The following is a 57,671-nucleotide window of genomic DNA, read 5'->3' on the forward strand; positions in this document are numbered from 1 at the left end:
TGCGCCGCCGCGCCGCGCGCCACGTTGCGCAGCACGGCGGCAAGCACGCCATCGCAGGGGTCCCGCTCCGGCGATGCGGAACCCAGCTACGACGAAGCCGAGATGCTCAAGATCACGCCGCGCCAGTACGAAGTGCTGGTGCTGCTGGCGCGCGGACATCCCATCAAGACGGTCAGCCGCATGCTGAATATCTCGGTTGCCACCGTCAAGAGCCATGCCTGCACGCTCTACCAACGGCTCAAGGTACGCAACAAGGGCGAGGCGGTCTATGCCGCGCTCCAGCGCGGCGCCACACTGGACTGGGTGAGCGGAGACGAGCCCGCCACCCGCGCCGCTTCCGTGGTGAAGCGGCGCAGCGAAGCCAGCTACGCCGGCAGCGGCATCGCAGCCTGACCCGTGGCAGGCGCCGGGCGCGCGATCCACCGGCCAGTTGCTGGTGTGACCCGCCCGGCATCGTGCCTTCGTGGCCAGTACCGAACCTAACCGGCGCCGCTCGAGGGGGCTCCCCATGTCCACCGCATTCCTCCCGACCTTCTCCCTGTGCATCTGCACCCGCAACCGGCCTGCGGATTTGCGCCGTGCGCTGGCCTCTGCGCAGGCGTCGACCCTGGCCCTGCACCAGGTGATCGTGTCCGACGACAGCACCGACTACGCCACGCGGGAGATGATGCGCGCCGAATTCGCCTGGGTAACCTACCTGGAAGGCCCGCGCAGGGGCCTGTCGGCCAATCGCAACCGCGCACTGGCCGCCGCCACCGGCTCGCATATCCTGTTCATCGACGACGACGCCGCGCTCGCGCCGACCTTCCTGCAACAGATGTCCGAACGGATTGCCGACGACTATGTCAACCACGTAGCAGCCGGCGGCACCCCCGGCGAGCTGATCGTGACCGGCACCGAACTGTGCCACGGCGAACGCGTGCGGCCGCACAAGGGCGCCTTCCTGGGCTATCAGGAACTCAACTACGGCTACGGCGAGCCCATGTATTCGATCGTGATCAACAGCACGGTGTTTCCCCGTGAGTTGTTCCGCCGCATCGCCTTCGACGAACAGCTTGTCTACGGCTACGACGAGATCGATCTCGCCAGCCGCGCGGTATTCGCCTGCGGCTGCCGCATCGCGTGGCTGCCGAGCGCGGCCAACCATCACTTCCCGTCGCTGGCCAACCGCGACTACTACCAGCCGTTCACCGAGGCCTCGCGCATCTACACCACCTTCAAGCGCTATTGCTGGAGCCAGCGCCGCCCCGGCAAGGCAGCCCTGTTCCTGCTGCTGGCGGTGCCGCACAACCTGCTGCACAACCTCAGGGCGAACGGGCTGCGCGGCGCCGGATCGTTCTGGCGAACGACCCGGCTGGCCTGGGGCTATATCCGCGGCTATCAGGCCTCGAGCGGTTTGCGCGCGATAAAGTGAAACCACTTGATCTCGCGCGTATCGTCGCCGCGCCGCACCGCCTGCCCGGTCTCGTTGCCTAGCACGCGCTCCGTGACCAGCCCGGCTTTGGCCAGCTCCCCCAGCTGATGCGCCAGCGTGGTGAACTGGATCACCAAGCCAAAGTTGTGCGCGCCGCAGACGTGCACCGCGTAGCCATCGAAGTCCTGGTTGAACCGCGCGTTGCGCAGGTAGTTCCAGCTGGCTCCGGGCAGCGCATACATCATCTTGAGAATGCGCCACCCGTAGCGTGCCGGATTCCAGCTCCATTTGGGCAGATGCTTCCAGACGCTTTCGCGATAGCCGGGGCCGAGCATGTTGTGGGTGGAAAAGAGCAAGCGTCCGCCCGGCCGCAAGATGCGCGCGCTCTCCCGCAGGATGGCCCGGCGCCCTTCCATGTCGACGGCATCGATGCCGTTGTAGCTGAACATCACCAGGTCGAAACTGCCGTCCGCGAAGGCTGACATATCGCGCGCATCCATCTGCCGGAATGACACGCCAGGGTGGCGGGCACGGCAGACCTCCAGCAGCTCCGGCGTGTAGTCGATGCCGATATAGTTGCTGCTGATCGCCCGCATGATGGAAACCGTGCGGCCACCCCCCACCCCGATGTCCAGGATTGGCGCGCCTCTTGCCCGATCGCTTACCCAGGCGACCGCCGCGGCTTCTCCCCTGTCCGTCCAGCCATCCAGTTGCCCGAACCAGCCCAGCCATTTCTGCGCGGACCAGATCGCCCGGTTGATCTGGTCCATCTTCATATCGATGTTCATCGTGAACCCTCTCTCTGCGTAACCACCCGACGGTAAGGCGCATGCCGTCACCGTTATCCTCGGCACGGGGGAGCGGTCAGGCAGCAGGCGAATCGCGGGCGAACCGATGCGACCGGATCACGCCGGCGATCACACGATCGATGGCGGCGAGAATGGCTTGCGGAGCAAAGCGCAGGATCGCCGCGTCCAGCGCGTTGCCGGACAGCAGGTCGCGCTGTTCGTCATCGCACAAGCGGGCCAGTGCGTCGGCCAGCGCGCCGGCGTCTCCCGGCTGCACCAGCCAGCCGGTGACGCCGTGCTCGATGATCTCGGGCACGCCCCCGGCCGCCGTGGCCACCACCGGCTTGCGGGCCAGCATGCCTTCCACCACCACACGCCCGAACGGCTCGGGCGAGACCGAGGCATGCACGACCACGTCCACGCAGTGCATCAGGTCCGCCACGTCCTCGCGGAAGCCAAGGAACTGCACGCGGCCGCACAGGTCTGGCTCGGCGGCGCGCTCGCGCAGCGCCTGCTCGTAAGCGCCCTCGCCGAACAGGGCCGCGCCCACCAGCACGGCGGTCATGCCGGCCACGCGCGATACCGCCTCGAGCAGCACATGCTGCCCCTTCCACGGGGCCAGCCGGCCGAAGAGGCCAACCAGCAGCGTATCCGCCGGCAGGCCGTTAGCCGCGCGCAGCGCCTGCCGGTCGAGCGAGCGCGCGGCTTCGAAGGGCGCGGCATCGATGCCGTTGTGGATCACCTCGACGGGTATGCGGCCGCCCGTCAGCGTATCGAACGCGGCGGCGCTCGCCTGCGAGTTGGCGATCACCTGGTCCAGGCCGCGCGACAGGCAGCGAATGGCGAAGCGCTGGGCGCGGCCGAAATGCCCGGCGTCGACGATATCGCGCAGGTGCCAGATCACCGGACGCCGGTGCAGCCATCGGCCCAGCACCGCCACGGCCATCGCTTTCTGGGTGTTGGCGTAGACCACGTCCGCCTGCCTGGCACGCCTGGCCACGCGCCGCACCAGTCCCGGCAATGCCATCAGCGCGCGCAGCACCCCCGCGCCCAGGCCACGGGTGCGGATGGCGCCGATCGCGCCGCCGTCCTCCACGGCCACCTTCACGCCTTCGGCTTCCAGGCGCCGGCGGAAGGGGCCGTCCGACAGCAGCAGCACTTCGCCGTCGCCCCGCCGATGCCGCGCGATATCGAGCAGGCTCAGCTCAGCGCCGCCGAGCTCGCCGCTCTGATCGACGAATAACAGGGGGCGGCGCATCGCGCCCAGGCCGGCGGCGTCGCGGCCGAGGTCGCCACCGTCCGGCAGGGACGCCTCGCCGCTCAAGCCGGATTCGCGCAGGGCTTTCATGTGAGCTTCCTACTTTGCGCCGGCTTCCGCCCGGCGTGCCATGGCATCGTGCGTGGCGCCAGCCGACGGCTGCAGCAACTCGCGATAGACCTCCAGATAGTCCCGGTTCATGCGTGCCACTTCAAGCCAGCCGATGCCGGCACGGGCGCGCCTGCGCCAGTCGGCAAGCGCCGCCGGATTCTTCAACAGGCCTGTCATGGCCTGTGCCAGCAGTTCCGGCTGGCACACCGGCACCAACTGGCCGGCTGCGCCGAACTCGAGCACCTCGGGAATACCGCCGACGGCCGTACCGATCACCGCGCAGCCGGCTTCCCGCGCCTCGCTCAGCGCCAGGGGAAAAGCATCGCTGTGCGAGGCCAGCACAAACATATCGGCGGCGTGCAGATACGGGCGGGGATCCGCCACGAAGCCGGGAAAGTGCACCGCATCCGCTACCCCGAGCGTGGCGGCCAGCCCTGCGCATGCGAGCCGGTCCGGCCCGTCGCCCACGCAGTAGAGGTGTGCGCCGGGCACGGCGCGGCGAACGTCGGCAAATGCCACCACCAGGTCGAAGATGCCCTTGCGCCCATACATGCCCGACACCGTGACGATGCTGGGCGCGGCCAGCTCGATGGCGGGCGCCGGCGGCCGCTGCGCCTGCCGCGGCGAGCCAAGGGTGGCGTTGCGCACCACAGCAACCCGCTCGGCCGGCAAGCCGCTGCGCCGCAGATTGCCCCCCACGGCGCCGCTCACCGCCACCACGCGGTCGCCCATGCGCATCAGTTGGTTGCTGCGCTGGAATTCGCCGTGCATCGTCGTCACCAGCGGGTAGCGCGCGGCACGCGCGCGCCCGAGCCGCGCCAGGCAGGCGACCAGCGTGCCGGCGGCCATATGCGTGTGCACGATGTCGGGAGCAAACTCGCGCACCAGCGCGCGCAGCCCACGTACCGCGCGCGGCAGCGCCCAGGGGCGCCGCTGCGGCAGCACCGCGAAGCGCACGCCGTACTTGCACAGCAAGGCCTCGAAACCGCACGCTTCCGCTGCGATCGTCACCTCGTGCCCGGACGCGGCCTGCGCGCAAGCGAGATCGACCATGAGATTGACCATGCCGTTGCCGGTATCGCGCGCGTGATTCGCCAGGTGCAGGATTCTCATGGCTTCCTCCTTGCCATTCTTGTGGTCGATCTGTAGCCGCGCTAGCCGCGCCCGAGCCCGACGCGCTGCCACACTACCGCGGCCGCATCGCGAAAGCTCGCCGAACTGTGCAGCGACCAGGCCAGGTTCGCCGCAACCAGCCCCGCCCCGAGCGTCCACGCAATCAGCAACGGCGCCTGCGCGCTGGAAACCGCCAGTGCGACGATGATGAACATCAGGTGCGGCAGCATTTCCCGCAACGCGGCACGCACCGGCATGCGGGACAGGACGAGAGAAGCGGCATAATCGATCGTGCCGCGTGCCAGCACCGCCGTGCCCGCCCCGAGAATGCCGAAGCGCGACACCAGCAGCCAGAGCAGCAGCGCGAACACGGGCAACTGCAGCATCGACACATGGGCAACCGCTGCCTGCCGGTTCTGCGCCAGCATCAGCACGCGTGCGACCGTGGTCTGGCCAGCCAGCCACACGGCGACGATCATGATCCGCCCGACTTCGGCCGCGGCGGGAGACAGCTCCTGCCGGATCCACACATGAAGAAAGGGACCGAGCGTGAACATCGCGCCGATCGCCACCGGCGTAAACAGGTTGTTCAGGAACATCAGCGAGTGATACGCGGTTTCCCTGGCTTGCTCGGGGCGAGCCGCGGACAGCCGCGGAAACAGCGTGCGCGATAGCGCGCCCGCCAGCAGGTTGAGCCGGCTCACCAGGTTCTGCGGCACGGCGTAGTAGGTGACGAAGCGTGGCGTCTGCATCGCGCCCACCACCAGCCGGTCGAGCGAATCGCCGATCATATTGGCCACCACCGCGAGCTGGAGCCAGCGGCCGTAGGCAAACAGTTCGCGCATGCAGGCGCGCTCCGGCGGGGCCATGCGCGTCAGCCCCAATACGCGCCAGGTGGCCGCGCCGAGCATCAGCGACGCCACGATGCGCGCCGCCACCGACGCCATGATCGCCACCTGCAAAGTGGGGGCCAAAGTGAACGCCATCACCACCGGCAGCACCTGGAACAGCACGGTACCGATGGTCTGGTTGGTATTGAACACCGAGAAACGCTCGGCTGCGCTGATCGATCCGGCGAAGACCAGCGACAGGTTGCCAACCGGGATCGACAGCGCAACCCATGGCAGCGCGGCCGCCACTTCACCCAGCAGAGCCGGCGGAACCTGCGTGCCCCAGTTAAAATAGGCCCCGGCCGAAGCCCACAGCGCGGCGCCACCGGCACAGCCGGTGGCGAGATTGAACCAGCATGCGCTCCAGAACGTCCGGCTGACCTCGTCCGCGTCGCCCGCGGCGAGCGCGCGCGAGATGCGATTCTCGCTGGCCAGGCTGATGCCGAAGTCCATGACGGCGAAGTAGCCCACCAGCACCCACACCAGCGTGATCACGCCAAAACGGTCGAGGCCGAGCGCCTTGATGTACAGCGGCACGGTCACCAGCGACACGAAAGTCGGCAATATCAGTCCCGCGAAATTGATCAGCAGGTTGCGCCGCATGGAGGTATCGATCATCGCAAGCCCGCCACTTTCCGGCCCGCGCACGACGGATGTACCTGCGTCTGCGCCTGCTGCACCACACCCGACGGCGGCTGCAGCCGGTACATGAGATTCTTGCCGTGGGCATCTTCCTCGACGAAGACCAGGTACTCGCCGTCATCGCGCCTGAGCGCCGTGATCGGCATCGGCATATCCACCCAGCCGCTTTCGCAGCCCACCTCCGGCCCGGGCGTCATCACGCCAACCTGGCGCGAGGAACGGTTGTCGATCACCCGGACATGCGCGTTGCGCGCTTCCACCAGGAACAGATAATCGCCGGCGATGGCAAACCCTTCGGTCCCGTTCTCGCTGATGGCACCGGGCAGCCTGTCGACATCGAGCACGTAGCGCGGCACCGGTGCGCCGGTGCTCCAGTGGTCGTAGCGCGCGATCACCCGCCCGGTCGAGTCCCAGTTGGCGGCCTCGTAAGGCTTTTGCGCGGTGGCGCCGGAAAGGTACATGGTGTCGGACTCGGGAAAATACTGCAGGCGCTGGATGCGGGTGAAGGGAGGCGGCATCCGGCTCTTTTCAACGTGCTCGAAGCTGTATTTCGGGTTGCCGTTGCGATCCAGCCCCTGCAGCCTGAAGCGGCGGATGCCCTGCGCAAAGGAGCCCAGCCACACATCCCCGCGGCTATCCACCCACCAGGCCTGCATGGGCGCGCCGTCGCCGCTGGGGCTGCGCTCGAACTCATCCGGCTGGAAGCGTCCGTCGCCGTTGCCATCGCGCCAGATCCATTCCCCAGCCGGCGGCTGGTGGGGCGGCCACGCCCCATCGATATGGCGAAGCGAGAAAAAGCCGGCCGGCACCGCGACTTCGCCATGGGACCGATCGAAGCGATAGACCTTGAGGTACTTGGCATGGCGGTCGGTGAAAAAGCCGAACAGCCGGCCCTGGATGCGCCGCATCAGCGGCACGCCACGCCCGTCGGCGGCATCGGACAACGCCGCATCCTCCGGATAGCGAAACGGGTCCACGGTAATGGCGGCGTAGGACCACTCGCTGCCCGGCACCGTCTTGTCGAGATCGAGCCGGAAGCGCCGCGTACCCGCGTAGACTTCGTCCGGCCGCGCGGGGTCGGCGTGCACCGCGTCGAGGAAGAGCAGGCCCTGCAGGTTCCAGCGGCGTTGCCCGTCCGGGGCGTAGCTTTCGAGCACCACGCCAAAATTGGCGGCGCCCGCGTGCAAGGGACGAGGGCCTACGCCGTTCATGGCCACGTAGATATTGCCCTGGCCATCCACCGCGAGCGCGCTCAGGCCATGGAACCGATGCACCCCTGTGCTGCCCGGCGGGACCGCTCCCGCGCTGGCGCCGCCGGCAAAGGCGCCGCCACGCTCGCCCAGTTCGCCGGCCGGCCGCACGGTGTCGCCGCGCACCTCGAACAACATCAGGTTCTGCCGTGGCCCGTTATCGGCCACGATCAGCCGCTGGTCCGGCGTCAACGCCAGATCGACCGGCAGGCTGCCCTCCGGCAGGGGCGCCACCAGGCCGCGCTGCCCCTGCCGGTTGAAGCGCACCACGGTACGGCCCCTGGCCGCGCAGCAGTTCAGGATCGCCCACACGTTGCCGTCGCCGTCGACCGCGATCCGGCCGGGCTGCGGTGCGGGCCAGCGCGCGAGCCGCTGCATGCTCTGGCTGTCATAGAGTTCGATGGCATCGCGATAGGTGTTGGCGACATACAGCACGCCGTTGCGCACGGCCAGCCCGCGTGGACTGCCGTCGCGCCTTTGTTCCACGGCATTGAGCACCAGGAAGCTGTTCCGCGTTGGCCCGCCGACGTTGCCGACGCCGCCCGCGAACGGCGCACCCAGCTCCGGCCTGGCAAGATGCCGGCGGCTCACGCCGTACCAGGCGAGATCGCGGCCGGGGTAGCCCGGCTTGCCCGCCTGCGTATTGCCCACATTGGTGATACGCGCGGCGGCGAACAGGTATCCGTCGCCCACGGCAATGGCGTCGCCGCCATTGTTGCCCCAACCGTGCGTGCTCTCGGCCACGCCGACGACGCCCCCGTTGCGGATCATCGTGATCTCGCCGCCGCCTTCGTCCCAGAGCGCGTTGGTAAACAGGATGCCGTCCGGCGTCACCGCCAGCGCCTCCACGGAGTTCGGCGTCCAGCGCCGATCGCCGAAGCCGTACGTATTGCCCAGCCACGAGGTGCGGTAGCTCAACCCGCCGCCCAACTCGCCGCTCAACTCGCCGCACAGGACGCCGCTCGCCAGCGCCATGGCCCCGAGCAGCAACGCGCCGGCCCGCAGCAGCCGCGTGACGCTGTCAGCCATCGCGCCCCCCCGCGAGGCGGTCGAGTTCGTCGTCGATGGCATCGCCAGGCACGGCAGCCGGGCGGCGCACGGGCGTCGCCGCAACAGTGCCGGACAGGCGCGCCGCATCGCGCTCGCGCGCACTGGCAACGAAGCCGCTCAGCGCTTCGCGGAAATGCTCGACCGAATACTGCTCGGCATTGAGGCGGCAGTATGCCGCCGTGAAATTCCCGGCATTGCGCTCGAAGCGCTCCACCGCCGCCACGATCGACGGGACCGACTGCTGGTAGAAGAACAAGCCGGTGGGCATCAGGCTCGTCTCGTCGCACACGGTCTCCAGCGCGCCACCGCGGCCAAAGGCAATGACCGGCGTGCCGCAGGCCTGCGCCTCCACCAGCGAAATGCCGAAGTCTTCTTCCGCGGCGAAGACAAAGGCCCGCGCGCGCTGCATATGCGCGACCACCGAGGCAAAGGGCTGATGGCCAAGGACCTGCACATTGGCCCCGGCAACGCCACGCACCCTCTCCATCTCGGGGCCATCCCCTATAATCACCAGCCTGCGCTGCGGCATGGCCGCGAAAGCCTCGGCAATCAACGGCACGCGCTTGTACGGCACCATGCGCGATACCGTCAGGTAGAAATCCTCCTTCTGCAACATCGGCCGGAACGACTCGATATCGACGGGCGGATGAATCACGCTCGCGCTGCGGCCATAGACCTTGCGGATGCGGCGCGCCACGAACCTGGAGTTGGCGATGTAGTAGTCCACGCCGTCCGCGGTGCGCGAATCCCAGGTGCGGATATAGTGCAACAGCACGCGCGCCAGCACCGAGCGTACCCCCGACTGCAGGTTGCTCTCGCGCAGGTACTGGTGCTGGAGATCCCACGCGTAGCGGATCGGCGTATGCACATAGCTGATGTGCAGCTGGTCGGGCCCGGTCAGGATGCCCTTGGCCACCGCATGGGAGCTGGAGATGACGATGTCATAGCTCGACACGTCGAGTTGCTCGATCGCCAGCGGCATCAGGGGCAGGTAGTTCCTGTAATGCGTGCGTGCCATCGGCAGCCGCTGGATAAAGCTCGTGGTGGCGGCATGGCCATGCAGGAAGTCGCGCTCCTCGGCGAAGTCGATCAGGCTGAACAGGTCGGCCTCCGGATAGCAGAGCAGAATCTGCTCCAGCACTCGCTCGGCGCCTGCGCATGTCACCAGCCAGTCATGCACGATTGCGACTTTCATGGTTGTCATCCTTTGCTGTATTTCCGCTGGAGATGGTGGATGTCTTTCGGGTAGGGAATGCAGCGACCGCTGCGCATGGTGGGCATGATCGGTGTCATCCTCAGAACATGCCGAGGGCTTCGCGGTAAACCGCGGCCACCATGCCGGCGATCACAGGGATATCGAAGCCGGTGCGCGCATAGACCCGGCACGCCAGCTCGGTGGGTACGGCTATCACGCCGGTCAGCGCGTCTGCAATCCCTTGCGCCAGGGCTTTGGGCCCGCAAGAGGACAAGACGAGTTCGGTCGACAGCCCGCCTACGGCCTCGGGCAGTCCACCCACCGGCGTGACCAGCACCGGCGTCCCCGCCGCGAGCGATTCGAGGGTCGTCAGCCCGAATCCTTCCAGTTCCAGCGAAGGCACCACGCTCAGGTCGGCCGCGCGGTAGGCCAGCGGAAGATGCGCGTCGGGCAGCGAGCCAAGCAGCCGTACGTGATCGCCAAGCCCGAGCTCGTCGACACGCCGGCGCAACTCCGCTTCCAGCGGGCCGCGGCCAACGATCAGCAGCATCACATCCGGAATGCGCTTGCGCAGCAGGACGCAGGCATCGATCAGGTCCTCCAGGCCCATGCGCCTGACCAGGCGCCGTATCGACATCACCAGCGGACGGTCGGTCGGCAGGCCCAATGCCTGGCGCGCGGTGCGCCTGTCCATCTCGCTGCCGAAGCGGGCATAGTCGACGCAACCCGGGACAATGCGGATGCGCGAGGGATCCACGCGATAGCGCGTCTCCAGCACGCGCGCGAATGCGTTCGACAGCACGATATGCAAGTGGCACCGGCTATAGACGATTTGCTCCATCCGGTACTGGATATGGCTGGCGGCCCGCATCACGCCTTCGGCGTGGTTCTCGTCGGCCCATGGCCCATGGAAATGCATCACCGTGGGGTAGCCACGGATCAGGTCGAGGCCCGGCAGGGTGTACAGCGCAAAATGGGAGGCGATCAGGTCGGGCTTCTCGCGTGCCAGCATCTCGCGCATGGTATTGCGCGCCCGTACCAGGCGCAGCGGCATGGTGGCGCCCGGCCGCGAGAACGAGGCGATGGCGCCGCCGGTATCGCTGGCAGCGGCACCGGAGCCCGCCACCATCCCGCGTACATTGACACCGGCCCCTGGCAGCGCTCCGGTGAGCGTATGGAACACGCGATCGAGCCCGCCGGCACGCTCGGGGAACCAGTGCATGCCGATCTCGAACACCCGCAACAATGAGGCTGTCATGAAGAGTATTTCCCTGTGGGGCGATTGACTACCTGGTGGCCTCCGCGGCCCCGCCGGACGCCATCCGATGGCGGGCGTCCGGTGGCCTGTTTTCCTGCTCGGTACTCGACAGGCGCCGGTATAGCGCCAGGTATTGCTCTCCCATCGCAGCCCAGCCCCGTGGCAGCATGGCGGCCCGAGCTGCGGCGCCCATGCACCGTGTACGCTGCGGCTCGGCGGTGCACGCGCGGATCGCCCCCGCCAGGGCCGCGGCGTCGTCGGGGTCCGCCAGCACCACGCCGGCGGCGTCCGGCACCAGGCCCGACGCGCCCGTGGTACGCGCGGTGATCACTGCCAGTCCGCTGGCCATGGCTTCCAGCACCACCAGCCCCATGGGCTCGTAGCGCGACGGAAAGACCAGCACGTCGCAGCAGCGCATCAGCGCCGGCATTGCCGACACGTGCCCGAGAAAATGCACGCGCCGCGCCAGGCCGAGTTCGGCGGCCATCCGTGGATAGGGGCTGCCTTGCGCCTGGCCTGCAACCGCCAGCGCCACGTTGTCCGGCCCCAGCGCCAGCGCCGCCAGTACGGTGTCCAGGTTCTTGCGCGGCGTGCGCAGGTCGCCGGCAAAGAGCAGCAGAGGCACACCTGGCGGCAGCCCGAAGCCGGCCCGGTCGCCGTTGCCCGGGCGGAACTCCGCCGTGTCCACGCCATTGGCGATCGTCTCGATACGCCCGGCGTCGACACCGATCTGCGCCAGCTCGCCGGCAATTCTCGGCGACACCGCGACCACCGCGCGCGCGCGGCGGAAGGCATGTCCCTCCAGCCAGGCGTTGATGCGGGTGTACAACAACTGGTACCCGCTATACGGCCCCCCGCGCAGCGTGAAGGGATAGTGCGGCGAACGCAGCCATCCTCCGTGCACGAAGTGCGCGGTATTGACGTCGGCACGCGCCCACGTGATGAATCCGTTCACATGCAAGATGTCGAAGCCATGGCGCCGTCCCATCAGCCACCAGGCGCTCCTGGCTGCGAATACCTGGTAGCGCAGCAGGGCGGTCGGCCACCCGCCTGCACTCACGCGCACCCAGCGCACATGCGGATGCGCGCGCCACTGCGCGGCCACATGGCTGGCCAGCAGGGTCACCTCGCAGCCGGCGGCGAGCGCCGCCACCACGATCTCGTGATTGACGCGGCCCTGGCCATCGTTGCGGTCGACCACGTGCGTGACGATGGCGATGCGCAAGCCCGGCCCGATCGCGCCCGCTGGCATGGCGGACGTGCTCACGATGCCCCCCGCGTGGCGACCATGCGCCCATAGCGGTGCCCGATCACGGGCAGCATCACGCCGAGCTGGAACAGCAAGCCGCCGAAGCCGTTGAGCGAGTTGTCGAAGACCATCATGGCCAGCAGCGCGATCGCCACCCCGACCCCTGCCGAGATCACCCGGTTGGACTTCTGCGTCAGGCCCCGGCGCACGGCCCGCCCAAGCAGCCAGAGCAAGCCGGTGGCGTACATCAGCGTGCCCGGCCAGCCGAGCACGAAGGGCACTTCCATCAGTCCGCTGTCGAACACGCCGTAGCGGCCGAGCTGGCTGGTGGACGAGTCGAGCTTGGTGGCCAGGCCGACGGATCCAAACCCCTGTCCGGAGATATCGTTCAGGGCAACCGAGAGGAAGTTGCCGTAGAACTCGGCGCGCGTCTGGAAGCTGTGATCGTTCTGGAGATCGGCGACGCTCTGCATGGAAGTGAGCACGGTCCCGGAGAATTCCTGCAGCGCGAATACCGGGACCGCCAGCGCGGCCACCAGCAGCGCGCCCAGCAGGACCCGGATGCGCAGCTTGCGCTCGATACACGCCAGCGCATAGATAGCCCCGACCAACAGTCCGCCCCAGCAGGAACGCACCACCGTCAGCAGCAGCGCCACCAGGCCGATCAGCGCTGCCAGCCATACCAGCTTGCCGCGCCCGGCCAGCATGAACAGCAGCCCGCCCATCAGCATGACGGCAAACGGGCCCGCCGAGTTCATCGTACTGCTGACACGGATGGCATAGGGTATCGGCTCGCCGAGCGAGCCCATGCCGGCGTGCAGCATCCAGAAAACATCCCAGGGTGGCACCAGCGCGAACTGGATGAAGGCATAGACACCCGTGACGATGAGACCCCAGGTGAAGGTGACCACCAGCGAGCGGGCATAGCCCGGGTACGACCGCCAGGTGGCGAGGACATGGAAGCCGACCAGGATCGGCATCGTCCATCCGACGAAGCTGTAGAGCGCGGAGAGCGGCCCGTTGCGCATGATGCCGATCGCGAGTCCGTAGCACAGCGCCAGCAGGATCAGCACGGTAGGAAAGGCGCGGCGGGTGGCCAGCACGCGGACATGGGTGAGAAGGGTAAGTCCGCTCAGCATGGCGACGATCAGCGGTGCCGTTTGTATCGGGCTGAAGGGACTGTAGCTGCCGTTGATGAAGTCTGCGATGCGGCGCACCTCGGGTGTCAGGAAAAACAGCCACAGCAGGTAGGAGAGGTAATGCGCCGGATTGCGCCGATAGATGTGGATGCCGATCCCAACGGCGCCCAGCGGAAAGAGCACATCGATGGCGCGGCCCTGGCCCAGCAGCGCGAGCCCCAGCATCAGGGCCAGGAAGCACACCGGCAGCGCCGCCGGCTGCAACTGTCGGCCCGTGCCGGCATGCCCGGGTTCCACGGTCACGGCGGCGTTCATGCTCCGGCCCTCCCGCGACGGGAACCGCTGGCCGGGCGGAGAGGCCGCGGCACCGCGGCGCGTGCAATGCTCACAGTGCGCCTCCCGCGGCGCTTGCCAATTGCTCGTCGATGCCACGGCGGTGCGGCCTGGCCTCGCGTTCATCCACCGTGTTGAGAATGCCGCCCGCCACATTGGCGCCCGCACGCTGGAGCTTCTTGACTGCTTCCAGGATCTGCTGCTCGGTGTGGGCACCGGCTCTCAGCACCACCACCGCGGCGCCGGCCAGCCCCGCCACCGGCAACGCGTCGTTGAAATCCAGCACGGGCGGCGTGTCGATGATGATCAGATCGTAGGCACGCTCGTAGGACTCGATCGCCTGGCGCAGGCGCAGGCTCATCAGCAGCTCGGCGGGCGTGGCGTTGTAGTTGCCGGCGGGCACCAGCCACAGGTTCGGCACGCCGGTCGGCACCACCGCCTCCTTGACGTCGATACGGCCGGCCAGCAGCTCCGACAGCCCCATGCCGCTGGCGCGGTTGAAGTAGCCCGACAGGCGCTGGCGGCGCAGGTCGGCGTCGATCAGCAGTACGCGGCGATCGGACTTGGCCAGCAGCGTGCCGAGATTGGACGTGACGAAGCTCTTGCCCACGCCAGCAGTGGCCCCGACCATGGCGACCACCCGGTGCGGCATCTGCTCCACGGCGAACTGGAACTGCGTGCAGATCCCGCACAGCGCCTCGATGGCAGCGTCATGCGGCCGGTTCTCGGCGAGCACGGGCCGGGTGGCGGCGGGCAGCCATTCGTCGATCCGTACCGAAGGGCCGGGCGCCTCGCCTGCGGCCAGTTCCACCGGCGGCGGCAATTCGCCGATCTCATGCGGCACCACCCTGGAGTAATCCTCCAGCCGGCTTTGCGCCGGGCTGAACGGGATGCTCCCGAACATCGGCAGGGCGACGCGGCGCTCGATCTCCTCCAGCTCGCGCATGCGGCCGAAGATGGCGCGGCGGGCGAACACCGCCATGATGCTGATCAGGAAGCCGAGGATCGCGCCGGCCACGATGATCAGCCCGCGCTTGGGCTTGACCGGCGTCGACGGCAGCATGGCCTCGTCCAGCACATGCACGTTGCCCACCATCCCGGCGCGGTTGATCATCAGCTCCTGCGACTTGTTCTGCAGCGAGATGTAGATCTCCTGCGCGATCTTCACGTCGCGCTCCATGCGCAGGCCGGCCTTCTCCGACGCCGGCATATCGTGGAAGCGCCGCTCGAAGCTGTGCTTCTGTTCCTCCAGCAGGCCGAGCTGCTGGTCGATGTTCTGGATGCTGGCATTGCCCGGCAGGAAGTTCTGCAACAGCTGGGTCCGCCGCAACCGTAGCGCGGCAATCTGCCGCTCCAGGTCGAGGCCGCCCTGCAGGTAGGACTGCGCCTCGGTGGTGGGCCGCACCGCACCCTGGCGTTGCTGCAGGCTGGCCAGTTTATCCTCGGCCTTTTCCAGGTCGGCACGCACGCGCGGCACCTCGGTGTTGAGGAAGTCCAGCGTGCGCGCGGTTTCTTCCTGGCGGCGCTCGAGGTTCTGCCGCACATAGGACTGGACCACCGCGTTGGTGATGCTCATGGCCGTGACCGGATTGCTGCTCTCCATCGACAGTTGCACGATGCCGGTCTGCTTGCCCTGCTCGCCGACCATCAGCGCCTTGCCCAGGCCGCCGATGGCTGACAGCTGATTGCTGCGCACCACGGTGAACTCGGTACCGGGACGCGCCACCAGGCTGGCGATGCGGATCGATAGCCCGTTCTGCTCAAGCAGTTCTCCTGCCTTGCCCTCCACCAGCGGCGCGCCACCCGGGCCGAACAGCGCATAGCGCCCGTCCTCCAGCGCACGCAGCAGCAGCGGCTCGCCCTCCAGCCCGGCCGGCACGGTAAGCGACTCGACATCGACCTGCTCGCCACCCCAGGCGTAGCGCGGCAAGCCGAACCACGGCTCCGACGGCTCGCCCGGCGTAGCGAAGCGCCCCGTCAGCGCTCCCAGCAACGGCACCGCCACCGGCGTCACCGAGATATTGAGCCGGAACGCGTTGACCACGGGCTCGAGCACCGAGCGGCTGCGGATGATCTCGATCTCCGCCTCGGTCGGCACCATCGTGCCCGTGCCCGCGCCCATCATCTGGGTGGCGCGCGCCAGCGGCATGGTGTCGGGGTTCTTGGCCTGCACCTGCACCAGCGCGTCCGCGGAATAGATGGCGGGCAACGAGTAGGCGTACAGGGCCGCCACCGCGCCAACGGCAACCGTAATGCCTACCACCCAGCCCAGTTGCTCGCGCATCATGCGGACGAGATCGCGCAGGATGAACTCGTCGTCGTCCAGTGGGAGCGGCGTGCCATAGGGCCGCTGGAATTGCGTATTCATGATGACTCCGTCTGCTCAGGAGGCGGCGCCCATGCCGCGGCGCCGCCCGTGGTCACCGGTATCAACGGCCCAGTTGCCTGGTGAAGAACGCGGTCTGGATGGTTGGCGTGATCTGCTCAAGCACGCGGTTGAATCGCACGGCATCGGAGGTGCCGATATACACTACGTCAAGCGGCTCCAGCCGGAACCGGGTCGACAGCAGCAAGGCATCCACCTGCGTCATGTCCAGGCGATAGACGGAAGGCTGCGTCGGGTTATCGCGCATGCCGCGGATCACGAAGACCTGGCGCGGATCGGCCGCGTGCACGTCGATGCTGTTGACGCCGGCGAGCGCGTCGGCAAGCGAGAGGCGGCCCTTGTTCATCAGCAGGGAGGTCGGCTTGACCACTTCACCCAGCACGAAGATGCGGCTGGCGAGCCGGTCCGGCACGTTGACGACGTCGCCGCCCTGCAGGAGAAAATCGCTGGCGCCATTGCTGCGGCTGATCAGCGTGTCGAGATCCAGTTCGTATACCTGGTTGCCGCGCGTCAGCCTGACCTTCTGCACATCGGCGTCCGGCAAGGTGCCGCCCGTGCGGGCGATGGCATTGATCATGGAGAGCGGGACATCGGTGATCTGCAGCGATCCCGGATTCTTTACCAGCCCGGTCACATCGACCCTGCTGTTGCGGTATGAGACCACCCGCACATCGACCCGCGGATCCCGGATCTCTTTCGACAGCGCGGTGGCAATCATGCTGCGCACCTGCTCGGCCGTCTTGCCCGCCACCCGCAGCATGCCCACGGGCGGATAGTAGACCTCGCCATTGGGCGCCACGCGGAACCCGTTCTGCTCCAGCGGCAGTTGCTGCTGCGAGACGTCCGCGCCGGCCCCTACCGGCATCATCTGCATGTTCCCGTTGCTGGAGCTGAGTTGCGGGTTATACAGCACGGTGACCCCCAGCAGGTCCTGCGGGCCGATGCGGTACTCATACTTGGCGATGCTGGCGGCGAGGTCCGCTCCCATGGCGGGAGAATCCTGGCTGTTCGACACGGCGACCGCGTCGATCTGGTTCTTGACGACGTCGGCCGTGATCAGTTGCACCGGATAGACGTCCGTGCCGGTCTTGGCGCCGATGTCGTCGTGCAGCCGGCTGGCGTCCAGCGCAGGGCCCGGCGCCCAGGAGCAACCGCCCAGCGCGGCTACGATCCATAGCATAGGGAGCATTCTTCTGGTTACCATGGCAGCTTCTCCTGTTCGGCAACTTGTTGTGATGGTTGCTGCGTAGCGTCGTGATGCAATAAGAGCGGATTCGGTGCGCCGTGGCCGTCTGTTTCCGCACGTTCGGTATCCTCAAAGGCGTGGGCGCCGCACCGCACCATGCGAGCCGTGCGGGCGGCATGCCCCGCGCGCAGGCCAAGGCGGAGCTTCTGCCACGCGCGTGCCGGGCCGTCGGGCCCGAAGCCCAGCAGCAGCGCCCGCAGCGCGCCAGGGCAATTGCTCGATCCCGCCAGCAGCAGGTAGGCCTGCGCCAGTGCGCCGCGAACGCCGCGCAGGTGATCGCCGAGCGCCAGGTGCAGGTTGTAGCTGGCGTTATAGAAGGACTCGGGATTGAAGCTGGCGCGCTGGTCGGCGTCGGCGCGCAGGGCGGGATAGTGGTCCACGCAGAGGCCGGGGTCATACAACAGGCGAGCGCCGCGCCGGCGCGCGGCAAGGCAGAAGGCAAGATCGTTATGCACCTGGGCGCCCGCGCCGCGCAGACGGGAGTCGAAGCGCAACCCCGCGACCGCGCTGCGGCGCCATGCCATGTTGACGCCCTTGAGGATGTCCACCGTGCGCGGCTCGCCGCTGCCGATATGGTGGTTCCCGACAATGCGGCCGTACCACCTCAGCAGCCCCACGTCGCGCTCGGCGCCTGCGATCACGCCGCCGTCGTCGTCGTGCACGATGTCGCGCCCGCCTACGCCGGCCAGCCCCGAATCGATGCGGAAATGCGCCACGATGCGCTCGATCCAGTCGGCGCGCGGCGCGGCGTCGTCGTCGGTGAGGCACAGGATGTCGCCGCGCGCGCTGTCGAGGCCGCGGTTGTTGGCAGCCACCTGGCCGGGTACGGCAACGGTCGCCACCCGCAGGCCGTGCAAGGCCATCCGGTCCAGCCAGCCGGACAACAGGCGCAGCGTCGGGATGTCGTCGGCGCGTGCCACCACGATCACTTCGTCTGCGCGCCGCCGCTGGCGTGCCAGTGCCCGCAGGCAACGATCGAGATCCTCGCACCGGCGATAGCTCGGAACCACTACGGATACGTCCACCTGATGCCCCCCGTCGCAACGGCAAGCGCGGCCGGACTGCGCGGCCGCGTCATTGCCACTTACCCGATTCAAGCTGCCTGCGCCGCTCTGCTGGCGTTGCGCCGGCGCATTCCGCATGCCGGCATGCGCGGGAAAGACCTGCATATCGGCCCGGACAGGCCAGTCCCTCGCTAGCCCCGGACCGGACATCGCACTCGCATTCACTTTCTCCCGTAGTTGTCTTCAAAGCGCACGATGTCATCCTCGCCGAGATACGCGCCGGACTGCACTTCGATGATCTCCAGCGGCGTCTTGCCGGGGTTTTCCAGCCGGTGCGGCGTACCGATGGGAATGTAGGTGGACTGGTTCTCGCTCAGGATGCTGACCGTGTCGCCACAGGTCACGCGCGCAGTGCCGCGCACCACCACCCAGTGCTCGGCGCGGTGGTAGTGCATCTGCAGCGAGAGACTGGCGCCCGGATCGACAACGATGCGCTTGACCTGGAAGCGGTCGCCGTGGTCGATGGCGTCGTAGCAGCCCCACGGGCGACGCACCTTGCGGTGGTTGATCACTTCGTTGCCATGCTCGGAGCGGATGCGCTGGACTACGTTCCTGACGTCCTGCACATGCGCCTTGTCGACCACCAGCACGGCATCCGCGGTCTCGACCACCACCACATCGCGTACGCCGACGCAGGCGATCAGGCGGCCTTCCGAATGCGCCAGGCACGAATTGGCGCCGTCGAACACCACGCGTCCGCGCGAAGCATTGCCCATGGCGTCCTTGGACGCGATATCCCAGATCGCCGCCCACGATCCCACGTCGGACCAGCCGGCATCCAGCGGCACCACCACGCCGGGTATGCCCGGCAGGGTCTCGAGCCTTTCCATCACCGCATAGTCGATGGAATCCGACTGGCAGGCGCTGAAGGATTCCTTGTGCATGCGCACGGTATCGCCAACGGTGTCGCTGCCCTCATAGGCGGCGCGGCATTGCACATACATGTCCGGCTGGAGCTCGCTCACCGCCCGCAGCCAGACCGCCGCCCGTACCACGAAGATGCCGCTGTTCCACCAGTATTCGCCCGAATCCACATAGTGCTGCGCGAGCTCGAGGTGCGGCTTCTCGACAAAGCGCTCCAGCAGGAAGGCGCCATCGTCTTCGTCGCGCGAGACCCGGATATAGCCGTAGCCGGTCTCCGCCGCCAGCGGCTGTACGCCCAGGGTCACGATGGCGCCGCGATCCGCGTGGCGCACCGCGGTGGCCAGCGCCAGGCGGAACGCGGGGACATCGGCCACGCTATGGTCCGCCGGCGTTACCACGAGCAAGGCGTCGCCGCTCTCGCCGGCGTTGGCCACGGCGTGCAGGGCGGCCACGGTGAGCGCCGGCGCGGTATTGCGGCCGCACGGCTCGGCAAGGATGCGGACATTGTTGCCGCTGCGCTTCATCATGTCGCCGATCATGAAGCGATGCTCCTCGCCGCAGACCACCAGTTGCGGCGCCTCCATGCCGGCCGGCCGCCCGGCCAGCAGGCCCAGGCCATCGAAGCGGCGGGCCGTGGCTTCGAGCAGGGTATCGTCGGACACCAGGTTGATCAGTTGCTTGGGAAACTGCTCGCGGGACAGCGGCCACAGACGGGTGCCAGAGCCGCCGGCCAGGATCACCGGCTGGATCGCCGGCAGCGGCACAGCGCGCGGCGCCAGCGCTGCGGCCATGTCGATACGGGCCGGCAGGCCCGCCACGTCGATCGGGTTGCTCATGATGCCTCCTTGCAAGCGGTGCACCCCGGGCCGGGGATCTGCCGGGTCAGCCTGAACGCCATCGAAGCCGGGCGGCGCGCCGTCCGGCGTCCGCTCCAGGTGGCACCGACCCCTTTCGACCCGTACGCAGAAACGGGTACGCTTCGCGGCTGCCCGGTTTGCCGGCGTCCTTTTCCATGAAGTTCATGCCGGCATCGTGCAGGCATCCGCGCGCCATGCGCGCCGCCGGCGCGGGCAGCCACCGTATGGATTGCGATCGAGTCTAGGAGCGTGGCAGCGCCCCATCTGTGCGCTTGCGCACACGCTCGCCGGCACGCTCTCGCGAGCGCCGGCGCCGCGCAGCCGCGAGCCGGTGCGGCCGTGCCTTGTGTTGGACAGCGTACGAATCTTTGGTACGGATACGGTTGTAATGGAGGCCGCTGTGCCGCTGAACGGCGTGGCCCGCTCGGAACCGCCACCGGAGGAACGGAACATGAAGCCCCCGCCGAGACATGTCCCTGCCTTGCTGCGTTGCCATAGGCATGCCGATGTCTGACCGGGCCGGGACACAGGGCCTCGCGACCGCCGGGCAAGCCCCCCCCAACCACATGCTGCCGCTGCTGTTCGGCGGCTGCTACGGATGGCTGCACCTGCCGGGCCCCGCCGTGCAGCTGGCCCGCGAGTCCGGCGGCCGCTATGGCGTGGTGCTGTGCAACCCGTTCGGGCAGGAGGCCGTGATGACGCATCGCGGCTGGCGCTACCTGGCCGAACTGCTGGCGGCCAACGGCATGCCGGCGCTGCGCTTCGACTACCATGGCACCGGCGACTCCGACGGCGCCGAGAGCGATCCGCAGCGCGTGCCAGCCTGGATCGACAGCATCGCCGCCGCCGTGGCCACGCTGCGCGCGCGCACCGGCGTGCAGCGCGTAGCGCTATGCGGCCTGCGCCTCGGCGCGCTGCTCGCGACGCTGGCGGCGCAGGAAATCGGCAACGTCGATGCCCTGGCGCTGCTGGCGCCGGTGGTGCGGGGCCGCGACCACCTGCGCGAACTTCGCGCACTGCAGAGCACGTCCCGCGTGACCCCCGCCGACCAGCTCGATCCTGCCGAGACGGAGCGCTTCATGACGGTAGTCGGCAACCGGCTATATCGCGACGCGGTCGAGCGCATCCAGGCTTGCGATCTCGGCAAGCCGGACCAGTTGCAGCGCTGCCCGGCCGCACGGATGCTGATCCTGTCGGCGTCACCGCTCGACGGCGCCCGCCGCCTGGCCGATGCCGCCGGCGCGCTGGGCTGCGCGGTAGAGCGCGCCCCGTTCCCCGAATACGAGGCCTATGCCAGCTATCCCGAACTCAATGACCTGCCCTGGTCCGCCTTCCGGCATGTGACCGGCTGGCTCGCCGGCGCCAGCCCGGACGCGCTCGCCTTGCCCGGCATCGCCGTCGCCGCGCGCGTGGTGCCGGCGGCATCCCCGCTGCTGCATGGCGATGGCTTTATCGAGCGGCGCATGCATTTCGGCGCGGCCGGCCTGTTCGGCATCCTGTGCGAGGCGCCGGCGCCCGCCGCGGGCGCCCCGGCCGTGCTGCTGGTCAACACCGGGGCCGGCCACCATATCGGCGACGCGCGCATGGGCGTGCTGTGCGCCCGCCACCTGGCCCGGCAGGGCATCCCCTCGCTACGCATGGATCTCGGCGGTATCGGCGACAGCGCCAGCCTGACACTGGCGCGCTACGGCTTCCAGCCCTATGACAGCGCCTTGCGCCACGACGTGATCGCGGCCGCTGGCTGGCTGCGCAGCCAGGGCTACCAGCGCGTGGCGCTGTTCGGCATCTGCTCCGGGGCGTATGCGGGCCTGCATGCGGCCTGCGAGAGCGAGCACATCGCCGGCGCGGTCCTGGTCAACCTGCAGAGCTTCATCTGGCCCGAGGGGCTGGAGATCCAGGAAGTCGTGCAGCAGCGTCCGCGGCAGCGCGATGCCGCCACGCGGACCTACCTGGCCTCCTGCCTGCGCCCGCAGAAATGGGTACGCGTGCTGCGCGGCGATACCGAGATCGGCAGCATCGTCCGCGAACTGGCCAGGCGCGGCATGCTTCGCCTGCGCACTCGCGCCAGCCACACGGCTGGCTGGATCACCGGCGCCGACACGCCGGTCCGGCGGGTGCGCAACCTGCTGCGCCGGCTCGACGGGCGCGGCGTGCCGGTCTGGCTGGTATACGGCGGCTATGATCCCGGGCTCGGCGAGCTGGCCACTTACTTCGGCAGCGGCGGCCGCGTCATGCGGCGCTATCGCAATGTACGGCTATGTATCTCGGATCGGATCGACCATGCACTGCGGGCGTATACCGCGCGCGATGCAGTGCTGGCGCTGCTGGACAGCTACCTGCGTACCCATTTCTGCGTGACCCGGGATGCGGAGGCGGCGCGTGAAAAAGCGGTGCCCGCGGCTGGGATGGAGACGTCGAAGCCCTGAGCTGCCGCTGGCGCCTGGCGGACGAGACAGGGACGCCAGCCCTCAGATCAATCGCTGAACGATCCGGTGACGCCACACGAGTTGGTAGTAGGTCGTTTGCAGCACGAGCATCGCAATGAAGGTAAGTGCATAAGACCACCAGATGCCGGAAATCCCGACCCTGGCATTCAGCCAATAGGCTGCAGGTACTTCAATGCAAAGGATCGCGAACACGCCCAGGCCCGTGGGGCCGAACACGGTCCCGCTGGCGCGCATGACACCGACCAGGACGTTGGCCAAGCCCATCACGATGACACTCCAGGCAACGATGTGCAGCAGTTCCAGGGCGAGCTCGACGACCGAACCATCCTTCAGGAAAAGCCCTATCACCGCAGGTGCCAAACCATAGGCGACAGCAACAAAGCCGCCGGTGACTGCGACGTTCAGCCACAGGCCGGTCCGGACGATGGCGCCGAGCCTGCCGCCACGACCAGCCCCGATAGCATGCGATGCGAGGATGGTCGTGGTGATGCCCAGGGACATGGCAGGTAGCTGCATCCAGCTCATCACCTGGGTGACTGCGCCGTAGGCCGCGGTGGCATTCGAGCCGTGGCGGTTCACCAGCCCGAGCAGCACGATCTCGGCCACGGCCATGGCGAGCATCTGCAGCGACGATGGAATGCCAATCCGCAGGATCTTTCGTGTGATGACTGGATCAAAGCGCACATGGCGAAGCAGTTCGATACTTGGGGCCAACGGATGTGCCTTGCGTCGCCAGTACACCAGCATCCACGTCAGCGCCAGCGCGAAGGCCAGCATGGTCGAGACCGCCGCGCTGGCCACACCCAGTTGGGGCAGCCCGCCCCACCCGCCAAGAAGCGCTGGTGTGCAGACGAGCGAGATCAGGGTGGCCAGCGCCAGTGCCCACAACGGCGTCACTGCGTCGCCAACGCCCCGACTCATGGAGGTGGTCAGCCACAACATGAAAATGAGAGGCGCGCCCATCATCATCAGCCGCGCATAGCTCGTTGCGTCGGCCAGGATATTGGCTGGCGTCCCCAGCCACCGCAGGATCTGAGGCGCGAGGAAACCACCGCAGACACTGACCAGAAGGCCGGCGCAAGCAGTCAGGGCCAAGGCCGACCCTGCTACCGCTCTCGCCTTTGCGTGGTTTCCGCCGCCCCAGGCCTGCCCGACCAGCACCGTGGCGCCGGAGCTCAGGCCAATGACGATGGCCAGGAAAAAAAAGAAGATCGGAAAGAATGCCGAAACCGCCCCGATGGCTTCGACGCCGATCATCTGCCCGAGGTAGATGCCGTCGATAGTCCCTGCGGCGGCTTGCAAGGTATTCGTCAGCATCATGGGGACGAGAATGACCAGGTAGGTCTTCCACAAGGGTGGAGGTTGAGTGGGTAGGGATGGAGATGTCGGACTCATATGGGATTCCCTGGCCAAAGCGATGGCCCACCCGGCGCGGCGAACCGCCCGGAGAAAATACTGACTCGCAGGTTTTGATAGGAAGCCGGTGTGCCTACGCTGTAGCTGCCCCGACTTCCGAAAGCGGCAGCAGGCGAGAATCTTCAATAGCCGCAATGCGGTGCCCCATTCCAGCCAGGTAGGCTTGATGGGAGGCGAATGCCAGGAACGAATCGGCGCTGTGTTGCCGGACCAGCATTGCCATGTCCCACCGTTCAGCTTGTGGCCCGATCAGGAAATGGCCACCGGCTCCGAGAAACAGCAGGTCGCCTCCTGTGTCGCGTAGGTAGGGCAGGGTGTGTTCGATGTACCGCTGAAAGGCGGCTGCACCGCTGATGGCTATCTCCGGCGCCAGCTCGGGCGTGGCCCAGTAGTCCGCGGTTTCACGAAAACGCAGCAGGTTCAGCATCACAACGCTGCCTTGCATTTTCCGCATGACGAACGCACGTCCCGCTTCCTGTGTGGGTTCGAGGTAGCAAGTGGTCTGGTCCGGATTTGCCATCGGGTGGTCCATCTTTCTTTAGTCCTTTAGTTGCCAGGAGCGGATGCCGGTACGCCATCGCCGAAAGCGAGCCGGGTTGCGTGATCTCGCACATCGCCCGGCCACTTGGCGATGAGCGCGCTGAACTTGGGCCGGTCATGCGCGAACAGTGCCCGGGTCGCTTCTTCAAAACCGGGCAGATCCCCCGCTATTGCCGCCATGAAGTGGTAGGCACGCTCGTGCGCCTTGCGCGTTTTGTCTTTATCGCCGTTGGCCCTGCGCGCTTCCTCAACCAGTTTTCGCAGGGCTACCGACGCGCCGCCGGGCTGTGTCGCCAGCCATTCCCAATGCCGCGGCAGCAGCGTCACTTCGCGGGCGACTACACCCAGCTTCGGGCGCCCGCGGCCTCGGGATTCTTCTGCGGCGCCATCCGGGCCGGCGGGTTGAGAGGATGGCTCCAACCTTGCCGATCCGGCGCGCGTGTCCGGCGCGGCAGGCGCAGCCAGCCGGGCCGCCACTTCCTCGTCCGAGCCCCTCGTATCGACATCGATGGAGCGGCCGGTGCCGTCGTCAAAGATCAGCACGGGGCCAACCGCGCCGCTTTCAAGTACTTTTTTGACCACCAGGGCATTCGTTTGCAGGGCCCCGGAGGCGATGCGTCGATAGCCATCGAAGCTTGTGTAGGAATTGAAAAGTGGCTCAGTCATCGCGATGTGCATTCAAGGTGGTGTATTGCCTGAATAATACCCGGATAAAAATTGATGTCAATAATACCCGGGTAAAATTGCATGAGAGCACGAGAGCCGGGCTTTCAGGCTTTGTTTGATCCGCGTTGCCATCCGGGCGTCCAGGCGCTCACGCGGCGCGTTCGCCTTGCTGTGGTCGAAGCGCGGGGTGGGCCCGGAATCCACGCCGCCGATGGTGTGCAGCTAGTGGCAATGGGCAAGGAAATGGCAGGACGCCACGCCGCATTCGGCCGATCGACCTCGAATGTCCGAACGCGTGCGCTGATGCGCCGCCCGGTTCGCCAGCGGCAGCCGCTCTTCCCCGAGCAGTCAGAGCCCGGCTCAAATCACAAACTGCCTGCTGACGTGATCGATCACGGTAATGTTCCCCGTCGTAGTCAAATGATGCGACCCCAGCAGCCGTTTGCGGAACGTCGGATCGATCCGTGACACCTGCCGCTCCTCGTATGCCAGCTCCGATATCGTCAGGATCTCGTTAACGATCAACCCTTCGCCATAGCGGTCGAAACCCTGCCGCTGCGCCAGCCGGAACAGCCGGTCGCCTTCGGCGATCAGGCCGGCGTTGCGGCCCCCGGCGGAATCGATCAGCACCGGGTTGCCGCCGCCGAACGGCTTCCAGCCCTGCCGCAGCGGCGAATCGTTGGAGAACAGGTAGAGTTCGCTGCAGTGATCCTTGACGCCGGACTTGTCGATGCTAGTCAGCATCCACCAGCGCCCGCCGCGCTCGAACAGGATGGTATCGGCGGCCGAGACCCCGTCCATCGCCACCGCGGCAAGCTCCCATTGCTGCGGGAATCCGGTGCACCGGTAAATGCGGATCTGTTCCGAATCCGAGCATTCCGGGCACATGTAGAGGTCACCCTGATAGGCAAAGAGATAGGGAAAGGAGAGATGGAACGGCTCCGCTATCACGGCACCGAGATCCATCACCTTGGTCCCGATCACCTCGAGCACCGAGATATGGGCGCGCCGGCGCGCGTATACATAGTCTTCGACAAAACAGAACAGCCGCCCGTCCGGCGCCTTCCAGAGGAAGGGATCAGCCCAGAAGCGGCCCTTCGGCGAGGCGACCTCCACAGCCTGGCGCAGGTCGGCATGGCGCCAATCGCTCTGCACGATCGAAATCCCGAACTTGCGGCGCAAGCTGAGCGCGCGCTGCGCGCCTTTCACCGCCGCGCGGCCCAGGGTGCGCATCGCATAGCGCAGGATATGCACGGTGCCGGGCGGCCCGCCCAAGGGCAGATGCTGCCGTCCGGGCGGCGGGCCCGCCAGCCGGCGCGGCTGGGATGCGGGCATGCGGCGCTGCGCCGCGATGCTCTGCAGCAGGCCTTGCAAATGCACGTTGGCCTTGCGGTAGAGATGCGCCTGGTTTTGCAGGAAGCTGATGCGGGTGGCGAAGCGACCCCGCACCAGCACTTCGTCGCTGCGTGCACCGCTCAGGCGCTGGATGGCGAAAGCGGTCGACGGCAGGCGGTGGAAGCATTCCCAGAAACCGGCCGGCCCCGCCTGTTCCGACGCGCTATCGCCAAAATGCATGCGCAGCACGCCCAGGCGAGCCGCGTCCAGCATGTCGCCGGTGGGCAGGCCGGGGCCGCAGCACAGCAGCACATCGAGTTGCTGCTCCCGCACCCGGGCCACAGCGGCCGCATCGAAGGCATGGCCGCCATCGGCCTGCACGCGGGGCGCCTCCAGGTCGATGCGGCCGGGCACGGCGGCGCTGAGATCGTGATGGGACAAATGGGCGCGGTAGGTGCCGCTCTGGCGCAGCAGGATGTTCTCGACCCTCATCAGCGTATGCATGCAGCGGGCGGACAACGCGTGCGCCAGGCGCGCGAACGCTGGCGCGTGCCCGCCTGGCGCAGCACGCGGCGTACCGTAGACGAGCAGGTGGGATATGTCGATATCGGGCTGCGCTTGCGCCCATAGCACCAGTTCGCGCACATGCTGTAGCGCGCAAGCATCGTCAACCAGCAAACCCACGGCCAGCGGCTTTCCCTGACGGGCCTGCTGTTCAGCTTCCGTCATATCGCGTGCTCCGCGCTGCGATGCAGGTAAGCGCTGGTGTCGGCATGGCTGCCGCGGCGGGGCCGGATGCCGTTGAGTACGCCGCCGATCAGCCTGGCCTGTGCGCGCTCGAGACGCTTCAGGGCCTCGGCCACTTTTTCCTCGGGCGTGTCGTCCGCGCGCACGACCAGTATGGTGGCGCCCGCCAGCCGGCTGACCAGCGTGGCATCGGCGACCGCCAGTACCGGCGGCGTGTCCACGATCACCAGGTCGTAGCTTTCATCGCAGCGCTGCAGCGTGTCGCGCAAGGCGGGCAGCATCAGCAGCTCCGAAGGATTGCCCGGCGGCGTGCCTGCCGCCAGCAGCGACAGGCCGCTGACGGCCGTGGGCCGGATCGTCTGCTGCAGGCTCACGCGTCCGCCCAGCAGGTCAGCCAGGCCCGGCGAGGCCGGCTGGCCGAAGCGCGCGGCCACGTCGCCGCGCCGCAGGTCGGCATCCACGATCAGTACCCGCCAGCCGGCCTCGGCGGCGAGCACCGCCAGGTTGATGGCGTTGAATGTCTTGCCTGCGCCAGCGGTGGCGCTGGTCATCGCCACGATGACATTTTCCGCCGTGTCCATGCTGAAATGCAGCGCCGCCCGCAGGCCGCGCAGCCCCTCCACCGCCAGCGCATGCGGATGCTGGCGCGCAAGCAGATGGCGATCGTGCAGGGGCGTGGCGGGTGCGGCCGGCACGCAGGCAGCGGCGGCGGCAGTGGCCACCAGCGGCGACAGCACCGGCAGCCCGTGCATGGTGCGAGCCACCAGTTGCGGCAGCGCCGGTGTGGCATTGCCGAGCAGCAACGGCACCGGCGCGGCGGCTGGCGCGGCGCCGGCGGCAAGGCAAGCCTGCGCAGGCGGCTGGCGCTCCAGCCGCGCCTGTTCCGGACTGAAGCAGATTTCACCGACGATGGGCAGCGCGCAGTTCCGCTCCAGCGTGACGGCGTCGGCCATATGGAAGCGTGCGCGCGCCGCCAGCCATGCGCCGCCGCCCCCAAGCAGCAGCCCCAGCAACGCGCCCGCGCCGCTGATCAACAGACGGTCGGGACCGGCCGGTATCAGGGGCACCGCAGCTGCGTCCAGCAACTGCACGTCGCTGCGGCTGTCGGACTTCGTGAGCGAGAGCATCTGGGCGCGATTGCGCAGTGACATATACGTGTCCTCCGCCACCTTCACGTCGCGCGTGAGCGAGACCGACTCGCGCTCGGCCTCCGACAAGCCCTGAAGCCTGCTGTCGAGCATGCGACGATCCCCCTTGAGTTGCGCGATCTGCTGATCGATCGCCCGTACCTCCTGGCTCTCCGGCATGTACTGGCGCAACAGGCGCGCGCGTTCCAGGCCCAGCGCGGAAATCTGCCGCTGGTATTCGATGCTGCCGCTCAGGTAGGACTGCGCGTCCTGTGTCGGCTGCATCGAGCCGGCATGGGCGCGGTAGCGGGCCAGCGCGCCTTCCGCCATTTCCAGCTCCGCGCGTACCCGCGGCAGCTCGGCGTTGACAAAGGCGAGCGTGCGCGCAGCCTCGTCACTGCGATGCCGGACCTGGCTTTCCACATAGGAGCGCGCAATGTCGCCGACCACGGCCACGGCCAGCCTGCGATCGGGATCGCGCCAGGCGATGCGCACGCCCTCGCCGGCCGATGCGGCGGCGGGTGCGCCGGCAACGCCTGCCAGCCCGCTGCCAGGGTCGCGCTCGCGCGTGCGGTCGTCCACCACCAGGGTGCGGGCAAGCGCGTCGACGGCGCTGACTTCGTCGCGGCGCATCAACACGAACCCGGTGCCCGGACGCGCGCTCAGCCTGGTCACCCGCAGCGCGATGCCGCCCGCCTGCGCCAGCTGCCCGACTTCGCCCGCCAGCAGCGCATGCCCGTCGGGCCCCACCAGCCGATAATGCGTGCCGTCGAGCGCCGTGAGGGCCAGGCGCTGGTTGAGCATGGCCTCGGGCAGTTCGAATTCGCCCACCGAGATCTGCTCGCCGCCCCAGGCATATTGCGCCAGCGCACCCAGCGGTGGCGCGACCGGCGAGCCGGATACGGCCCCCTTCAGGCGCGCCCAGAGCGGGCCGGCCACCGGCAACTGGTGTCCCGCGGCAACGATGTCCAGCCGGTTGTCCCGTACCACCGCCGTCAGCACGGCGCGGCTGGTGAGCGCAGCCAGGTCGAGATCGGCAACCTGGGAGCCATTGCCAGGCTTGCGGCCGGAGAACCCGCGCACCTCGTCGGTCTCGGGCCGCAGCACGACGTCCGCCTGGTACAGCGAGGGGAGCGACCATGCATAGAGCGCGGCCAGCAGCGCGGCGACGGCGGCCGAAGCCAGCACCCAGCCGGCATGGTCAAGCGTCGCCCGCCACAGCCCGGGCCGGGAAAAAGCAGGCACGCCCGGCGCGGCGGGGGGCACGCCGGATTGCGCGAAGGAACTCACGTGCGGCTCTCCGATGGAATTGGACATGCAGGTACGCCGGAGCGCAGCCTCGAAACATCGCCGACGCCCGGCTCAGACGTTCGCGAGCGCGGGCAGCAGCCGATCGAACTCGCGCTTGACGAGCTTGTAGCACTCACAGGAATGCGCCTCCAGTCCACGCCGGTCCAGCACCGTGATGTGGCCGCGGCTATGCTGGATCAGGCCCAGGTCCTCCAGCTTGCCGGCCGCTTCCGTGACGCCTTCGCGGCGCACGCCGAGCATGTTGGCGATCACCTGTTGCGTAATCACCAGTTCGTTTGAAGCCATGCGATCCAGCGCCAGCAGCAGCCAGCGGCACAGTTGCTTGTTGAGCGAATGATGCCGGTTGCACACCGCGGTCTGCGCGATCTGGGTGAGCACGGCCTGCACATAGAGCAACGTGACGCGCTGGATCGCCGGCGAGTGCATGAACTCCTGCCTGAGCGTGGCGGCCGAGAGACGATAGGCGAAGCCGGGCGCGCGTACCTCGACGCGGCACGGCATGGTGTCGCCACCGGTCAGCACCGGAATGCCTACCAGCCCTTCATTGCCGATGGCGGCGATTTCCACGGTGGCGCCATCCTCCAGCAAGGAGAGCATCGAGACAATGGCGGTGGTCGGGAAGTAGACATGATGAATGCGCTGCCCGGAATCCGTGAGCAGCTGGCCGGCACGCATGCGCACCAGTTCAAGGTGCATGGACAATGACTCCCAATCCTTGCGCGGCAAGGCCCCAAGCACGTGATTGACGTGCAGATCCGAACGCTGACTGATCATTTCCCTCTCCCCATGACCAGCCGCACGCAACCTTCGACCGGGGCCGGCCCGCCGTATTCCTTTCCGGGGGACCCGCGCCGACCACCTGTTCTCTGACCCTGGTTCGCACGGCATTTGTGTCTGTATTAAGTGCCATATGTGGCCCGTCCAACAGTAGCCGCACGGTTGAAACCAGATCATCCTTCGGTCGGTTTGAGATGCGCGCGGCCGCAGCGCCAGCGCGCGAGGATGACGGTCGGGAGACGCCTGGCAGCCCCCGGCACCCACCTTCAGGGCTCGCCTCAGGCGCATGGTCCGCAGTAGGCGATCGCTCGGCGTGCATTGAGCGCGTGCACCTCCCCCATCGGGATAGGGTCCGGCATCGCCGCGCCTGCGCCCCGGCCTCCACCTTTCGCACCCTCATCGGGAAGAAGTTTCACGCGCCGCCGGCTCCCCGGCGCGAGATGGAACCAATCGTACTCGGCATGAAAGGCCACATCGTCGATATGGACCCAGCGCGCGAAGCGCCGCGTCGATACCGTGAGCCACCAGTCTCCGTCTTCGCGCGCCAGTTCGGCCGCCAGCTCGGGCGGCTCGAGCGCGTCGGCGCCGCGGTCGGGTAGGTAGCAGGCCTGGCTCAGCAGGGCGCCGGTGCCGGGGTCGGTCAGGGCCGCGCACACGACGTCATGCAGGCGCGGCCCAAACCGATAGGCATAGGTGAAATCGAAGAACGCGCCGGCCAGCTCCGCGCCGCCGATACGGCACACGGAACGCGGCGCCAGGCACAGCTCCCGCGCCACGTCGAGCAGCACGGTCTCGCCGTCGCGCCAGCATTGCAGCCGCAGGCGTACCGCGCGCGGCGCGGCGCTCTCGTTGATCAGATGCAGATGAATGCCATTGAGCCCTTCGTCGGTGATCAGCACCTGCAGCGGCTGCCACACCTGGCGCAAGGCGTGCCAGGCCGACTTGGGCCGCGCCAGCGCATCGACAATGCCCCAGCCTGCTCCGGGCAGCAGGTCCTGCAATTGCCACACGAGGCCGCCCGAGCAGGTGGAGCCGGCGCGCCGCCATTCGCTGAAAACGTCGGTCATCAGTTCGGACACCACGGCGCGGGACAATTCCAGGTAACGCGCGCTGTCCTCGTAGCGCACGCGCGCCGGGTCCACCCTGAACAACGCGCGCAGATAGAAATCCCGCACGTCCTCGAAATCCCACCCGCTGCCGGCGTCGCGCGGCACGCGCGCCTTCCAGCGCGGATCGTGCACCGGCGGCACCGGCAGGGCGTCGGCCATGGTGCGCGCGCACGGCACATTCGAGAACGCAAGGCATTCGGAGCTAAAGCGCACGTTGGCGCGGCGCGCGTCATCGAGCGAGCGCTGGTAGGCGCCCACGCCGTAGTAGTGCGTCACGCCGCTGTCGGCCTGGAAGGGCCAGGCGCCGCCGGACGGCGAGTTGCGCACATAGACCGCATCAGGATGCCAGGCCGCCACGCAGGCCGGGATGATTTCGTCGAACAGGGGCTGGCGCCAGCTTTGCGCGGGCGTACCCATCATGGCGGCCTGCTGCTCGGCCTCGCTGCCGCCGCACAGCACCGCCACGCTGGGGTGATGGCGATGTGCCGCGAGCCATTCGCTGACCTCGCGCGCGGCCTGCGCCGCCAGCGGCCGCGCGGCGGCATCGGTAGCGCCCGCGTAATCGAAATTGGCGAACATGAAGTCCTGCCAGACCAGCAGGCCGAGCGCGTCGCAGGCTTCGAAGAAGGCCTCGCCCTGGTAGCAGGTGACGCCGCTCACGCGCACCATGTTCATACCCGCGCGATGTGCCAGCGCCAGCCATTTTTCCACTTCGGCGGGCGTATCGGCATGGCCGGCGAGATCGTGGCTGGTCCAGCAGGCGCCCCGGCAGAAGATCCGTTCGCCATTGATGCGAAGCGCGAAACCGTCGCCATCCTCCGCCTCGCCGGTGCTGCTTTCCCCACCCACGCCACGGTCGATCTCGATGCGGCGGAAGCCAACCTGCCCGCAGTCGATACGTTCTTCGCCTAGCCGCAAATGCACGGGATAGCGTTCGGGCGACCCGTGCGTGTGCGGCCACCACAAGCGCGGCCGGGAAATACGCAGTTCGCCCTCGTAGACAATGCCGGCGGCGCCGGTCTCCATCGCCACCAGCGGCACCTCACGGCCATCGGCGCACAGCATGAGCGGCATCGCGGGCGGCAGCATGGCGACATCGCGCAGGCGCAGCCGGATCGCGCCGTCCCCGCCGGCATCCCGCTGCGCACGCGCTTGCCCGCCTTCCAGCGTGTCGAGCCGCGCCTGCAGGTCGAAGCGCGCGCTCAGCAAGGGACTGGCATCCGCCGACAGCGGCAGCAGGTCGACCCCGCGCCATGGCCCGATGGTATGGACGGAGGGGCACCAGCCGGGCATGTGGCCCAGCAGCGTGGTGCGCACCAGGCGCAGCGAGGGCGGTGTGATCATGCGCGGCTTCCAGCGCACCGGGCCACGCTGGCCGCGCAGCCAGCGATGCAGCGAACGGAAGCAGATGCACAGCACGTGCGCGCCATCGAGATGGAGTTCGGCTTCGTGCGCAGCGAACATGTTCTGCGCGTCGAGCACGCGCGCTTGATCCAGCCAGACTTCCGCCACCGTGGCCAGCCCGTGCAGGCGTAGCCGGTAAGCGCCAGCGCCGGACAGCGCGACCCGGTACCAGTAGTCGTGATCGTGCAAGGGCCGCGGGGCCGCGGGCTGCCATTGTCCCGCCGCTTGCAAGGCCTGGGCAACGGTGCCCGGCACCTGTGCCTGCAGCCACGGGCCGCGCCCCGCCAGCGCCGCCGGCGAGGCCACGGCGCCGGCGGGCGTCTCGAGCAGGGTCCAGTCGCCGGCGAGCGGCCGGCGGTGGGCAGGCCGTCCCGGAGCGGGCGTCAGCACGAGCGGCGCATGCATGGCGGGCAAGCCTCAGTACTCGGCTTCACCCACATAGCTCGCCAGCGCCGGCACCGCTGCCTCATAGGATGTCTCGAGCTGGTCCAGGCAATCCTGGCAGCGGTCCAGACGGCGGCCGATGATGGAGCGCACCAGCCGGAACTGCATCACCATGGCCTCGGAGGCCACTTTCTGGCAAGCCACGGCGATGCTGTCCGGCATCGGCTGGCCGTGTTGCACCAGCCAGCGCAGATACTGGGCCAGCAACTCGAAGTTGGCGCCCAGCTGGCGCAGCACGCTGAAGGCGTAGGGATGGAAGCTCTCCTCGCCACCCGCCATCAAGGCTTCCTGGTGCGCCGGGAAGGCCGTGCGGAAGGCCGTGATGGGATTCTGCCGCGGACGGCGCGCCAGATGCTTGCGCAGCAGCGCAAGCGAGGCGCGCACCAGCATGGGCCCCTCCAGCGCAGGAAAGCGGCGGCGCACCACCTCGGCATAGGGGAACAGCAGGTTCACATCGTCGGCCAGCACGGGCAGGCACCGGAACAGGCCGGCATAGTCGTCGCCGCTGGCCACGTGGTATCCCTCGTTATGGTAGTAGCCCACCGACTGCGCATCGGGCATCATCACATCGATGCCGATGGTGGTCTTGGCATGCTCGCGGCGGTACGAGGTGGCACGGTTGTCCGGCAGATAGAAGCCATCCACCTCCAGCAGCACCACATGCCCCCGGCAGGTCTGCGCCGCTACCCGCGCTTCCAGCGATTCATAGAGCGATAGTTCCTGCACCACCACGCCGTACAGACGCTCGAGATCGTCGGGCGGATACTTGAAGAAGGTGAACTGGTCGCCCTCGAAATCCTGCGCCACCGTGAACCCGAGGGCCGCCACCGGGTCGAGCGCCCAGCCGTGCAGCAACTCGATCCACAGATCCACATAGCAATTGGTCTGCGGCCAGACCGGGTTGCCATTGTGCAGGGCGTGCGACACATGGGTGCCGCGCTCCAGGGAACGCGGGTCGACGAACATCACAGCCCTCCCAGGGTAGTGCGCACGTCCTTGGGCCAGCGTGCCACATCGAAGCCGTGATGGCGCAGCAGCGCCAGCGTCAGGCGCTCGATGCCAAAGCCCACGCAACCGGTGTGGGCCAGCGCGCCATCGGCGGTGCGCAGATCCCAGACATGGCCGAAATGGTCCATGTGGTAGTTAAAGCTCATGCAAGCGGTGGGCGGCGCGCCGTCGTTGATCGGGATCAGCAGCTCGAACTTGAGCTTGAGCTCGCGCTGGCTGTCGGCCACGATCTTGCCGCCGCGCCCGAAGAACGGATCGTTGGCCACCTCCACCTCGTGCGGGAGCGCGAGCGCCGTCGCGAGCTGCTGGCCACGCTCCATCCAGAGCTGGCGGAAGGCGATGATCTGCCCGGCATTGCCCAGGCGCACATATTCGCGCTGGCGAAACATCTGCATGCGGGCAGGGTCGATCGACGGTTCGTGGCGGAAGCAGTAGGACAACGCATCCACCACGCGGCCCCCGGCTGGCAAGGGCCCGCGCCGGGCCAGCGCCGGATAGATCGGATAGCACGCCGCCGGGGTCATCACCACACGGGTGGGCCGCTGCTCGTCGGCCCATTCCTCGCCGGCTTCCAGCCGTGCCAGCAGGCGGTGCTGGTCACGATCGTTGCCGCAGAAGCTGTGCACGGTGCCGGCAAGCTGCGGGAAGCTCTTGAGATATTCGCTGGCTTCGAAATCCTTGCGCGACATGGCCGGTGGAAAGCGCATCACCTCGGCATGCTGGTCCGCGCCCAGCGCGGTGACGGCAAAGTTCAGGCCGTCGGCGATGGCCTCGAACACCGCGCTGCGGCCATACACGCCGTCGACCCCGCCCGGTATCAGCAGGCCGGCCTCGATCAGCGCCTGCTGGTAGCGGCGCTGGCCCGCCTGCGGATCGCTGCAGAAAGGCGCAGCGGCATTGGCAGCGGTGTCGGCTGCCGGCGCGGAGCCGGTCCGATCATCCGCGCTAACATTGGCATCCATGTCGTGCTCCTCAGCTGGAACGCTCGGCCAGCAGCAGACTGGCGGTATTGGTCAGGATCCGGTCGTTGTTGATCATCAGCGGCGCCGACCAGAGATCGCGCAGGTGGCGTCCCAGGCTGTAGGGCGTGCCTTGCTTGTAGCCCGCCATGCCGCAGATCATCATCGCCTGCTGCACCACCTCGAGCGCCATCGTCGAGACGCTGGTCTTGAGGCCGTTCATTTCCGCCGCCAGCGAGAACAGCGCCGACACCGACAGGCCGGCATGCCGCTGGCGCTGGTGCGCCAGCGCCAGCTCCAGGCGGCCCTCCATCATCTGCACCATCGCCACCGCCTCGGCCACCCGCATCGCGGAGGGCGGCAGCGAGCCCGGGCGCGCACGCGCCTGGCCCTGGAAGAAGGCCTTGGCCCTTTGCACGGCGTCGCTGGCGATGCCCGTCCACAGGGCGGACCAGAGGATGTGCGAGACCGGGGTCATGGTGCCGTCCGCGATCTCGCCGAACGCTACCGGCAGGATCTGTTCGCACGCACCGCGCGCCTCCAGGCGAAAGCCATTGCTGCAGGTGCCGCGCATGCCGATGGTGTCCCACGTGCTGAGGCTCTGCAGCGTGAAATCGGGCTTCAGCAGGCACACCATGACCTGGTCCGAAGGCGAGGCATCGGCATGACGGCGCGCGGTCGCCAGGATGGCGTCGGATTGCGCGCCATAGGAAATCGTGGGCGCCATCTTGAGCAAATGGAAGCGATCGCTGTCAACGCTGACCGCGCAGCCGCTATTGCGCAGCGCTCCGCCTATCGCCTCCTCCGAAGTGGCCGAGGCAAGCAGCAGCTGCTCGGCGGCAATGCGCGCGAGCAATTGCTCGTGCCAGGGGCTGCCCGTGCCATGCTCGACGATGCAGGCCACCTGGATCTGGTGCATGGCATAGACCATCCCGGTCGACGAGCAGGCCGCCCCGAGCACGCGGCAGATGGCCGCGACCGTATCGAGCGAGGCACCGGCGCCGCCGTGCGCTGCTGGCACCATGGCGCCAAGCAGCCGGTGCTGCCGGATGGCGGCAAACGCCTCATGCGGGAATGCGGCATCGCGGTCGACCCGGTCGGCGTGCGGCGCCGCTTCGGCTGCGGCCAGCTGCGCCGCCGCAATCAGCGCGGCGGCATCGGTATGGGCCGCCATCGGACGCGCCAGTTCCACGCTGGCAAGTGGGCGGATCATGCTGCCTCCTGTTGCTGTCTGAGCTGCTCGGCCGCCGCCGCCAGCGAGTTGACGCTGCGAAAGAGCTGCCGGGTCAGCATGGCGTCCGGGATTTCGATATTGAATGCGTTCTCGATGGCCAGCATCACATGCACGGTGGCGAGCGATGACAAGCCCGCTTCATAGAGATCAGCCTGATCGTCGAGAGCGTCGACCGACACATCGAGCCGTGCCACCTCGGCAAGAATTTGTCGAATGGTTGCCTTCATCTCAGTTTCTCCTCCGTGAGGATGGTCGTGTTTGACGATTGAGCCGCAGTTGCCGCGCGGTTTCGGTGCGCTGGCCCACCAACGCCGTATGGCTCTTGTCAACGCGGGAGCCAGCTTCCTCCGCGGCTCAATAGGCTTCGCGTCCCGTCCATCCGTGCACTGCGGTGCGCAGGATGATGCGCAGGTCCAGGGCGAACGACCAGTTGCGGATATAGAAGATGTCGAACTCGATGCGCTTGCGCATCTTTTCCACGGTGTCGGTCTGGCCGCGCAAGCCGTTGATCTGGGCCCAGCCGGTAATGCCCGGCTTGACACGGTGGCGCAGCATGTAGCGATCGATGACCTCCTTGTAGATCTCGTTGTGTTCGATCGCATGCGGGCGCGGACCCACCACCGACATCTCGCCGCGCAGCACGTTCAGGAACTGCGGCAGCTCGTCGAGGCTGGTGCGGCGCAGGATGGCACCCAGCCGCGTCACCCGCGCATCGCCGCGCACGGCCTGCGTCAGGCCGCCCGCCTCCTGATGCTGCACCATGGTACGAAACTTGTAGACATGGAAGGGCCGACCGTCCATGCCCAGGCGAGCCTGATGGAACAGGACCGGGCCCGGGGAAGAGTGCTTGACCAGCACGGCAATCACCAGCAGCAAGGGCGACAGCCCCACCAGCGCCACCAGCGCGAAGACGCGGTCGAAACTGGCCTTGAGCAAACCCGTGATACCCGACTGCGGCGGGCTGTTCAGGTCGATGACCGGCAAGCCTAGGAAGTCGCTGAACCGGTGGCCCAACAGCTCGACCGACATGACGTCGGGCACCCAGCGAATGTCGATCAGGTCGTTGCGGAAGTGGGAAACCACATCATAGAGATCACGGCAGGCAGCCATCGGCAGGGTCAGCCAGATTTCCCGCACATTGTTGCTGCGCACGAACGCGCAGACCTGTTGCAGCGAATCCAGCCGCGTCACGCCGGCGGGCAGCGGCTGCTCGATGCCTTCGTCGTAGATGCCGGCAATGCGATAGCCGGCGCCCCGGTTATTGCGCACTCGCTGGTACATTTCGTGCCCAAGCGAGCCGTAGCCCAGGATCACGACACGCTTGGCATTGATACCCAGCTCGCGCACGCTGCCCAGCATGCCGTAGAGCAGCACCCGCGAGGCTAGCAGTGCCACCACCACGCTCAGCAGCCAGCTCATCGACCATAGCCGCGACAAGGCGGCCGACTGATGCATCAGGAACACGGTGACCAGGCCCAGCATGCAGACCGCCCCCCAGGCGGCAAGCGTACGTGCGGCCAGCACAGTACGGCTGCGGCCGCGCCAGGAGTTGTACAGCCCGCAGGCGGGGAACACCAGCAAGGTGCTCACCGAACACAGGGCAGTGATAAAGCCATGAACCGGGGGGGCGCCGCGCAGGCCTTGCGGGAAGATCAGCTCGCCGATCGCCACGCCGCACACGGCGACGATGCCCGCATCGGCGAAGCGATACATGATTTGCAGCGCAGCTTGCCTCTCGGCGAAGAATGCACGGATCTTCGACATGGTCTGCCTCCGTCCGGCAAGCCGGATATGCAATGCAGAACATGGTTGCGCCGCGCCACGGCGCCGGTCTGTTGGCTGGCGCACATATGGGCTTGCGGCGAGTGCCGGCGATGCAGGTTGCTCAGCGCTCCCGCCGCGCTTCGGGCAGGCAGGCCAGCAAGCCGGCGCCGTCGCGCTGCCAGGCCCATTCGCGCCACTGCCCGCGCTGGTACGGCTTGTCGCGCCCCGCCAGCCGAGCGGCAAACATCTCGATCCACTGATGCGTGGGCGCGGCCACGCCGGCCGCCGGCACGCCCAGCATCAGCACCAGCACCAGCGCGCCCGCCAGGGCCGGCGCGGAGCGTGCCGGCCTTGCGCTCCACAGCATGAAGGTCAGGCTTGCGCCAAAGCCAAGCGCCAGCCCGCTCAGGACTTCGGAACCGGAATGCGCCTGCAGCTTCAGCCGCGACACGCCGACCAGCAGCGCAAACAGCAAGCCAAGACAGCCCGCGCCGACGGCGAGGCGCGGGTGCCGTGCGGGCACGACCAGGTAAAACAGCACCGGCAGTACCGATGCGGACATCATGCTGTGGCCGGAAAAGCCCGTGAAGTTGATGGCCGCGCAGCCAATGCCCCAGCCCAGGAAGGCGAGCTTGGAGACCAGCACCACCGCGGCCGTCGCACCGAATGCGATCAACCAGCGGCGTGCGCTGGCAGCGGCGCCGGCATGGAACAGCCACGCGGCGATCAGCACGGCGCATGGCAGCAGCAGGGAGGTCTCGCCGAATCGGGTAATGAAATTCCAGGGCATCTTGAGGGCCGTCTTGGTCGGGCAGGCGAAAAAAATAGCACAGTTGCGCGGCAGGCAGGCCTGGCCACACTGGCCGGCATGCCTGCCTAAACCCAGCCAGAAGCATGAAGCAGCCAGGATACCGGCTCGTGTCCCGCGGCACCGCACGAAGCGCACATTGGGCTGGCGGGCTTCGTGCAAGGGCGGCGCACCCGGGCCTGGGTCATGCGGCGAATGGTGCTTCTGGTCGATACAGTTGCTGCCGGTGTTTGGCTATCGTCGAACAAGTGGCCGGTCGAGCGGAATCGCGCCGGCCACTTTGGAGTCCGCATGGTCCCCCGGTCGGCGGGCTCTTTTTTTTGGGGCCGGCCAGGCCAGGAGGCGCAAGCGCAAAGCTGCCTGCGGCAATGGCGCCGCGGGGCGGACGTGCCGTGAGATGCGGCCATCGCCGTGCGCCCCATCCGCGCGCGCAAAAAAACAAAGCCACGGCGTGCCGCCTGTGCCGGCCGGCTCGACCGTGGCCCTCAAGATCCGGCGCAGCATGCGCTGCGACCGCATCACGCGTGCGCGCATCCTGACTGGCATGCGCACCGGATTGCTCCGGTCCCCCGAACACGCGCGCTTCGTCGCTCCCCTCTTTGTGCCTTGCGGCGCCGCCAATGCTGCTGACCGGCGCTTGTGCCTGACTTGCTTGACTTGCCTATCCCGACGACGTCGACGACCTAGCCTGCCGCCGGCTCGGGCTGGGACTCGCGCACCGGCTCGCCTGCGACCATCACGCAATACTCATGGCGTGCAAGCATGCCTTCCCTCACTGTCGCCAAATGCCTTCGTGCTTCCTGCTCGCCGGCAAAGGTGGCAGCGGCGATCGCGGCTGCCTCGCAGGCATAGCGCATGCCATGCAGCTCGCCGCGATACAGCAGCGGCTCGTCGCGTCCGGTGGTCAGCCTGATTTCGTAGCAGCATGCCCACTTGCCCCGGCCCTCCGGCACGGCGAAGCCGCGCACGACCAGGATGTCCAGCCCGTTGTCCATATGACCCCCTGTTACAGCGCGCGGCGGCCACATCGGTATTGATATCCCCGGCTTCGTTCTCCGCGCGACTCAAGCATAGGAGCCTGCGTCGTCCGGCGCATCATCCCCTTGCCGTAGACCCACCTGAACCGATGGGGGATGGGGCTGGCATGGCAAAGGCCTGGCGCGGGAAACACTGGCCGCCGGCGCGCACCAGCACCACGGCCGCGCGCGTCTGCTCCGGCGTGCAGGGCACGGTCATGCAGCCGCTGGCCCCGAGCCGGGCTGCATGACTGGTGAACAGCAGGTCAGGGGATTCGCACAGGACCAGCCAGCGCCGCGGCGCGAGCCGCTGGCACAGTGTATCGAGCAACAGAAACGGATCGGCCTGCGCCCCGCTGCAGTCGAGCAGCGCGAAATCGACTGGCCGCGGCGGCACGTCGGCCGGCGCGGCTTCCAGCAGCCATTCGGGCGTCTGCGATATCACGGGGGCTAGCGCGGAAAGCTCGCGCAGGTGGCGCAGCACGCCCCGGCGCAGCATCATGTTGTGGGCAAGCAGGAGCGTTGTCATCGGCTGGGGGTGACAGCGGGTTGGCAGGAGGCATCGCGATGCGCCACGGTCTGGCGTTCCGCGTTAAGCACTTCTCGATTAGCGTAGCAAGAACGATGGTGCGCTGCCTCGTGCATTCGGATGAGGCCGCGTATCGCCAAGGATGAAGCCGAGGGTGCGTCGAACCGCCCCGCGCCATCGCGGGCAACAGGGCGGAACGGATGATCAGGCAGCCTGGCAGACGCTGACCAGTTCGACAGGCGACGACGCACCGCCACGTGCGGGCGCGGTGGCCGGTGCTGGCCCGGGCCAGCTCAGCTTGGCACCGCGCTGCAGCGCCACGTAAACCGCCTCGCCCTTGTTGCGCACGTGCAGGCGCTGGTACAGCGTGCAAGCGTGGGTCTTGGCCGTGGCCACCGAGATATTCAGCAGGCGGCTGACGGTCTTGATCGGATAGCCTCGCGCCAGCAATGCCAGCACCTCGTACTGACGCTCGGTAATATTCAGCAGGTGCGAACCGGCGGAAGGCGTCTCCAGTTCGGGGGCGCCAGCGAGCGCGCTCTGCAGCGCCGCCTGGCCGCCGGGCTCATGGGCGTCGACCGGCTGGATCCTGCCCGCCTGCCTATGCAGGGAGGAGGGAGCAGGCCTTGCCTGAACTGCCGGCCATGGCGCGGCGCCCTGGTCGCCGCAAGCCGCCTGGGCGCGAGCGGGAAAACACTCCCCATCGGCAAGCACCAGGCGAATCGCCGCGTCCAGCATCTCGGCGCTGCAGGCCTTGGACAGCAGGCCGCGGACATTGCCTGGCATCGCGCCATCGAAGTCGGGTGAGGGAATCTGATCGGACAACACCAATACCCGCTTGGGCATCAGTGTCTGGCATGCCTGTTCCAGTTCCTGCCAGCCGGCAGCCGGTTCCGGCGACAATCCGTAGATCATCAGGTCCGCATGGCAAAGCCACTCAGCAGGGTAAGGCAGGGAGCCGGGGTCGATATCAACCAGGTCGCCGTGGAGACCTGCCTGTGTCAACAAATGGCGCAGACCCAGGCGCAGCAGGGGGTGAGGCTCGATCAAGAGGATTGTGGCCATGGCCGCTCTCTTTTTTTGTTACGGCATGGCGAGCCCCGCGACAACCCGCACATGCTATAGAAAATGCCCGCTATGCTGCAGTTGCATTTCCATACGATCCGTCTCGACTCCAGACCGTGGCAGCGTACCCGTCCAGGTTGCACTGCTGGGTGACCGTCCCTTGGAGTCCTTTCGAATCGCCCCGTTTGCGTTCTTATTACGCTGTAGATGCTTCTTAATTCAGAGTTAAAAGAATCTAACTCTGGGTCTCAGGATAGGCACAGCATGGGGGGAATGCAAGCGAGGTTACACCCGGGAAAGTATGTACCGGAACACTGCCGATACGCTGTGCGTCAGCGCACGGAAGTACATTTTGGCGCTCTGGCGGCGGCGTATACCAGACTTCCACGCTATAATTATCGGCATTGTACTTCACTATGCATTTATACCCGGATGCATTCAGCAGCTGCTTAAGTGCCTTATGAATCAATATGTTAGCCTTCAATCCAGGCATTGCCATGCAGCCTGGTAAAGCCCCGAATCTCAGCCTCACGCGCAGCGAATTTGCCGCCGTACGGGCCTATGTACAAGGCATGCCGGCGGCGATGGTGGCTGACCGCTACCTGTCCGACGACAGCGACGACGATGCCGGTGGCGAATCCGCGCTGCGTCTGCTGCTAGCCTTGCGAGACCGCATGGTCCAGCTGGCTCACCTCCATAACCGCCAGGATCTGGCCGAATTGCTCGAGATGGGTCCGGGCCGCTCCAACCGCGGCATGGACCGCCGCGTGGAAGCGCTGGCCGAGCTGGAACGGCTCGGCACGGCACAGCCGCGCGCCGATCATGGTATCGAACTGTGGTTCTCGCCGGCTCTGGCCCGGCGCTTGCGCGCCCAGAAGATATCCAATCTGCATATTCTGGTGGAGCTTGCCAACCGGCACGGTAACGCATGGTGGCGTTCGGTGCCACGCATCGGCTCGCTGGCTGGCGCCGTCATCAACCGCTGGCTTGCCGATCATAGGGGCGTGGTCAAGGACGAGCAGGGCCGGCCACTGCTGCGCGATCATGTTGGTGCCCGGGGGCGCCTGGCCGAAACGGCGCTGGGCCCGCAGCTTCGGCAGTTGGTGCCTTTTGAGCTGATGCGGGATGAAGAAACAGGTACGGGGTGCGATCACCCACCTATTAGTGACTCAAGAGTCACCCACAGGAGCGATCTCGCTGCCGTCCGCGCCTGGCTGTCGGCAAATTCGGCACAACGGAGCACATGGCTCGCTTATCGCAAGGAAGCCGAACGGCTGCTGCTATGGGCTGCTGTACAGCGAAAGAAACCACTGGGTATGCTGGATCGGCAGGACCGGCAGGATTTTTTTGTGTTCTTGCGTAATCCGGGGCCGGTGCATCTCTGGGTCGGGCCCCGCGCATCCAGGGAGTCGGCTGCCTGGCGTCCATTCACGGGACCGCTGTCGGAAAGCAGCGTACTCCATGCTTCGCGCATCCTCGGTGCCTTGTACGAATGGCTGCAAACGCAGGGCCATGTCTCGGCGCACGCCTGGCAGCCCGAGGCGCGGTCCAGGTTGCCGCAACGCGCGGCTGCCCCGGCGACCGTCGGTAGCATGCTCGACGAGGCAGCCCTGGCGCGGTTTCTGGACTGGCTGGCGAAGCAGGGGCGGGACCCGGATGGCGTGCGGTATCGTGCCGCCGAGGCTGCTGTCCGATTGCTGCAGGAACAGCACATCGGCTTTGCCAGCCTGACGAATTTCACGCACGACCAGCTTCGGGGTTCGGACGCAGAATCGCCTGCCGGTGTAGATGGCCTGGGCGAGGCAACGCGCATGGCGATGGCGCGTCACTGGCGCGATCGTGGACTTGACTGGGACAACCGGGCAGCAGAGCCTATCGTGATGGTCGGCCCTCCCCGCCTCCCACCCACGGGCCGCGCGATGCGCAAGGCGGATCGCGCCCCTGGCGCGGGCTATTCGGTGCGGGGGCTGCACGCCCTCCTGAGCCAGGCCATCGAACGCTACCGGGAAGACGTGGAGGAAGAATTTGCGGCGCGTTCCCCGCGCGACCTCGCGGGCCGGAGAACCCGCGCGAAACCGTTGGGGAACCAAGGGGAAAAAGCCGCGGTGCCGGTCGTTGTCCCCACCGGCGCTGAGGACCGGGACGGCGCCGCGACGGCTGGCTGAGCGGCTGAAGACCGGCCGGAGACGGCCATCCCTGCGCTCGGGTACGGCTTTCAGCCGGCGGTCTTCTCCAGGCCGAAGCGCGCCTTGAGGGCTTCGACCAGCGCTTCGCGCGCGCCTCGGTCGCCTACCTGCACGTCCAGCATCACGCGCCCTGAATCCCATTCCTTGATCGTTCCCAGCAGTTGGCCGCCATCGCTGCGGATCTTGTACTGACGGCTGATCTCCTTGATCTTGCGGGCCTTCCCTTCTTGCGCATGCTTGCGAATGGCCTCGACCTCACGGCTCGACAGGCCTTCGGCCATGATCCGGGTGGCCAGGTCGCGAGTCCGGTCTTCGCCGACGATCTTGCAATAGAGCGTGAGTTCGTATCCGGTGGCGATACCGATGGCGCTGGGGCGCTCCCGCATGACGCCCAGGACGGACTCAGGCAGTCTTAACAGGGCCAGGGTCTTGTTTACCGTCCCGGCGGACATCCCGGTCAGTTCGCAGATGTCTTCCTCTTTCTGGACCTTGCCCTCATCCAGCAGTTGCCGCCAGGCGATCGCGTTGTCCAGCGCCGACTGGTCAGAGCGTTGCTCATTGAGCAGGAAGGACAAGCGATAGAAATCGAGTTCGCTCAGGTCGCTCTCGATGAAGCATTCCATCTCGAGCTTGCCAGCGGAGGCTAGCGCGCGCTTGCGGTAATGCCCGTCGATCAGGATGTAGTGCCCCGGCCGAGCAGGATCCGGCGTGGCCAGCCCTGGCGTCTTCTGGCCGTGAGTCGCAATCGAAGCCGCACGTTCCTGGACAACGGCCGAGTCGTAGATGCGACGGGCATTGAACGGATTGTCGTGGAGTTGCGCCAGCGGGACCTGCATCAGGATCCGCGCCCCCTCCTCCGGCAAGTCACTTTCAGCGCTGAAAATGGGGCTCGGCTCGCGGGTGCGAGCCTGCAGCAGACCATTGGGATGCTGCGAAATTGCCGCTTCGGCGCGTGCAAAGCGGTCGAGCGAGTCGCCCCGCGTTTTTTCGGCTGCCATTCCCGCCAGCATGCCTGCCTTGAGGCTTTTCAATTTTGTGGCCATTCCTATTGCTCAATCAAAGACAATATCTCGTCGACCATCATGTCGACTTCCTGCACTGACTCGCGTGCCCCTGCCACGCCGTGAACAGTACAACCGATCGCCTGGCATTCGCGGAAGGCGGAGCGCGATCCGATCATGGCATTCATCAAGGGCACCTCGGCATCGTCACCGAGAATCTCGATCGCCTGGCGTGCAATGGAAACACGACGCTGCACCATATTGGCCATCACCCGGATACGGAGCGTCTCGTTCTGGACCTGGGCATGCTGGGCCAGCGTTTTGGCAGCCACGGCGGCCCACAGGTCCGGAGGCGACGGAACCACGGGAATAATGGCGAGATCGGAAATCAACAGCGCGCTGGATGGCGCAGCCGAGTGAACTGCCGGAGGACAGTCCACTACGATGTAGTCGTAATCCTGGACAAATTTCCTCACTTCGCGGTGCATCGCCCCGCCCGACGGCGCCAAGCCAATCACTGATGCGGGAAAGGGCCGCTCGTCGCTGGCCTGGGCCGCCCAGCGCGTGGCGGTACCCTGTTCGTCCATGTCCACCAGCATGGAACGCGCGCCTCTCAGGCCAAGCGTGCCGGCAAGATGCATGCTGACTGTTGTCTTGCCGCATCCGCCTTTCTGGTTAAAGACCGTGATGATTTTAGCTGGCACTACGACCTCTCTTTCAGCGCTGAAAGCGCGATTAACTCTAGCCGCAACTTTAGTCAATGTGACGTGCTGGCTCAACTGTTTTTTGAGTTTATATTTTTAATATAAAATTAGGAAAAGCATTCCGCGTTATGGAAATAACAGAATAGCGCTTGAAATGCGGCATGGAATGCGCCTACATTAAATGTAGTGCGTCTTACGCCGCACATGACACAACAAGACAAACTGGTTATGATGCCCGCTACAGTCGAGTCAAGTCGTGTCACCTCGTCGGCATCCGTTCGGTAACTACGAGAACTTAACGTGCTTGAACGGTTGTTAGCGTTGTTTGCGTTGTGTACAAGAACTTGCTTCGAAAGGAAATTCACATGGCAACCGGTACGGTCAAATGGTTCAATGAGACCAAGGGCTTTGGCTTCATTACCCCGGACGACGGCGGTGCGGATCTGTTCGCGCACTTCTCCGAAATCCAGGGTTCGGGCTTCAAGACGCTCAAGGATGGTCAGCGCGTCACGTTTGAAGTAAAGCAGGGCCCGAAGGGCTTGCAGGCATCCGCCATCAAGCCGGCCTGATCTCACGAATCACGCCGAAGTCGCAGACCGCGCGGGGCTCCCGGGCCAGGCAAGGTCAGCAAAGCAAAAGGCAAGCGTTCCACGCTTGCCTTTTGTGTTTCTGGCAGTCTGAAAACCATCCTCCCGCCTCATCCTCCGGACTCCCCTTCAGGAGCCCGTATACGGCGTATACGCCGGCGCCAAGCCTCTCACACCCAATCGTCCCATAGCGACAGTCAGACCGCTGGCATTGCGCCTGGTTCGCCCCGAATTCCTGCGGGGGAACGAAAAACCCGCGGGCCAAGTCAGCGCGCGGGTTCGGCAATGCAATCGACATACCCTACGCCAGCTTGCGAACGCTGGTTCTGGAGGGTTGCAGGATCAGGGCCTTGGAAGAGTCGGCGTCTACCTTGGCACCCGGGTAGACAACCAGCACATCTTTGAGCGCCTTGCGGAACAGAGCACGGAATTTCCGCTCGCTCTCGGTCTCGGTGCCGAACTGCATTTGCAGTGCTTCCCACGGAATCTCGGTACGGCGCTGGATCGTAAAGAAGCGATAGGTCAGCCAGGAGTATACGTCGAGCGCGAAAGGTGATTGCTTGAGGGCCTTTAGCGCCCGCATATCGACCGGTACCGGCCGGTTAACCAGCTCGTTGAAAAACGGTTCGGACAATACCACAAAACTCTCGAACATCGAGCCCTGGCCCGGCTGCATCGGGTCCCACCAGGTCGACAACTGGTCAGCCAGCAGATAACCGACGCGATCGATGGATAACGGCTCGTGATTCGGGTTCTGGTTCTGGCTCGGCGTGGACTTGTTCTGCACGATCGCGATGGTCGCCGAGAACAAGCGAATCATCTGTTGCCGAACCAGCGTCATGGTGCCGCGCTTGCCGCCGGTAGCCATCGGTATACCGAGGTTGTACATGAACTCCGACAAAGAATTGCCAAGCGAGATACGGCGGTCTTCCACGGTACCGGTAAACTCGCCGCGCTTTTTCTTGGCCATGATCTCCTTGCCGATCCAGGCAAGCATCAGGCGCGGATAGGAACCGTAGGGATAGCCCAGCGACACGGTTTCGGACACCAGTTTCTGGCGCCCGTTGCTGGCTTTCTCGGAGCGCTGTTGCGTGAAATAGCCAGGCTGGATCATCAGCGAAATATTGCCGCTTGTGCGGGTCCACACCGGCGGTGCCCCCTTCGGGGCCCGGTAAGGCAGGGTGACCTGCACGCTGGCGCGGCTTAAAAAGCCGACTTCGCCACTTTGCCAGGCATCTTCCCGTTCCATTGCCTGTGCTTCGTCGAACAGACGCTGGAATTTCTCGGACGGAACCAGACTGTTCTCGTCGCCGGGAACGATGATGCGGGAGGGCTCGCTGTCCATATCGGCTGGACCGCGAGACCCCAGGATGGTCTGGGTGCGTTTGATGGGCATATTGGCGTGCTTCGGAATACCCGACTTTTTACGCGAAGCAACCAGCCTTGTCACGCAGAAACAGGTTCGGTAAGCGAATTTCCTGCAATGCCGCGTGTTTTAGGGTTGGCGGGTCTCATGGCTGGTCGCATGGTGGACTGCGGTGGGCAACCCGGGAGGGTTGTCCACGGCGGGCCAGCCATCAGCTACCAGTAAACGATAAGGGTATGGGTTAACTACTCGTAAACCGTATACGAGGGGTCCATGCCCTTGATTCGTATACGTAAACGGAGACCTTCCGAACCAGATTCTGCGTGAAACCGTACTCGATTCTGCGAAGTGCTGTACCAGATTCTGCGGTATACCGAACCCGTTTCAGCGCAAAGCCCGAACCGGTTTCTGCGGGGATAAGTCCGCTTCAGCACAGGCTTTTCCACAGATCCAGAGGCGAAAAGCGTACCTGTTTCTGCGTGCGCTGCCCGTTTACCGGCACTTTTGGCCCAGGAATCGGGTTGACGGGGAAGTTATCCCCGCAGAAACGGGTACGCACCCCAGTCCGTCAGAGTCTTGATACTCGCCTTCCGTACCCATTTCTGCGCAGCGCAGCCCTCTGGCGCCCCATTTGCGTACCCAATTCTGCGTAGAACCTTTTCGCGGCGCCACTTCCGTACCTTGCCAGGCTGGAGCGTACCCGTTTCTGCGGCGTACCCAATTCTGCGTGTTGCCCTTCCCGACTTGAGCGCGCCGAAGCGTACCCAATTCTGCGTGCCCATTCCCGATGCATTCTCGGTGAAACGTACCCGTTTCTGCGTGCACCCGGTGAGGTGTTTTCCGGAAAGCGTTCCCTTCTTTCTATTATACACAACCTTTTCCTTGAAAGCGAGTGCTTGCACTCAGAAAAACCAAATAGCCAGAACGAATTTGATGCGCGTACCTGTTTCTGCGTGTGCTGGCGACCGCCGCAGTGTCATTTGCGTCCGGTCGTGGGTGACGCGGGATCCTGGCGTACCCGTTTCTGCGGATCGGAGGCCGTCAAGCCGGCGGTTGGCGGCGTACCCATTTCTGCGGCCTCGGGGGCATTTACTTGGTGTGGCAAGGAATTGGCCTGACGAGACATCGAGGACGCGGTCTCGGAAAGCGAAAAATGGCCTGCCAGAGCGAAGCTCAGCGGTTTTTAGCGCCCGTGCGTACCCGTTTCTGCGTAGATGCGCGCCGCAGCGCCCGCAGGCGAACCGGGAAGAAAATCTCAGGCGTACCCATTTCTGCGTTGCGGCAATACGTCACTGCTCCCCTTGCGCTGGCTGGCAGGTGCGGAGGTGTAGCCTGTTCTGGCGTGTGCGCGGGTCGATTTCGGTGTCAGGCGTACCCGTTTCTGCGTGGTTTTTCTTGCCCTTGCCGTGTTGCAGATGCGCATCGACGAAAAAATAGGGCAAGGAAGGCGCCTGTGCGTACCCGTTTCTGCGGGCGTCGGCGGGGCTCAATTGGGGCAAGTGCGGCAGATCCGGGCTGCCAGATCACTGCTTGCGTACCCGTTTCTGCGTGGCAAGCCCGGTCACTCCAAGGCAGCCGCGGGCCACCGGGCTGTCCAGGTTTGGGCGCAGGCGTACCCGTTTCTGCGTCAACGGCCTGCGCAACGTTCGCGCTCCGGATAGGGGATGCCCAGCCAGGAGAGGCGGCAAGACTAAGCGTGCAGGCCAGGGCTCGGGCGCCGCCGCGCTAGCCGGGTACCAACGCAAGTGCGTCTATGGCAGGCGGCGAAAAGGGCACCCGCTGGCGATTGCCGCGTTGTGCATGGACGAAAAAAAACCCCGCCTCGAGAGGCGGGGTTTTCCTGACTGGGTGCGCCCCGAGCGGGGCGCCAGTCTACTGCTTACAGCGGCGTGATGTTCGCAGCCTGCAGGCCCTTCGGGCCGTTCTTGACTTCGAACGACACGCGTTGGTTTTCCTGCAGCGACTTGAAACCGTCGGCGCGGATTTCAGAGAAGTGCGCGAAGAGATCGTCACCGCCTGCGTCCGGCTTGATGAAACCGAAGCCCTTGGCGTCGTTGAACCATTTAACGATACCGGTTTGCATGGTATTGCTTTTCCTGGGAAAAATTTAAAAGAAACGGATAGCTCACGCGTATCCGAGCAAAGCAACTCAAGGAAAGGACACCATGGACAACGGAAGTACCATGACGGTGGCTAACGAATGTGCTGTTGCCTCGTCGCTTGAATCTAGCGGGGTTTATACGGCGGATTAGCGCTAGCGTCAAGGTAGGGTCATTCTGGATGTCTGCCTGGATTCACCGCCTGCGGTGGGGCATTACCACGCCTTTTGCATGGTGCTTATTCAGTAAAAGCACCGTCAGGGGCGCAAAACCGGACGAAAGTACGCTCGATCCGACGTCCGGGCATCCCACGACAGTAGTGTAAAAAAAGTGCTGATCAGAGCATAGATTCAGGCAATTTTTCCATGCTGCCCCCGGAGTCCCTCTTCAAGCCCGGTGCATTCGCCTCACCCTCCCGCGCCTCTCGGGCCTCCTGTCCCTGCTAGTGGCCCAGTGCCGTGCGCGTGAGAGGATCGTCAACGCCATCCCGCATGCGATCTGCGTGGCCATTACCGCGGGGATGGGGCTGTCTCGCCATTGTCGCGCCCAAGGATGGCGGCATCGTTGCGGCCGGTCTGGCTACCCTGGTGACGCTCGGGGACCTGCTCCAGGTACCGGCCCTCCTGGCCGTCGTCAGCTTTTCGTCATCGTCGTGCTTTCGTGCCCGCAGTACTGACGCGCCGGGCATGTCTTTTGCCAATTCCGTGTCCCACTGCAAAGCGTACCCGTTTCTGCGTTATTCCCGGGACGCCTTCCCGGCCCGGAAAGCCTGCAGGGCGTACCCGTTTCTGCGTTGCATCCCGCCTGATTTCTCACCGCGCCAGCCGGTCCGGTGCGTACCTGTTTCTGCGTTAAATGTGAGTGATCATTTACGTCGAAAGGCATATGGAATGCCGCACGCTGCTCATACTAAAGGATGATATTAGGCTGAATACCGATACGGAGGGCTGGACAAACAGGTGCAAATGCACTGAACTAGAGTCGTGGCAGATTGTGGGGCGCTTCAGGGCGCCCCTTCTTGACTCCGGCAGTCCGGAGATGCGCCGGCTGGCGCAGGGTAGTCAAGCCAGGATAACGACAGTAACAAGTCCGCCGCGGGCAGAACGGCAAGGACTGACCGAGCAGACCATCGTTCAGATGGCTTCGCCACCACGAAAAGAGCGCGCGGATACACGCCCGCCTGATCAAAGCAAACAATAAGACTAAACATAAGTGGTAATCGCGAACGTGTAGTGCCGGGGGTGTTGTTCAACGGGGATCAATCATGACTGCAGGAGAAATCCGGCGACCCGCCATAGGGCCCATCAGCGAGTCAGCCAGTCTTTCCATACACCGTGCCTGGGCAGCTTTGGGAGAAGCCGCAGCCGAGGCACCGCACCGACAACGCATCAACGAGCGGGACGACCCTGCTGTCGGCACTGTCGAAACGTTCCTGAGCCAGGACCAGATGCTGCCGCCCTACGCGCGTGCCGCCATCGAACAACTGCTGCAGCGACAACGTGCCCTGGAAGCCGAGTCATTCCGGCAGCGCGCGCTGCTGCAGGAATGGATCCTCAGCCAACTCACCTACAAAGCGCTCTATTACCGTTACTCCGGCCAGTCGCCGGAAGCGCCGCGCAGCGAATTGATGCACGAAAAAGACCAGGTGCGGCGACGTATTCGCGACCAGCTTCAGGCCGGTGGCGACCATGAGGCCATTCTTGGCGAGCAGTCCCGCAGTTTGTCCAGACCGTAATGCCGGCGTTGCGCGCGGGGGCAGATCCCCGACCGACTCGGCTTGACCGCGAACGCAGCCTGCTTCAGGGCGGGATCGCGGTGGAAGCCGGAATAGTCAATATGCTCAACGTCCGGGAGACCGCTATGGACCGACTGTGCAAGGTGGCGACACGCACCGCGCAAGTGCTGGTCGTGTCGCGCCACGAACCCTATGGATTCGATCCGGCCCAGTTCGGGTCTGGCTGGGAAATTCGCCATATCCAGCAGATCCGCGATCTGAGCCGGGTGGTACGAGGCAGCGCGCCGATGGCCGGCGTCATCGACCTTGAAAGCGAATACAGCGACGCCGAACTGACGCAGCTCGAACAGAGCCTGCAATACCTGCATGTGATGTGGGTGGCGATCACGTCGTCGCGCATGCTGGAAGACGAGCGCGTGCGAAGGCTGATACGCGACTACTGCGTGGACTACGTGCGCACGCCGTTCTCGTTCAGCGAGCTGCTTTACACGCTCAAGCATGCGCACGGCATGGCCTGCCTGCACGGTGCGCGCAGCCACGAACTGATTGGCCATGGCCCCATGATCGGCGAGTGCGCGGCGATGCGGAGCATGTTTCGCTCCCTCGCCAAGGTGGCCCACAACGAAGCGCCTGTCTTTATTTCCGGCGAGTCCGGCACCGGCAAGGAACTGGCGGCGCAGGCCGTTCATGAAGCCTCGAGCCGGCGCAAGGGGCCGTTCGTTGCAATCAACTGCGGCGCCATACCGCCGCACCTGGTGCAGTCGGAGTTGTTCGGCTACGAGAAAGGCGCGTTCACGGGCGCCAACCAGCGCAAGATCGGCTGGATCGAGCAAGCCCAGGGCGGCACGCTGTTCCTCGACGAAATCGGCGACCTGCCACTGGAGAGCCAGGTCGCCCTGCTGCGCTTCCTGCAGCAAGGCACCATTACCCGGCTTGGCGGGCACCAGTCGATCCCGCTGGATCTGCGCATCATCTCGGCGACGCACGTCGACCTGGTGGCGGCGCAGTCCGACGGCCGCTTCCGTGCCGACCTGTTCCACCGGCTATGCGTGCTGACCCTGTCGATTCCGCCATTGCGCGAACGCGGCGAGGACATCCTGCTGCTGGCCAACTCGGTGCTGGCGGAACACGGTCACGAGGCGCATCGGCGCATACGCGGTTTTTCTCCGTGCTCGACGCAGGCCATGATGCAGTACGAGTGGCCGGGCAATGTGCGCGAACTGATCAATCGGGTACGGCGCGCCATTGTCATGACCGACAATCGCAAGATCACCGCGGAGGACCTGCAATTGCACGGCGGCACCGACACGCCGCGCAAGACCCTCGACGCGATTCGGGAGGAAGCCGAGCGCGAGGCGATTCGCACCGTGATGGCGAGCCACGGCTTCCACGTAGTGCCGGCCGCGCGCGAGCTCAATGTGTCCCGGGTCACGTTGTACCGGCTGATGCACAAGCACAATATCCGCATTGAAGCGCGGCCGGGCGCCGGCGAATAGTCGGCAAGCCGAGGATACAGGCGGGCTTCGGCCCGCCTTGTTCCCTGGCGCCATCCACCGCGCACCGTGCCGTGCGCAGGCGCAGGCCCGGCATCCCGCTACGGACGCGCTGTTTCCCCCAGAACCCGGTTCCCCCTGAATCCGAGCTGCGTTGTTGCCGTGCTCAATGGGTCGTGCTGAAGCTCGCTGGCCCGTCGCCCTGCACGTCGTCGTCTCCGGCGGCGACATTCACGCCGGCACCGCCCCGGGCCTTGAACAGCGCGCTGCCGCCGCCGAATGCGTGCTTTGCGGACGTGCCGATGGGGGAGGGATGGTCGCGCGCGCCGAGTTGGCTGTTGCGCCCGGCGCCCGGTTCCGCCTTGAAGCGGATATCTCCCCAGGCAAAGCCAAAACCGCGGACGTAGATGTCATTGCTGACGGTTGTCTGGTTAAAGGCATCGGCGTCATCCGGGCGATCGAAATAGCTGAAACCGACTGCCGACGCACTGGTGGAAAGCAATACCAATGCCGCGATCGCGAGCATCTTCGTTTTCATGGCTATCTCCCTCCCCTCTTAGAAAAAAGTGCCCGCCGGGGGACGGAGCACAAAAGCATTGAACGAGGCATTCGCCGCTCCTGCCTTCTGGTTTTGCTGTACCAGGCCCGTGGCATTGCCGCCGGACGGGCCGCGCGCCACGGCGGCGGCGGATTGCTGGAAACGTGCGGACGGAAACAGCCCGACAGCGGCAGCTATCGGCATGTCCCCCTGCGGAATGCCGCGATCGGCAGTATTCGGCTCGACGCCGCGCAGAACGACGAAATCGCCTGGATCTGCAAGCGCGGAGAAGGAAGCAACGGCGGCGACAAAAGCTGCAAGACCGAGGGCGCAGGGCGCGCCAGTCGATACGAGCGCCTTCGTGCCGTCATTCGCGCTGGCGGCTGACGCATGGCAGAACTCACTCCCGAGTGATTGGGCTCGTCGCGTCATCTTTTTGTGTCTCCCCGCTCGGAACAGAGCGACAAGCGTGCCAATGCCGCGAAAACCAGGGCTGGTAAGGGTTTGCGGGTGGCTCTCGAGAGTGGGGAGAAATTCCCCACAAGAGGGGGGACATTTTCGTTGCAACGCTGAAACACGCGGATACCGCCGCCGCAGGGGCGCGGCCCCGGCCGAATCGCCGCGCGGGCCTTACGTTTCGGGCGCATGGACGCGCCTTGTCCGCCCGGCAGGCCTGTCCGGCGCAGGTTGCATCGTTGAAACAGGCGCCAAGGCCGCTTGCATGCGAGGCCTACCGCTCTGCGACGCTTGTTTGTGCTCCGCTGCGCAACCCTGGCGGCGCGCAGGTAGTCACGCAGAAACGGGTACGCTCCAGTCTTGCCGAGGTGTGACCGTGGCTCCGGAACGCGGCTCGTCGGGGCGGTTGCGAAGCTGTCAAGCCGCCAGGGTGGCCAGCCTCTCGGCGCTGTGGCCTGCGGCCGCTATCGCTGCGGGCCAGCGACGGCGGAAAGGGGGGCGCTGCCGCCGGCCTGCCCGCCAAATTCACTGGAAATCGGCTTGGGCCCCGGCTGGCTGCGTTCGCAGCCAGCGGTGGCGAGCAGGCCAAGCGCCAAACAGATGGCCATGCCAAGACGGCGGTTGTGCTTCCGGTTCATGGTGCCCCCTTCCGACGGTGAATGGATTGCGCACGATGGGTGCCCGTGGGGCTCGCGCGTCCGGCGTGGCGTGGGGCCTGCCTGCCGGCTGGTTCCCGCCCGCCGTGCCGCAGAACGGCAATATTCCCGCTTCCAGTTTAGGCGCTCGCTGTTCCTGCCGAGCCCGGCATGCTCCCGGGGCGTGCTTGGGCAAAGCGCACAGCGGGCTGTATCATGAACTTGGAAATGGGCAACAACGAACGGACAACAAACGGACAACAAACGCGGGAGATGGTATCTCTGGAGTCTCATCATGTTGCGTTACGCCGTAATCTTCTTCGTCATCGCCGTGATTGCCGCCCTGTTTGGCTTCGGCGGCGTTTCCGCGGCGGCGGCCGGGGTGGGCAAGCTCCTTTTCATCGTCTTCCTCGTGCTGTTCATGGTGTCGCTGATCTGGGGCCTGAAGAAAGACAGGTCATAGGACGGCGCACCTGCCGGCCCGGCAGGCCGCTTCCCTTCCAGGCCAACAGGCTGCCAGGCTGGTAGTCCCAACAGTGGATCAACGCGTGAATCCAACAGATTCCCCCGACCGGTCCGTGGACCGCGAACCTCAGGAACACCGCCCAGGCGGGGGTTGGCTGCCCAACCGGCATACCGCCGCCCACACGGTCAGCGTGGTGCTGGCCTCGGTCCGCTCGTGGCTTGCGCACCGCGCGGCCAGCAAAGGCGCGGCATTGTCTTTCTACATGCTCTTTTCGCTGGCGCCGATCCTGGTGCTGGTGATCTCCATCGCCGGCCTCTTCTTCGGCGCAGAAGCGGCGCGCGGCGAGATATTTGCCCAGATCGACGGCCTGGTCGGGTCCCAGGGCGCTGCCGCCATCCAGGAAATCCTTGCCGCCACGCATCGCGCGGGCGGCGGCGGGCTGGCCGCCGCCATCGCCACCGGGATCCTCTTCGTTGGCGCCACCAGCGCCTTTGCCGAACTCAAGGGCAGCCTCGACGAGATCTGGGCGGCGCCGGCGCCGACAGGTGCGGGCTGGCAGCAATTGCTGCGGGCGCGGCTGCTATCTTTCAGCCTGGTGCTGGTGCTGGCTTTCATGCTGCTTGTATCCCTGATCGTCAACGCTGCGCTGGCGGTGATCGATCGCTTCTGGGGACAGCTATGGACCGAGTCATGGTTCGCCCCCGTCGCCGATGGGCTGTCCACCGCCTTTTCCTTCGGCGTGGTGACCCTGTTGTTCGCCGTCATCTTCAAGATGCTGCCCAACGCGCGCATTGCCTGGCGCGACGTGATCATGGGCGCGGTCATTACCGCCTTGCTGTTCGCGGCGGGCAAGCGGCTGATCGGCCTCTACCTGGGCAATAGCGCGGTGGCCACCTCCTACGGTGCGGCCGGCTCGGTGGTGGCGCTGATGCTGTGGGTGTATTATTCGGCACAAATATTCTTCTTCGGGGCCGAACTGACCCGCCAGTACGCGCTGCAGTTCGGCAGCCTGAAGGGGCAAAACGGCAGCCCTCCTCCCGATCCCCGCGCCGCTGGTCCCGCGAACCGGTAAAATACGGCCCGATTCCCTTCGTGCATGCCCGCAGTGCCCGGCCCCCGACCGCAAGCTGATGGTCGCGCCGGCTCCTGGCGCCGGTCCGCTGCGCCCCGGGCCCTTATTTCATCCTCTGTTTGCCGAATCCACTGCCGTGAGCTCGCTCGTATCCGAAATTGCGCGTCGTCGCACCTTTGCCATCATTTCGCACCCTGACGCGGGTAAGACGACCCTGACCGAAAAACTGCTGTGGTTCGGCGGCGCCATCCAGGTCGCGGGCGAAGTGCGCGCGCGCAAGGCGGATCGCCATGCCACCTCGGACTGGATGGAGCTGGAAAAGCAGCGCGGCATCTCGGTGACCTCGTCGGTGATGCAGTTCCCGTACCGCGAGAACATCGTCAACCTGCTCGACACCCCGGGCCACGAGGACTTTTCCGAAGACACCTACCGTACGCTGACCGCGGTGGACTCCGCGGTGATGGTGATCGATTCGGTCAACGGGGTGGAAGCGCAGACCATCAAGCTGCTCAACGTCTGCCGCCTGCGCGACACGCCCATCCTGACCTTCATCAACAAGCTCGACCGCGAAGGCCGCTCGCCCATCGAACTGCTCGACGAGATCGAGGACGTGCTGAAGATGCAGTGCGCGCCGATGACCTGGCCGATCGGCATGGGCAAGTCGTTCCGCGGCGTATACCACCTGATCGACGACCGCGTGCAGCTGTTCGATCCGCACGGCGACAAGGGCACCTCGGCCATCGTCGACGGCCTGGACAACCCGGAGCTCGACCGCGTGCTGGGCAGCCAGGCGGAAGAACTGCGCATCGAGATCGAGCTGGTGCGCGGTGCTTCGCATGCCTTCGACAAGGACGCCTTCCTGAGCGGCAAGCAGACGCCGGTGTACTTCGGCTCGGCCGTCAACAACTTTGGCGTGCAATCGCTGCTCGACGCGCTGTGCGCGCTGGCGCCGCCGCCGCAGGCCCGCAATGCCGAGTCGCGCGTGGTGGAGCCGCAGGAGCCCAGGTTCACCGGCTTCGTGTTCAAGATCCAGGCCAATATGGACCCGCGCCACCGTGACCGCATCGCGTTCGTGCGGGTCTGCTCGGGCCGCTTCGAGCGCGGCATGAAGGTGCTGCATGTGTCCACCGGCAAGACCATCGCCATCAATAACGCCATTACCTTCATGTCGCAGGACCGCAATACGACGGAAGAGGCGTATGCCGGCGATATCATCGGCGTGCCCAATCACGGCACCATCCGCCTGGGCGATGCGTTCAGCGAGGGCGAGGCGCTCAAGTTCACGGGCATCCCCTCGTTCGCGCCGGAATTCTTCCGTCGCGCGCGCCTGAACAACCCGCTCAAGGTGAAGCAGCTGCAGAAGGGCCTGCAACAGCTGGCCGAGGAAGGCGCCACGCAGATGTTCCGCCCGATCGCCTCCAACGACCTGGTGCTGGGCGCCGTGGGTATCCTGCAGTTCGACGTGGTCGCGCACCGGCTGGAACATGAGTACGGCGTCGACGCCATTTTCGAGTCGCACG

General features: G+C 66.2%; 45 protein-coding genes and 1 pseudogene (1 of these 46 running past the window's edge). 10 read left to right on the forward strand and 36 right to left on the reverse strand.

Features of this window, described 5'->3' with window-relative positions:
* Positions 1 to 393 (forward strand): response regulator transcription factor (locus tag P3W85_RS42050; protein ID WP_276269168.1); only part of this gene is annotated, 393 nt, incomplete at its 5' end.
* Between the two features lie 115 nt (positions 394 to 508).
* Positions 509 to 1,414: a glycosyltransferase family 2 protein gene (locus P3W85_RS42055; protein WP_276269169.1), complete on the forward strand. Its 906-nt coding sequence runs from the start codon at positions 509 to 511 to the stop codon at positions 1,412 to 1,414.
* Here the strand turns inward: P3W85_RS42055 and P3W85_RS42060 are convergent.
* The 13 genes and pseudogenes from P3W85_RS42060 to P3W85_RS42120 all read right to left on the reverse strand — a co-directional run bounded on the left by P3W85_RS42060 (position 1,381) and on the right by P3W85_RS42120 (position 20,041).
* Entirely contained in the window at positions 1,381 to 2,202 is an 822-nt protein-coding gene (locus tag P3W85_RS42060; protein WP_276269170.1) for a class I SAM-dependent methyltransferase, read from the reverse strand. The genes P3W85_RS42055 and P3W85_RS42060 overlap by 34 nt on opposite strands.
* A gap of 76 nt (positions 2,203 to 2,278) precedes the next feature.
* Positions 2,279 to 3,550, reverse strand: a complete 1,272-nt coding sequence (locus tag P3W85_RS42065; protein WP_276269171.1) for a glycosyltransferase family 4 protein — start codon at positions 3,548 to 3,550, stop codon at positions 2,279 to 2,281.
* A 9-nt stretch (positions 3,551 to 3,559) separates the two neighbouring features.
* Positions 3,560 to 4,684 carry a glycosyltransferase gene (locus tag P3W85_RS42070; RefSeq protein WP_276269172.1) on the reverse strand — a complete coding sequence of 375 codons (1,125 nt, stop codon included), beginning with the start codon at positions 4,682 to 4,684 and terminating at the stop codon, positions 3,560 to 3,562.
* Positions 4,685 to 4,725: 41 nt separating this feature from the next.
* Positions 4,726 to 6,192, reverse strand: coding sequence for an oligosaccharide flippase family protein (locus P3W85_RS42075; RefSeq protein ID WP_017225902.1), 1,467 nt, complete (start codon positions 6,190 to 6,192; stop codon positions 4,726 to 4,728).
* Entirely contained in the window at positions 6,189 to 8,495 is a 2,307-nt protein-coding gene (locus tag P3W85_RS42080; RefSeq protein WP_276269173.1) for a hypothetical protein, read from the reverse strand. Before P3W85_RS42080 ends, P3W85_RS42075 begins: the two co-directional genes overlap by 4 nt.
* A 61-nt stretch (positions 8,496 to 8,556) precedes the next feature.
* A pseudogene (locus P3W85_RS42085) lies at positions 8,557 to 9,720 on the reverse strand (glycosyltransferase family 4 protein); the annotation flags it as partial.
* 91 nt (positions 9,721 to 9,811) lie between these two features.
* Entirely contained in the window at positions 9,812 to 10,969 is a 1,158-nt protein-coding gene (locus P3W85_RS42090; protein ID WP_276269174.1) for a glycosyltransferase family 4 protein, read from the reverse strand.
* Between the two features lie 28 nt (positions 10,970 to 10,997).
* Complete coding sequence (locus tag P3W85_RS42095; RefSeq protein WP_430869717.1) at positions 10,998 to 12,194, reverse strand: glycosyltransferase family 4 protein; 1,197 nt, start codon at positions 12,192 to 12,194, stop codon at positions 10,998 to 11,000.
* 38 nt (positions 12,195 to 12,232) lie between these two features.
* A complete protein-coding gene (locus tag P3W85_RS42100) occupies positions 12,233 to 13,672 on the reverse strand; it encodes an O-antigen ligase family protein (protein ID WP_276269176.1) in 1,440 nt (479 codons plus the stop codon).
* 70 nt (positions 13,673 to 13,742) lie between these two features.
* Positions 13,743 to 16,058 (reverse strand): polysaccharide biosynthesis tyrosine autokinase, encoded by a 2,316-nt coding sequence (locus tag P3W85_RS42105; protein WP_276269177.1) that lies wholly within the window; start codon positions 16,056 to 16,058, stop codon positions 13,743 to 13,745.
* A gap of 61 nt (positions 16,059 to 16,119) precedes the next feature.
* Positions 16,120 to 17,256: a polysaccharide biosynthesis/export family protein gene (locus P3W85_RS42110; protein WP_276269178.1), complete on the reverse strand. Its 1,137-nt coding sequence runs from the start codon at positions 17,254 to 17,256 to the stop codon at positions 16,120 to 16,122.
* Positions 17,257 to 17,273: 17 nt separating this feature from the next.
* The gene (locus tag P3W85_RS42115; protein WP_276269179.1) at positions 17,274 to 18,347 is read right to left on the reverse strand and encodes a glycosyltransferase family 2 protein; all 1,074 of its coding nucleotides are present in this window, start codon (positions 18,345 to 18,347) and stop codon (positions 17,274 to 17,276) included.
* A gap of 200 nt (positions 18,348 to 18,547) precedes the next feature.
* Positions 18,548 to 20,041, reverse strand: coding sequence for a mannose-1-phosphate guanylyltransferase/mannose-6-phosphate isomerase (locus tag P3W85_RS42120; RefSeq protein ID WP_276269196.1), 1,494 nt, complete (start codon positions 20,039 to 20,041; stop codon positions 18,548 to 18,550).
* A 572-nt stretch (positions 20,042 to 20,613) separates the two neighbouring features.
* On the opposite strand from P3W85_RS42120, the gene P3W85_RS42125 reads away from it, so the two are divergent.
* Positions 20,614 to 22,533 (forward strand): serine aminopeptidase domain-containing protein, encoded by a 1,920-nt coding sequence (locus tag P3W85_RS42125; protein WP_276269180.1) that lies wholly within the window; start codon positions 20,614 to 20,616, stop codon positions 22,531 to 22,533.
* Positions 22,534 to 22,575: 42 nt separating this feature from the next.
* Here P3W85_RS42125 and P3W85_RS42130 read toward each other — a convergent pair whose 3' ends face one another.
* The 16 genes from P3W85_RS42130 to P3W85_RS42205 form a co-directional block, all read right to left on the reverse strand.
* On the reverse strand, positions 22,576 to 23,907 hold the full coding sequence (locus P3W85_RS42130; protein ID WP_276269181.1) for an MATE family efflux transporter: 1,332 nt from the start codon (positions 23,905 to 23,907) through the stop codon (positions 22,576 to 22,578).
* 136 nt (positions 23,908 to 24,043) lie between these two features.
* Positions 24,044 to 24,502, reverse strand: coding sequence for a DUF1330 domain-containing protein (locus tag P3W85_RS42135; protein ID WP_276269182.1), 459 nt, complete (start codon positions 24,500 to 24,502; stop codon positions 24,044 to 24,046).
* A gap of 14 nt (positions 24,503 to 24,516) precedes the next feature.
* Positions 24,517 to 25,176, reverse strand: coding sequence for a DUF2239 family protein (locus P3W85_RS42140; RefSeq protein WP_430869718.1), 660 nt, complete (start codon positions 25,174 to 25,176; stop codon positions 24,517 to 24,519).
* Between the two features lie 360 nt (positions 25,177 to 25,536).
* Positions 25,537 to 27,240: a glucosamine inositolphosphorylceramide transferase family protein gene (locus P3W85_RS42145; RefSeq protein WP_276269184.1), complete on the reverse strand. Its 1,704-nt coding sequence runs from the start codon at positions 27,238 to 27,240 to the stop codon at positions 25,537 to 25,539.
* Complete coding sequence (locus P3W85_RS42150; RefSeq protein WP_276269185.1) at positions 27,237 to 29,702, reverse strand: polysaccharide biosynthesis tyrosine autokinase; 2,466 nt, start codon at positions 29,700 to 29,702, stop codon at positions 27,237 to 27,239. The genes P3W85_RS42145 and P3W85_RS42150 overlap by 4 nt, the downstream gene beginning before the upstream one ends.
* 45 nt (positions 29,703 to 29,747) lie before the next feature.
* On the reverse strand, positions 29,748 to 30,470 hold the full coding sequence (locus P3W85_RS42155; protein WP_017230717.1) for a Crp/Fnr family transcriptional regulator: 723 nt from the start codon (positions 30,468 to 30,470) through the stop codon (positions 29,748 to 29,750).
* A 281-nt stretch (positions 30,471 to 30,751) separates the two neighbouring features.
* A complete protein-coding gene (locus P3W85_RS42160; protein ID WP_276269186.1) occupies positions 30,752 to 33,391 on the reverse strand; it encodes a glycosyl hydrolase 2 galactose-binding domain-containing protein in 2,640 nt (879 codons plus the stop codon).
* Between the two features lie 12 nt (positions 33,392 to 33,403).
* Positions 33,404 to 34,396: a DUF1839 family protein gene (locus tag P3W85_RS42165; RefSeq protein ID WP_276269187.1), complete on the reverse strand. Its 993-nt coding sequence runs from the start codon at positions 34,394 to 34,396 to the stop codon at positions 33,404 to 33,406.
* Positions 34,396 to 35,400 (reverse strand): amino acid--[acyl-carrier-protein] ligase, encoded by a 1,005-nt coding sequence (locus tag P3W85_RS42170; protein ID WP_017225095.1) that lies wholly within the window; start codon positions 35,398 to 35,400, stop codon positions 34,396 to 34,398. The genes P3W85_RS42165 and P3W85_RS42170 overlap by 1 nt, the downstream gene beginning before the upstream one ends.
* Before the next feature lie 10 nt (positions 35,401 to 35,410).
* A complete protein-coding gene (locus P3W85_RS42175) occupies positions 35,411 to 36,571 on the reverse strand; it encodes an acyl-CoA dehydrogenase family protein (RefSeq protein WP_051078413.1) in 1,161 nt (386 codons plus the stop codon).
* A 35-nt stretch (positions 36,572 to 36,606) separates the two neighbouring features.
* Positions 36,607 to 36,858: an acyl carrier protein gene (locus tag P3W85_RS42180; protein WP_017225097.1), complete on the reverse strand. Its 252-nt coding sequence runs from the start codon at positions 36,856 to 36,858 to the stop codon at positions 36,607 to 36,609.
* 127 nt (positions 36,859 to 36,985) lie between these two features.
* Positions 36,986 to 38,395: an undecaprenyl-phosphate glucose phosphotransferase gene (locus P3W85_RS42185; protein WP_276269188.1), complete on the reverse strand. Its 1,410-nt coding sequence runs from the start codon at positions 38,393 to 38,395 to the stop codon at positions 36,986 to 36,988.
* Between the two features lie 121 nt (positions 38,396 to 38,516).
* A complete protein-coding gene (locus P3W85_RS42190; protein WP_276269189.1) occupies positions 38,517 to 39,185 on the reverse strand; it encodes a phosphatase PAP2 family protein in 669 nt (222 codons plus the stop codon).
* A gap of 701 nt (positions 39,186 to 39,886) precedes the next feature.
* Positions 39,887 to 40,198: a hypothetical protein gene (locus tag P3W85_RS42195; protein ID WP_276269190.1), complete on the reverse strand. Its 312-nt coding sequence runs from the start codon at positions 40,196 to 40,198 to the stop codon at positions 39,887 to 39,889.
* A 100-nt stretch (positions 40,199 to 40,298) separates the two neighbouring features.
* Positions 40,299 to 40,748, reverse strand: coding sequence for a response regulator transcription factor (locus tag P3W85_RS42200; RefSeq protein ID WP_017228335.1), 450 nt, complete (start codon positions 40,746 to 40,748; stop codon positions 40,299 to 40,301).
* Between the two features lie 204 nt (positions 40,749 to 40,952).
* Entirely contained in the window at positions 40,953 to 41,813 is an 861-nt protein-coding gene (locus tag P3W85_RS42205) for a helix-turn-helix transcriptional regulator (protein WP_017228336.1), read from the reverse strand.
* A 470-nt stretch (positions 41,814 to 42,283) separates the two neighbouring features.
* Here P3W85_RS42205 and P3W85_RS42210 point away from each other — a divergent pair, with 470 nt between their 5' ends.
* Complete coding sequence (locus tag P3W85_RS42210; RefSeq protein ID WP_276269191.1) at positions 42,284 to 43,978, forward strand: phage integrase family protein; 1,695 nt, start codon at positions 42,284 to 42,286, stop codon at positions 43,976 to 43,978.
* Between the two features lie 50 nt (positions 43,979 to 44,028).
* On the opposite strand, the gene P3W85_RS42215 is transcribed toward P3W85_RS42210, so the two are convergent.
* On the reverse strand, positions 44,029 to 45,042 hold the full coding sequence (locus tag P3W85_RS42215; protein WP_276269192.1) for a ParB/RepB/Spo0J family partition protein: 1,014 nt from the start codon (positions 45,040 to 45,042) through the stop codon (positions 44,029 to 44,031).
* 2 nt (positions 45,043 to 45,044) lie between these two features.
* Positions 45,045 to 45,704 (reverse strand): AAA family ATPase, encoded by a 660-nt coding sequence (locus P3W85_RS42220; protein WP_276269193.1) that lies wholly within the window; start codon positions 45,702 to 45,704, stop codon positions 45,045 to 45,047.
* Positions 45,705 to 46,069: 365 nt separating this feature from the next.
* On the opposite strand from P3W85_RS42220, the gene P3W85_RS42225 reads away from it, so the two are divergent.
* On the forward strand, positions 46,070 to 46,273 hold the full coding sequence (locus tag P3W85_RS42225; RefSeq protein ID WP_006159056.1) for a cold-shock protein: 204 nt from the start codon (positions 46,070 to 46,072) through the stop codon (positions 46,271 to 46,273).
* A 319-nt stretch (positions 46,274 to 46,592) separates the two neighbouring features.
* Here the strand turns inward: P3W85_RS42225 and P3W85_RS42230 are convergent, their stop codons facing one another.
* The 3 genes from P3W85_RS42230 to P3W85_RS42240 all read right to left on the reverse strand — a co-directional run bounded on the left by P3W85_RS42230 (position 46,593) and on the right by P3W85_RS42240 (position 49,740).
* The gene (locus tag P3W85_RS42230; protein ID WP_035813686.1) at positions 46,593 to 47,687 is read right to left on the reverse strand and encodes a replication protein RepA; all 1,095 of its coding nucleotides are present in this window, start codon (positions 47,685 to 47,687) and stop codon (positions 46,593 to 46,595) included.
* 1,259 nt (positions 47,688 to 48,946) lie between these two features.
* Complete coding sequence (locus P3W85_RS42235) at positions 48,947 to 49,099, reverse strand: hypothetical protein (RefSeq protein ID WP_276269194.1); 153 nt, start codon at positions 49,097 to 49,099, stop codon at positions 48,947 to 48,949.
* A gap of 437 nt (positions 49,100 to 49,536) precedes the next feature.
* A complete protein-coding gene (locus P3W85_RS42240) occupies positions 49,537 to 49,740 on the reverse strand; it encodes a cold-shock protein (RefSeq protein ID WP_017228340.1) in 204 nt (67 codons plus the stop codon).
* 1,280 nt (positions 49,741 to 51,020) lie between these two features.
* Between P3W85_RS42240 and P3W85_RS42250 the strand changes: the two genes are divergently transcribed.
* Together P3W85_RS42250 and P3W85_RS42255 are read left to right on the forward strand one after the other, a co-directional pair.
* Entirely contained in the window at positions 51,021 to 51,491 is a 471-nt protein-coding gene (locus P3W85_RS42250) for a hypothetical protein (RefSeq protein ID WP_035813677.1), read from the forward strand.
* A 125-nt stretch (positions 51,492 to 51,616) separates the two neighbouring features.
* A complete protein-coding gene (locus tag P3W85_RS42255; protein ID WP_017228342.1) occupies positions 51,617 to 52,987 on the forward strand; it encodes a sigma-54-dependent transcriptional regulator in 1,371 nt (456 codons plus the stop codon).
* 163 nt (positions 52,988 to 53,150) lie between these two features.
* Here the strand turns inward: P3W85_RS42255 and P3W85_RS42260 are convergent, their stop codons facing one another.
* Both P3W85_RS42260 and P3W85_RS42265 read right to left on the reverse strand, forming a co-directional pair.
* Positions 53,151 to 53,522 carry a hypothetical protein gene (locus P3W85_RS42260; RefSeq protein WP_017228343.1) on the reverse strand — a complete coding sequence of 124 codons (372 nt, stop codon included), beginning with the start codon at positions 53,520 to 53,522 and terminating at the stop codon, positions 53,151 to 53,153.
* A gap of 18 nt (positions 53,523 to 53,540) precedes the next feature.
* Entirely contained in the window at positions 53,541 to 53,954 is a 414-nt protein-coding gene (locus tag P3W85_RS42265) for a hypothetical protein (protein ID WP_276269197.1), read from the reverse strand.
* A 954-nt stretch (positions 53,955 to 54,908) separates the two neighbouring features.
* On the opposite strand from P3W85_RS42265, the gene P3W85_RS42270 reads away from it, so the two are divergent.
* From P3W85_RS42270 to P3W85_RS42280, 3 genes are all read left to right on the forward strand, one after another.
* Positions 54,909 to 55,076 carry a DUF1328 domain-containing protein gene (locus P3W85_RS42270; RefSeq protein ID WP_017228346.1) on the forward strand — a complete coding sequence of 56 codons (168 nt, stop codon included), beginning with the start codon at positions 54,909 to 54,911 and terminating at the stop codon, positions 55,074 to 55,076.
* A gap of 85 nt (positions 55,077 to 55,161) precedes the next feature.
* Positions 55,162 to 56,151, forward strand: a complete 990-nt coding sequence (locus tag P3W85_RS42275; RefSeq protein ID WP_276269195.1) for a YihY/virulence factor BrkB family protein — start codon at positions 55,162 to 55,164, stop codon at positions 56,149 to 56,151.
* A gap of 136 nt (positions 56,152 to 56,287) precedes the next feature.
* A protein-coding gene (locus P3W85_RS42280) for a peptide chain release factor 3 (protein WP_035813690.1) crosses the window boundary here: on the forward strand, positions 56,288 to 57,671 show its 5' portion. The gene runs 191 nt beyond the window's last position; only the first 1,384 of its 1,575 coding nucleotides appear in the window; its start codon is at positions 56,288 to 56,290; its stop codon lies off the right edge, out of view.

The organism is Cupriavidus basilensis (assembly GCF_029335485.1).
Taxonomy (GTDB): domain Bacteria; phylum Pseudomonadota; class Gammaproteobacteria; order Burkholderiales; family Burkholderiaceae; genus Cupriavidus; species Cupriavidus basilensis_E.

Excerpts from the sequence above, each read along its gene's own strand:
- P3W85_RS42055 (WP_276269169.1), top strand. The coding sequence starts at position 509 with ATGTCCACCGCATTCCTCCCGACCTTCTCCCTGTGCATCTGCACCCGC.
- P3W85_RS42060 (WP_276269170.1), bottom strand. The coding sequence starts at position 2,202 with ATGAACATCGATATGAAGATGGACCAGATCAACCGGGCGATCTGGTCC.
- P3W85_RS42065 (WP_276269171.1), bottom strand. The coding sequence starts at position 3,550 with ATGAAAGCCCTGCGCGAATCCGGCTTGAGCGGCGAGGCGTCCCTGCCG.
- P3W85_RS42070 (WP_276269172.1), bottom strand. The coding sequence starts at position 4,684 with ATGAGAATCCTGCACCTGGCGAATCACGCGCGCGATACCGGCAACGGC.
- P3W85_RS42075 (WP_017225902.1), bottom strand. The coding sequence starts at position 6,192 with ATGATCGATACCTCCATGCGGCGCAACCTGCTGATCAATTTCGCGGGA.
- P3W85_RS42080 (WP_276269173.1), bottom strand. The coding sequence starts at position 8,495 with ATGGCTGACAGCGTCACGCGGCTGCTGCGGGCCGGCGCGTTGCTGCTC.
- P3W85_RS42090 (WP_276269174.1), bottom strand. The coding sequence starts at position 10,969 with ATGACAGCCTCATTGTTGCGGGTGTTCGAGATCGGCATGCACTGGTTC.
- P3W85_RS42100 (WP_276269176.1), bottom strand. The coding sequence starts at position 13,672 with ATGAACGCCGCCGTGACCGTGGAACCCGGGCATGCCGGCACGGGCCGA.
- P3W85_RS42105 (WP_276269177.1), bottom strand. The coding sequence starts at position 16,058 with ATGAATACGCAATTCCAGCGGCCCTATGGCACGCCGCTCCCACTGGAC.
- P3W85_RS42110 (WP_276269178.1), bottom strand. The coding sequence starts at position 17,256 with ATGCTATGGATCGTAGCCGCGCTGGGCGGTTGCTCCTGGGCGCCGGGC.
- P3W85_RS42120 (WP_276269196.1), bottom strand. The coding sequence starts at position 20,041 with ATGGCCGCAGCGCTGGCGCCGCGCGCTGTGCCGCTGCCGGCGATCCAG.
- P3W85_RS42125 (WP_276269180.1), top strand. The coding sequence starts at position 20,614 with ATGTCTGACCGGGCCGGGACACAGGGCCTCGCGACCGCCGGGCAAGCC.
- P3W85_RS42135 (WP_276269182.1), bottom strand. The coding sequence starts at position 24,502 with ATGGACCACCCGATGGCAAATCCGGACCAGACCACTTGCTACCTCGAA.
- P3W85_RS42140 (WP_430869718.1), bottom strand. The coding sequence starts at position 25,176 with ATGACTGAGCCACTTTTCAATTCCTACACAAGCTTCGATGGCTATCGA.
- P3W85_RS42145 (WP_276269184.1), bottom strand. The coding sequence starts at position 27,240 with ATGACGGAAGCTGAACAGCAGGCCCGTCAGGGAAAGCCGCTGGCCGTG.
- P3W85_RS42150 (WP_276269185.1), bottom strand. The coding sequence starts at position 29,702 with ATGTCCAATTCCATCGGAGAGCCGCACGTGAGTTCCTTCGCGCAATCC.
- P3W85_RS42155 (WP_017230717.1), bottom strand. The coding sequence starts at position 30,470 with ATGATCAGTCAGCGTTCGGATCTGCACGTCAATCACGTGCTTGGGGCC.
- P3W85_RS42160 (WP_276269186.1), bottom strand. The coding sequence starts at position 33,391 with ATGCATGCGCCGCTCGTGCTGACGCCCGCTCCGGGACGGCCTGCCCAC.
- P3W85_RS42165 (WP_276269187.1), bottom strand. The coding sequence starts at position 34,396 with ATGTTCGTCGACCCGCGTTCCCTGGAGCGCGGCACCCATGTGTCGCAC.
- P3W85_RS42170 (WP_017225095.1), bottom strand. The coding sequence starts at position 35,400 with ATGGATGCCAATGTTAGCGCGGATGATCGGACCGGCTCCGCGCCGGCA.
- P3W85_RS42175 (WP_051078413.1), bottom strand. The coding sequence starts at position 36,571 with ATGGCGGCCCATACCGATGCCGCCGCGCTGATTGCGGCGGCGCAGCTG.
- P3W85_RS42180 (WP_017225097.1), bottom strand. The coding sequence starts at position 36,858 with ATGAAGGCAACCATTCGACAAATTCTTGCCGAGGTGGCACGGCTCGAT.
- P3W85_RS42185 (WP_276269188.1), bottom strand. The coding sequence starts at position 38,395 with ATGTCGAAGATCCGTGCATTCTTCGCCGAGAGGCAAGCTGCGCTGCAA.
- P3W85_RS42190 (WP_276269189.1), bottom strand. The coding sequence starts at position 39,185 with ATGCCCTGGAATTTCATTACCCGATTCGGCGAGACCTCCCTGCTGCTG.
- P3W85_RS42195 (WP_276269190.1), bottom strand. The coding sequence starts at position 40,198 with ATGGACAACGGGCTGGACATCCTGGTCGTGCGCGGCTTCGCCGTGCCG.
- P3W85_RS42200 (WP_017228335.1), bottom strand. The coding sequence starts at position 40,748 with ATGACAACGCTCCTGCTTGCCCACAACATGATGCTGCGCCGGGGCGTG.
- P3W85_RS42205 (WP_017228336.1), bottom strand. The coding sequence starts at position 41,813 with ATGGCCACAATCCTCTTGATCGAGCCTCACCCCCTGCTGCGCCTGGGT.
- P3W85_RS42210 (WP_276269191.1), top strand. The coding sequence starts at position 42,284 with ATGTTAGCCTTCAATCCAGGCATTGCCATGCAGCCTGGTAAAGCCCCG.
- P3W85_RS42215 (WP_276269192.1), bottom strand. The coding sequence starts at position 45,042 with ATGGCCACAAAATTGAAAAGCCTCAAGGCAGGCATGCTGGCGGGAATG.
- P3W85_RS42225 (WP_006159056.1), top strand. The coding sequence starts at position 46,070 with ATGGCAACCGGTACGGTCAAATGGTTCAATGAGACCAAGGGCTTTGGC.
- P3W85_RS42230 (WP_035813686.1), bottom strand. The coding sequence starts at position 47,687 with ATGCCCATCAAACGCACCCAGACCATCCTGGGGTCTCGCGGTCCAGCC.
- P3W85_RS42240 (WP_017228340.1), bottom strand. The coding sequence starts at position 49,740 with ATGCAAACCGGTATCGTTAAATGGTTCAACGACGCCAAGGGCTTCGGT.
- P3W85_RS42250 (WP_035813677.1), top strand. The coding sequence starts at position 51,021 with ATGACTGCAGGAGAAATCCGGCGACCCGCCATAGGGCCCATCAGCGAG.
- P3W85_RS42255 (WP_017228342.1), top strand. The coding sequence starts at position 51,617 with ATGGACCGACTGTGCAAGGTGGCGACACGCACCGCGCAAGTGCTGGTC.
- P3W85_RS42260 (WP_017228343.1), bottom strand. The coding sequence starts at position 53,522 with ATGAAAACGAAGATGCTCGCGATCGCGGCATTGGTATTGCTTTCCACC.
- P3W85_RS42265 (WP_276269197.1), bottom strand. The coding sequence starts at position 53,954 with ATGACGCGACGAGCCCAATCACTCGGGAGTGAGTTCTGCCATGCGTCA.
- P3W85_RS42270 (WP_017228346.1), top strand. The coding sequence starts at position 54,909 with ATGTTGCGTTACGCCGTAATCTTCTTCGTCATCGCCGTGATTGCCGCC.